General features: G+C 39.0%; 56 protein-coding genes, 1 tRNA gene and 1 riboswitch (1 of these 58 cut by a window edge). Of the genes, 26 read left to right on the top strand and 31 right to left on the bottom strand.

Annotated elements, in window-relative coordinates:
* Together trxC and AWW73_RS15875 are read left to right on the top strand one after the other, a co-directional pair.
* Positions 1 to 184: the 3' portion of a thioredoxin TrxC gene (trxC, locus tag AWW73_RS15880; protein ID WP_057105029.1), read on the top strand. It extends 254 nt beyond the left edge of the window; 184 of the gene's 438 nt are visible here — the last part of the coding sequence; its start codon lies beyond the left edge, outside the window; it ends in the stop codon at positions 182 to 184.
* A gap of 1 nt (position 185) precedes the next feature.
* Complete coding sequence (locus AWW73_RS15875) at positions 186 to 602, top strand: acyl-CoA thioesterase (protein WP_057105030.1); 417 nt, start codon at positions 186 to 188, stop codon at positions 600 to 602.
* 70 nt (positions 603 to 672) lie between these two features.
* Here the strand turns inward: AWW73_RS15875 and AWW73_RS15870 are convergent, their stop codons facing one another.
* From AWW73_RS15870 to AWW73_RS15860, 3 genes are all read right to left on the bottom strand, one after another.
* Positions 673 to 1,179 carry a nuclear transport factor 2 family protein gene (locus tag AWW73_RS15870; RefSeq protein WP_062850133.1) on the bottom strand — a complete coding sequence of 169 codons (507 nt, stop codon included), beginning with the start codon at positions 1,177 to 1,179 and terminating at the stop codon, positions 673 to 675.
* 77 nt (positions 1,180 to 1,256) lie between these two features.
* Positions 1,257 to 1,751: a DUF4442 domain-containing protein gene (locus AWW73_RS15865; protein WP_016143039.1), complete on the bottom strand. Its 495-nt coding sequence runs from the start codon at positions 1,749 to 1,751 to the stop codon at positions 1,257 to 1,259.
* 34 nt (positions 1,752 to 1,785) lie between these two features.
* The gene (locus AWW73_RS15860) at positions 1,786 to 2,274 is read right to left on the bottom strand and encodes a YajQ family cyclic di-GMP-binding protein (RefSeq protein WP_016143499.1); all 489 of its coding nucleotides are present in this window, start codon (positions 2,272 to 2,274) and stop codon (positions 1,786 to 1,788) included.
* Positions 2,275 to 2,365: 91 nt separating this feature from the next.
* Here AWW73_RS15860 and AWW73_RS15855 point away from each other — a divergent pair, with 91 nt between their 5' ends.
* Complete coding sequence (locus AWW73_RS15855; protein WP_002116171.1) at positions 2,366 to 2,680, top strand: rhodanese-like domain-containing protein; 315 nt, start codon at positions 2,366 to 2,368, stop codon at positions 2,678 to 2,680.
* 40 nt (positions 2,681 to 2,720) lie between these two features.
* Here AWW73_RS15855 and mnmC read toward each other — a convergent pair whose 3' ends face one another.
* The 4 genes from mnmC to AWW73_RS15835 are packed head-to-tail and all read right to left on the bottom strand — an operon-like array spanning position 2,721 to position 6,060.
* The gene (gene mnmC / locus AWW73_RS15850) at positions 2,721 to 4,598 is read right to left on the bottom strand and encodes a bifunctional tRNA (5-methylaminomethyl-2-thiouridine)(34)-methyltransferase MnmC2/FAD-dependent 5-carboxymethylaminomethyl-2-thiouridine(34) oxidoreductase MnmC1 (protein ID WP_062850132.1); all 1,878 of its coding nucleotides are present in this window, start codon (positions 4,596 to 4,598) and stop codon (positions 2,721 to 2,723) included.
* A 23-nt stretch (positions 4,599 to 4,621) separates the two neighbouring features.
* Positions 4,622 to 5,104, bottom strand: a complete 483-nt coding sequence (locus tag AWW73_RS15845; protein WP_016143497.1) for an SH3 domain-containing protein — start codon at positions 5,102 to 5,104, stop codon at positions 4,622 to 4,624.
* A 4-nt stretch (positions 5,105 to 5,108) separates the two neighbouring features.
* Positions 5,109 to 5,411: a YciI family protein gene (locus tag AWW73_RS15840; protein WP_005804733.1), complete on the bottom strand. Its 303-nt coding sequence runs from the start codon at positions 5,409 to 5,411 to the stop codon at positions 5,109 to 5,111.
* Between the two features lie 34 nt (positions 5,412 to 5,445).
* Positions 5,446 to 6,060: a septation protein IspZ gene (locus tag AWW73_RS15835; protein WP_031949320.1), complete on the bottom strand. Its 615-nt coding sequence runs from the start codon at positions 6,058 to 6,060 to the stop codon at positions 5,446 to 5,448.
* Between the two features lie 44 nt (positions 6,061 to 6,104).
* On the opposite strand from AWW73_RS15835, the gene AWW73_RS15830 reads away from it, so the two are divergent.
* Positions 6,105 to 6,956, top strand: a complete 852-nt coding sequence (locus tag AWW73_RS15830; RefSeq protein ID WP_062850131.1) for a PHP domain-containing protein — start codon at positions 6,105 to 6,107, stop codon at positions 6,954 to 6,956.
* A gap of 5 nt (positions 6,957 to 6,961) precedes the next feature.
* On the opposite strand, the gene AWW73_RS15825 is transcribed toward AWW73_RS15830, so the two are convergent.
* Entirely contained in the window at positions 6,962 to 7,873 is a 912-nt protein-coding gene (locus AWW73_RS15825; protein WP_005064169.1) for a bestrophin family protein, read from the bottom strand.
* Positions 7,874 to 7,934: 61 nt separating this feature from the next.
* Positions 7,935 to 8,654 (bottom strand): RadC family protein, encoded by a 720-nt coding sequence (gene radC / locus AWW73_RS15820; protein WP_080648585.1) that lies wholly within the window; start codon positions 8,652 to 8,654, stop codon positions 7,935 to 7,937.
* 99 nt (positions 8,655 to 8,753) lie between these two features.
* Here radC and coaBC point away from each other — a divergent pair, with 99 nt between their 5' ends.
* Positions 8,754 to 10,007: a bifunctional phosphopantothenoylcysteine decarboxylase/phosphopantothenate--cysteine ligase CoaBC gene (gene coaBC / locus AWW73_RS15815; RefSeq protein ID WP_057105036.1), complete on the top strand. Its 1,254-nt coding sequence runs from the start codon at positions 8,754 to 8,756 to the stop codon at positions 10,005 to 10,007.
* Positions 10,008 to 10,066: 59 nt separating this feature from the next.
* Here coaBC and secF read toward each other — a convergent pair whose 3' ends face one another.
* From secF to queA, 5 genes are all read right to left on the bottom strand, one after another.
* Positions 10,067 to 11,032, bottom strand: coding sequence for a protein translocase subunit SecF (gene secF / locus AWW73_RS15810; RefSeq protein WP_081409658.1), 966 nt, complete (start codon positions 11,030 to 11,032; stop codon positions 10,067 to 10,069).
* 8 nt (positions 11,033 to 11,040) lie between these two features.
* Positions 11,041 to 12,942: a protein translocase subunit SecD gene (gene secD, locus AWW73_RS15805; RefSeq protein WP_016143491.1), complete on the bottom strand. Its 1,902-nt coding sequence runs from the start codon at positions 12,940 to 12,942 to the stop codon at positions 11,041 to 11,043.
* Positions 12,943 to 12,993: 51 nt separating this feature from the next.
* The gene (gene yajC, locus AWW73_RS15800) at positions 12,994 to 13,323 is read right to left on the bottom strand and encodes a preprotein translocase subunit YajC (protein WP_016143490.1); all 330 of its coding nucleotides are present in this window, start codon (positions 13,321 to 13,323) and stop codon (positions 12,994 to 12,996) included.
* Positions 13,324 to 13,420: 97 nt separating this feature from the next.
* Positions 13,421 to 14,554 (bottom strand): tRNA guanosine(34) transglycosylase Tgt, encoded by a 1,134-nt coding sequence (tgt, locus tag AWW73_RS15795; RefSeq protein WP_002116306.1) that lies wholly within the window; start codon positions 14,552 to 14,554, stop codon positions 13,421 to 13,423.
* 294 nt (positions 14,555 to 14,848) lie between these two features.
* A complete protein-coding gene (gene queA, locus AWW73_RS15790) occupies positions 14,849 to 15,886 on the bottom strand; it encodes a tRNA preQ1(34) S-adenosylmethionine ribosyltransferase-isomerase QueA (RefSeq protein ID WP_062850129.1) in 1,038 nt (345 codons plus the stop codon).
* Between the two features lie 182 nt (positions 15,887 to 16,068).
* Here queA and AWW73_RS15785 point away from each other — a divergent pair.
* The 9 genes from AWW73_RS15785 (at position 16,069) to AWW73_RS15745 (ending at position 26,295) form a co-directional block, all read left to right on the top strand.
* Positions 16,069 to 16,155, top strand: a tRNA-Leu gene (locus AWW73_RS15785).
* 530 nt (positions 16,156 to 16,685) lie between these two features.
* Complete coding sequence (locus AWW73_RS15780; protein WP_016143488.1) at positions 16,686 to 17,957, top strand: sensor histidine kinase; 1,272 nt, start codon at positions 16,686 to 16,688, stop codon at positions 17,955 to 17,957.
* A 67-nt stretch (positions 17,958 to 18,024) separates the two neighbouring features.
* Positions 18,025 to 20,775: a bifunctional [glutamate--ammonia ligase]-adenylyl-L-tyrosine phosphorylase/[glutamate--ammonia-ligase] adenylyltransferase gene (gene glnE, locus AWW73_RS15775; protein WP_062850128.1), complete on the top strand. Its 2,751-nt coding sequence runs from the start codon at positions 18,025 to 18,027 to the stop codon at positions 20,773 to 20,775.
* 24 nt (positions 20,776 to 20,799) lie between these two features.
* Positions 20,800 to 21,726, top strand: coding sequence for a branched-chain amino acid transaminase (locus AWW73_RS15770; RefSeq protein WP_031949314.1), 927 nt, complete (start codon positions 20,800 to 20,802; stop codon positions 21,724 to 21,726).
* Positions 21,727 to 21,794: 68 nt separating this feature from the next.
* Positions 21,795 to 22,685, top strand: coding sequence for a mitochondrial fission ELM1 family protein (locus AWW73_RS15765; protein ID WP_062850127.1), 891 nt, complete (start codon positions 21,795 to 21,797; stop codon positions 22,683 to 22,685).
* A 22-nt stretch (positions 22,686 to 22,707) separates the two neighbouring features.
* Positions 22,708 to 23,736: a glycosyltransferase family protein gene (locus tag AWW73_RS15760; RefSeq protein ID WP_016143484.1), complete on the top strand. Its 1,029-nt coding sequence runs from the start codon at positions 22,708 to 22,710 to the stop codon at positions 23,734 to 23,736.
* Positions 23,733 to 24,488: a polysaccharide deacetylase family protein gene (locus AWW73_RS15755; protein WP_062850126.1), complete on the top strand. Its 756-nt coding sequence runs from the start codon at positions 23,733 to 23,735 to the stop codon at positions 24,486 to 24,488. Before AWW73_RS15760 ends, AWW73_RS15755 begins: the two co-directional genes overlap by 4 nt.
* The gene (locus tag AWW73_RS15750) at positions 24,485 to 25,249 is read left to right on the top strand and encodes a glycosyltransferase family 2 protein (protein ID WP_062850125.1); all 765 of its coding nucleotides are present in this window, start codon (positions 24,485 to 24,487) and stop codon (positions 25,247 to 25,249) included. Before AWW73_RS15755 ends, AWW73_RS15750 begins: the two co-directional genes overlap by 4 nt.
* A gap of 11 nt (positions 25,250 to 25,260) precedes the next feature.
* The gene (locus tag AWW73_RS15745) at positions 25,261 to 26,295 is read left to right on the top strand and encodes a glycosyltransferase (RefSeq protein ID WP_062850124.1); all 1,035 of its coding nucleotides are present in this window, start codon (positions 25,261 to 25,263) and stop codon (positions 26,293 to 26,295) included.
* On the opposite strand, the gene ghy is transcribed toward AWW73_RS15745, so the two are convergent.
* Positions 26,292 to 27,179, bottom strand: coding sequence for a glycosyl hydrolase Ghy (ghy, locus tag AWW73_RS15740; protein WP_062850123.1), 888 nt, complete (start codon positions 27,177 to 27,179; stop codon positions 26,292 to 26,294). The two genes, AWW73_RS15745 and ghy, sit on opposite strands and share 4 nt — an antisense overlap.
* An 83-nt stretch (positions 27,180 to 27,262) precedes the next feature.
* Here ghy and AWW73_RS15735 point away from each other — a divergent pair, with 83 nt between their 5' ends.
* Positions 27,263 to 28,021 carry a glycosyltransferase family 25 protein gene (locus AWW73_RS15735; RefSeq protein ID WP_062850122.1) on the top strand — a complete coding sequence of 253 codons (759 nt, stop codon included), beginning with the start codon at positions 27,263 to 27,265 and terminating at the stop codon, positions 28,019 to 28,021.
* Between the two features lie 38 nt (positions 28,022 to 28,059).
* Positions 28,060 to 29,004, top strand: a complete 945-nt coding sequence (locus AWW73_RS15730) for a glycosyltransferase family 2 protein (RefSeq protein WP_062850121.1) — start codon at positions 28,060 to 28,062, stop codon at positions 29,002 to 29,004.
* 6 nt (positions 29,005 to 29,010) lie between these two features.
* On the opposite strand, the gene AWW73_RS15725 is transcribed toward AWW73_RS15730, so the two are convergent.
* The 4 genes from AWW73_RS15725 to AWW73_RS15710 all read right to left on the bottom strand — a co-directional run bounded on the left by AWW73_RS15725 (position 29,011) and on the right by AWW73_RS15710 (position 33,051).
* Positions 29,011 to 29,934: a glycosyltransferase family 32 protein gene (locus AWW73_RS15725; protein ID WP_062850120.1), complete on the bottom strand. Its 924-nt coding sequence runs from the start codon at positions 29,932 to 29,934 to the stop codon at positions 29,011 to 29,013.
* Positions 29,935 to 29,966: 32 nt separating this feature from the next.
* Entirely contained in the window at positions 29,967 to 30,182 is a 216-nt protein-coding gene (locus AWW73_RS15720; RefSeq protein ID WP_016143476.1) for a hypothetical protein, read from the bottom strand.
* Positions 30,183 to 30,331: 149 nt separating this feature from the next.
* Complete coding sequence (gene aspS / locus AWW73_RS15715; protein ID WP_005064200.1) at positions 30,332 to 32,116, bottom strand: aspartate--tRNA ligase; 1,785 nt, start codon at positions 32,114 to 32,116, stop codon at positions 30,332 to 30,334.
* Between the two features lie 170 nt (positions 32,117 to 32,286).
* Positions 32,287 to 33,051 (bottom strand): DUF4184 family protein, encoded by a 765-nt coding sequence (locus tag AWW73_RS15710; protein ID WP_062850119.1) that lies wholly within the window; start codon positions 33,049 to 33,051, stop codon positions 32,287 to 32,289.
* A 135-nt stretch (positions 33,052 to 33,186) separates the two neighbouring features.
* Here AWW73_RS15710 and znuD point away from each other — a divergent pair, with 135 nt between their 5' ends.
* Together znuD and AWW73_RS15700 are read left to right on the top strand one after the other, a co-directional pair.
* A complete protein-coding gene (gene znuD, locus AWW73_RS15705; protein WP_062850118.1) occupies positions 33,187 to 35,262 on the top strand; it encodes a zinc piracy TonB-dependent receptor ZnuD in 2,076 nt (691 codons plus the stop codon).
* 75 nt (positions 35,263 to 35,337) lie between these two features.
* Positions 35,338 to 36,801, top strand: coding sequence for a phospholipase D family protein (locus tag AWW73_RS15700; protein WP_062850117.1), 1,464 nt, complete (start codon positions 35,338 to 35,340; stop codon positions 36,799 to 36,801).
* Positions 36,802 to 37,015: 214 nt separating this feature from the next.
* On the opposite strand, the gene AWW73_RS15695 is transcribed toward AWW73_RS15700, so the two are convergent.
* Positions 37,016 to 37,462: a hypothetical protein gene (locus AWW73_RS15695; RefSeq protein WP_002116392.1), complete on the bottom strand. Its 447-nt coding sequence runs from the start codon at positions 37,460 to 37,462 to the stop codon at positions 37,016 to 37,018.
* Positions 37,463 to 37,627: 165 nt separating this feature from the next.
* Here AWW73_RS15695 and AWW73_RS15690 point away from each other — a divergent pair, with 165 nt between their 5' ends.
* Positions 37,628 to 38,011: an RcnB family protein gene (locus AWW73_RS15690; protein WP_057106964.1), complete on the top strand. Its 384-nt coding sequence runs from the start codon at positions 37,628 to 37,630 to the stop codon at positions 38,009 to 38,011.
* Between the two features lie 37 nt (positions 38,012 to 38,048).
* Here AWW73_RS15690 and AWW73_RS15685 read toward each other — a convergent pair whose 3' ends face one another.
* Together AWW73_RS15685 and AWW73_RS15680 are read right to left on the bottom strand one after the other, a co-directional pair.
* Positions 38,049 to 38,531, bottom strand: coding sequence for a phosphate-starvation-inducible protein PsiE (locus AWW73_RS15685; RefSeq protein ID WP_016143470.1), 483 nt, complete (start codon positions 38,529 to 38,531; stop codon positions 38,049 to 38,051).
* 164 nt (positions 38,532 to 38,695) lie between these two features.
* On the bottom strand, positions 38,696 to 39,406 hold the full coding sequence (locus AWW73_RS15680) for a glutathione S-transferase family protein (RefSeq protein ID WP_062850116.1): 711 nt from the start codon (positions 39,404 to 39,406) through the stop codon (positions 38,696 to 38,698).
* A 123-nt stretch (positions 39,407 to 39,529) separates the two neighbouring features.
* On the opposite strand from AWW73_RS15680, the gene AWW73_RS15675 reads away from it, so the two are divergent.
* Entirely contained in the window at positions 39,530 to 40,408 is an 879-nt protein-coding gene (locus AWW73_RS15675; protein WP_081409667.1) for a LysR substrate-binding domain-containing protein, read from the top strand.
* A 72-nt stretch (positions 40,409 to 40,480) separates the two neighbouring features.
* Here the strand turns inward: AWW73_RS15675 and AWW73_RS15670 are convergent, their stop codons facing one another.
* From AWW73_RS15670 to AWW73_RS15660, 3 genes are all read right to left on the bottom strand, one after another.
* Positions 40,481 to 42,262, bottom strand: a complete 1,782-nt coding sequence (locus AWW73_RS15670; RefSeq protein ID WP_016143467.1) for an acyl-CoA dehydrogenase C-terminal domain-containing protein — start codon at positions 42,260 to 42,262, stop codon at positions 40,481 to 40,483.
* A gap of 167 nt (positions 42,263 to 42,429) precedes the next feature.
* Positions 42,430 to 44,232 (bottom strand): acyl-CoA dehydrogenase C-terminal domain-containing protein, encoded by a 1,803-nt coding sequence (locus AWW73_RS15665; protein ID WP_016143466.1) that lies wholly within the window; start codon positions 44,230 to 44,232, stop codon positions 42,430 to 42,432.
* A gap of 290 nt (positions 44,233 to 44,522) precedes the next feature.
* Positions 44,523 to 44,900: a hypothetical protein gene (locus AWW73_RS15660; RefSeq protein WP_062850114.1), complete on the bottom strand. Its 378-nt coding sequence runs from the start codon at positions 44,898 to 44,900 to the stop codon at positions 44,523 to 44,525.
* 133 nt (positions 44,901 to 45,033) lie between these two features.
* Between AWW73_RS15660 and baeS the strand changes: the two genes are divergently transcribed.
* Both baeS and AWW73_RS15650 read left to right on the top strand, forming a co-directional pair.
* Positions 45,034 to 46,692, top strand: a complete 1,659-nt coding sequence (gene baeS / locus AWW73_RS15655; RefSeq protein WP_062850142.1) for a sensor histidine kinase efflux regulator BaeS — start codon at positions 45,034 to 45,036, stop codon at positions 46,690 to 46,692.
* Between the two features lie 21 nt (positions 46,693 to 46,713).
* Positions 46,714 to 47,400 (top strand): response regulator, encoded by a 687-nt coding sequence (locus AWW73_RS15650; protein WP_031949287.1) that lies wholly within the window; start codon positions 46,714 to 46,716, stop codon positions 47,398 to 47,400.
* Between the two features lie 69 nt (positions 47,401 to 47,469).
* Here the strand turns inward: AWW73_RS15650 and AWW73_RS15645 are convergent, their stop codons facing one another.
* From AWW73_RS15645 to AWW73_RS15635, 3 genes are all read right to left on the bottom strand, one after another.
* Positions 47,470 to 48,051 carry a L,D-transpeptidase family protein gene (locus AWW73_RS15645; protein ID WP_062850113.1) on the bottom strand — a complete coding sequence of 194 codons (582 nt, stop codon included), beginning with the start codon at positions 48,049 to 48,051 and terminating at the stop codon, positions 47,470 to 47,472.
* Positions 48,052 to 48,116: 65 nt separating this feature from the next.
* On the bottom strand, positions 48,117 to 49,559 hold the full coding sequence (locus AWW73_RS15640) for a protein adenylyltransferase SelO (RefSeq protein ID WP_062850112.1): 1,443 nt from the start codon (positions 49,557 to 49,559) through the stop codon (positions 48,117 to 48,119).
* A 99-nt stretch (positions 49,560 to 49,658) separates the two neighbouring features.
* Positions 49,659 to 50,831, bottom strand: coding sequence for an acyl-CoA desaturase (locus AWW73_RS15635; RefSeq protein WP_057106957.1), 1,173 nt, complete (start codon positions 50,829 to 50,831; stop codon positions 49,659 to 49,661).
* Between the two features lie 208 nt (positions 50,832 to 51,039).
* On the opposite strand from AWW73_RS15635, the gene AWW73_RS15630 reads away from it, so the two are divergent.
* On the top strand, positions 51,040 to 51,573 hold the full coding sequence (locus tag AWW73_RS15630; RefSeq protein ID WP_062850111.1) for an META domain-containing protein: 534 nt from the start codon (positions 51,040 to 51,042) through the stop codon (positions 51,571 to 51,573).
* Positions 51,574 to 51,600: 27 nt separating this feature from the next.
* Here AWW73_RS15630 and AWW73_RS15625 read toward each other — a convergent pair whose 3' ends face one another.
* The 3 genes from AWW73_RS15625 to AWW73_RS15615 form a co-directional block, all read right to left on the bottom strand.
* Complete coding sequence (locus AWW73_RS15625; protein ID WP_062850110.1) at positions 51,601 to 52,314, bottom strand: glycerophosphodiester phosphodiesterase; 714 nt, start codon at positions 52,312 to 52,314, stop codon at positions 51,601 to 51,603.
* A gap of 74 nt (positions 52,315 to 52,388) precedes the next feature.
* Positions 52,389 to 52,967, bottom strand: a complete 579-nt coding sequence (locus AWW73_RS15620) for a cob(I)yrinic acid a,c-diamide adenosyltransferase (RefSeq protein ID WP_062850109.1) — start codon at positions 52,965 to 52,967, stop codon at positions 52,389 to 52,391.
* Positions 52,968 to 53,060: 93 nt separating this feature from the next.
* On the bottom strand, positions 53,061 to 54,911 hold the full coding sequence (locus AWW73_RS15615) for a TonB-dependent receptor plug domain-containing protein (RefSeq protein WP_062850108.1): 1,851 nt from the start codon (positions 54,909 to 54,911) through the stop codon (positions 53,061 to 53,063).
* Positions 54,912 to 54,935: 24 nt separating this feature from the next.
* A riboswitch (cobalamin riboswitch) is annotated at positions 54,936 to 55,142 on the bottom strand.
* Positions 55,143 to 55,268: 126 nt separating this feature from the next.
* Here AWW73_RS15615 and AWW73_RS15610 point away from each other — a divergent pair.
* Genes AWW73_RS15610 through AWW73_RS15600 form a run of 3 tightly spaced genes read left to right on the top strand, consistent with a single transcriptional unit; the run spans position 55,269 to position 57,666 of the window.
* A complete protein-coding gene (locus AWW73_RS15610) occupies positions 55,269 to 55,937 on the top strand; it encodes a phosphoribosylanthranilate isomerase (RefSeq protein ID WP_062850107.1) in 669 nt (222 codons plus the stop codon).
* Positions 55,912 to 57,141 carry a tryptophan synthase subunit beta gene (trpB, locus tag AWW73_RS15605; RefSeq protein ID WP_002116129.1) on the top strand — a complete coding sequence of 410 codons (1,230 nt, stop codon included), beginning with the start codon at positions 55,912 to 55,914 and terminating at the stop codon, positions 57,139 to 57,141. Before AWW73_RS15610 ends, trpB begins: the two co-directional genes overlap by 26 nt.
* 12 nt (positions 57,142 to 57,153) lie before the next feature.
* Positions 57,154 to 57,666, top strand: coding sequence for a DUF1543 domain-containing protein (locus AWW73_RS15600; protein WP_062850106.1), 513 nt, complete (start codon positions 57,154 to 57,156; stop codon positions 57,664 to 57,666).
* Positions 57,667 to 57,671: the final 5 nt, after the last annotated feature.

The following is a 57,671-nucleotide window of genomic DNA, read 5'->3' as shown; positions in this document are numbered from 1 at the left end:
TATCTTTGCCAAGATTGATACCGAAGAATCTCCTCGCTTGAGCCAAGCTTTTCATGTGAGAAGTATTCCGACACTTGTCTTAATGAATAAAACGACAGAGGTCGCGCGTATTAGCGGTGCATTACGTGCGCCTGAATTGCAACAGTGGCTCGATCAACAACTTCAAACGAATTTCGGGAGCTAAGGTGTCAGAAGCTTATACCAAACCAGAAGGAATTTTATCCTTACAAACGATTGCCATGCCAGCAGATACAAACTGGAGTGGTGATGTATTTGGTGGATGGATTGTGTCACAAATGGACTTGGCTGGAGCAATTCACGCAGAACGTTTCAGTCGTGGCCGTTGTGCTACGATTTCTATTAATCAAATGACCTTTTTGGTTCCGGTAAAAGTTGGCTTTGTCATTAGCTGCTATACCAAAATTTTAAAAGTTGGAAATACTTCTATTCAGATGCAAATTGAAGTTTGGGATAGTCATGATGACTCTCGTGAACCAATACGCATTACTGAAGGAGTCTTTACATTTGTAGCAGTAGATGTAAAAGGTAATAAGCGTCAAATACCCGAAGAAGCGAGACAAAAGTTCTTAGATATTCAATAAAACGTATAAAGCCTGAATATCAGTATTCAGGCTTTAATTTTTAATTTCGACAAAGAACTCATTTTTAGGATTAAAACATCGTATTTGTATTTTTGCTTTGCTCAGGAATATTTTGTATTACATCCCAATGCTCTACGATTTTTCCATTTTCTACACGAAATATATCAACAATCGCTCTTCCTCGATCTTTTTCATTTTCAGTCGAATGGACATGTAAAACGACAAGATTACCTTCAGCAATTGCACGTTTAATCTCATTTTTAGCTTGCGGATTCTTCTGGAATTTTTCAGTGAAGAAATTAACAAAAGGTGCTTTGCCATCTGGAACATTAGGATTGTGCTGAATGTATTGTTGACCAATATAGCGGTCTGCATATTCTTTGACTTTATGTTTTAAAAAGACACCTTCATAAAAGTCGGTCACTATTCTTTTGTTTTGAGCGCTTACTTTATCAATTGTTTCTGATTTAGCCGAAGTTACTTTACTGATTTTAATGTGGGGTTCGGTGGCGTGAGAACTTATTGTTGTAAATATTAAACTGGTAAATAAAGAGGAAAGGATTAGTATTTTTTTCATTTTTAACCTCAAGATACAAAATATTAGTTTTTATATCTTGAGGTAAATAACCATCTAAAAATACTTTAGATTAGTTATTATTTCTTACGTTTAGGTAACCATGCCCACAGCATTTGGCATTGAATTGGTTCATTGCCTGCGTCATCAATCACAGTAACAGGAATCACAAGTTCACCCTTCTCATTATCTGCAATAAACTTTTGTTGTTCAGCAGACAATGTCGCTGTAGCAGTCAAACCGCCTTCAACCACTTTTAAATAATCTACATGTAACGATTTGATTAATAAAATGCGATTATCAGGAATATGTAAACCGGTTAGAAAGCCTGTTGCAGTTTCTGCTAAAAGAGCCATAGCCGCAGCATGCACTCCCTTAATATGATTCTGCATATTTTTTTGGTTATCTAAACGGACAATAACGTGGTTTGAGTCTACTTCCAGATAGCGAATATTTGCTGTACCCACCATTGGCACGATACGACCAAACGCCTTGCTCCAAAGCGTGCTCCGAATACCTTTAGGGAATTTTGAAGTTGCTTTTACTAGTTTTGATAGACGGTTGGATTGAGACATGGGATTACCTTAGCTTTAAATGGCCGACAAGATATTAATCTTTAAAGTTATTAAACTGTAATGGCACACCGAATTGTTGTTCACGTAAAAAAGTCATGACTTGTTGTAAGGTGTCACGCTTTTTATCAGTCACACGAATTTTGTCGCCTTGAATAGAAGATTGCACTTTAACGCCACTTTCTTTAATGGCTTTATTAATTTTTTTTGCAGTATCAGAGTCAAGACCGTCTTTAAGTTTAATAACTTGTACAAAATTTTTGCCTGAAGCAGCGGCTTTTTGTGGATCAAGTGCTTGAACATCAATTTTACGTTTATAAAAATGATTTTCTAACATGTTATAAACTTGTTCACACTGGAAATCACTTTCGGTACTGATTTTGATTTCTTTATTTTTTTCGTTTATTTCAACTGAAACATCATGACCACGGAAGTCAAAGCGTGTTGCAATCTCTTTTTGTGTGTTTTGTACAGCATGATTAACTTCAAATAACTCTAATTCAGAGACAATATCGAAAGAAGGCATAGTTTAGACCTTTACAAAGTGAAAGAATATTTGAGATGCTAAGAGGGTTTTCTTCATTTGCCAAGTGTTGTTTACATCAAAGGAGTGCACAATGATCCGTAAACAAGAAATTACAACATTTGAATTCCCAGAAAATGCTGTTATCTGGGATGTCCGTGATACTAATGCTTATGCAGAAGGGCATGTTAAAGGTGCGGTGAATCGCCCAATTAATGATTTGAATGCTGATATTTTGAACCAGGTCTCTGCGGGTCAGCCGATTTATATTTTATGTGGTGGTGGTAGCAAAGCTCCTCGTGCAGCTGAGAAACTAGAAGGATTGGATGCCTCGCGTGAATATGTCGTGCTGATGGGCGGGACACGTGCAGCTCGTGATGCTGGCTTGCCCTTAGAGCAGGGCGCATAAAAAAAAGCACCTTCGGGTGCTTTTTTATTGAAGTAAATTATTACGGCTTAAAATAAGGCTTTTTAGGTTTCACTTTCTTTTGGAACCGTTGAGGATTCAATTTTTGTAATAGGCGGTCCGGCACTGGACAAGCTTCTCCTAACATCAGGGCAACTAAGATTTCACTGCACAGCGGGGCAAATAAGAAGCCTTTAGAGCCAAGACCTGCAAAAGTAGAAATTCGACTATTCTCAAGCATTTTTCCAACCAGAGGAAAATAATCCAAGCTTTGTGCCCGTATAGATGCACGCCCTTGCCATGTCGAAGGTGACGGTAATTTTTCAGCATATTTAGGGAATACACTGTGGATTAATTCAAAGTTATGCACATGGTCTTCGATAAGTACATCTTGATCTTCACGATTTGGGTAGAAAGACGCGCCTAAAATCATCTGTGAGGCATCAAGTTGCATGCAATAGCCACCATAGCTATAAGCTTCATTTAAACGCAGGGGAGCAATCGTATTATTAACCCAGCTCACTTGTCCACGTATTGGTTTTAACTGCGGATAGCTTTCAAATAAAGCAGCACTTTCTCGAGCACAGCACACAACAACATGGTCTGCCTCAGCAATAACCTCATTATCAGCATGCAATTGAACTTTATTTTCAAAAGGAACCAGTGCTTTGACATGGGCAATTTTTAGAGCAATTAAAGGGTGTTGTAAAATTTCATCACGTAGTTGATGTGGTGAAACGGAACCAGCCTCAGTTAGTAATATGCTTGAATAATTAGTATCAAGTAAGTTCGTTGAGTTGGTAACAACTTGAGCTGGATACTGATTTACCAAATCGAGAAGTTCATCTGCATTTTTCAATGCAATTTGCTGTATTTGTAGTGGGCGGAATGCTTTGAAATTTTTATAAAAATTTAAAGCATGTTGCCAACTTAAGGTCATGAGATGTTCATGACTTTGTTCAATTGGACATAGTTTTGGATTAAGTAAGGCTAAAGGATTTCCAGAGGCACCCGATAATGCTTCTGTTTGCTCATATAAGGTGACTTGATGTCCACGTGCTGCAAATGCCCACGCCGCGGTTAAACCTGCTATACCAGCCCCTACAATCGCAATATGCTGTTGTTCTGTACCGAGACCGAGTGAGTCTATTTGCTTTAATTGTGACTGCTCTTCATTAGTTTCAGACAGTTTCCAGACCGCTTTAAGCATTTCTCGTTTATGTCCAAAACCACGCGGACGAGAGATATCGATACCATGTGCTTTTAGCCCACGTTTTAAAATGCCAGCGACACTAAAAGATGCAAATGTAGTGCCATAATCCGAGAGACGGACAATATTGTTTAAAACATTTTGTTCCCACATGTCAGGGTTGCAAGATGGGGCAAAGCCATCTAAAAACCAAGCATTCACAGCTTTAGTTTTAGCCATGCTTGGGAAAATTTCTTGCGCATCTCCAAGCCATAGATCAATACTAAAACGTTCTTTAGGGAAGGTTAAGCGATGACATCCGGCAATAGGCAGGGGGTATTGTTCAATTAACTGATCCGCAAGCGGTTTAAGCTCATCCCAGACATTTAAAGCGCGAATAAGATCAGCTTTACTTAACGGAAATTTTTCTACGCTAATTGCATGTAAATGGCTTTGATTATTAGGACGGACTTGTTGCCAAAGTTGCCATAGTGCAAGAATATTTAAACCCGTACCAAACCCGGTTTCTCCTACACTGAAATATTCAAATTCTTTTAAATTGGCTAATCGTTCTGATAAGTCATTACCATTTAGAAAAACATGTCGTGTTTCAAGTAGGCCATTATCTTTAGAGAAGTAGACATCACCAAATTGTTTGGAAATGGGAATCTCGATACCATCGACAAATTCCCAGTCCAGCTCTGCTGTTTGGATACGGTTTGATACGTTCATTGAGTTTAATAGATCGCTTGGTATTACCACTGGCGTCGACGTTTTGTATGAATATAACTAGCAATAAAGAAACCTAGCAATACGCCACCCGCTAAGGTAACAGCGCCATATAAAAACATTTGAGCACTTCGTTCGCTTTGTAAGACTTGAACCTGAACAGAGAGGTTATCATTTTTTAGCTGTAACTCTTGGTTCTGGGCGAGCGCTTCAAGGTTGGCATGTTCTAGCTGTTTTAAGCGAGATGCCTGATCTTGAACTAAGGCTTTGATTTTTGCATCTTGCTGTTGCTTGTTCTTTGCGAGCTGTTCTGCTGTAAGCGGTTTTGTTGCAGTTGGTGCTGTCGTCGCTGCTGTTTTAACTCCAGTTGCAGGTGTTGGAGTTGGTTTAGCTGCTTGAGTTGAAGGCGCACTTGGAGAAGGCGTTGCTGGTGTCGCAGCAGGTTCAACTGCCCCAGCAGTTGAACATATCAAACACAAGCCAAGAAAGCTTTTGGTTGCAAGCTGCATGCGATTACCCTTTTGGAAATGCTTTATTAAACGGTTTTACATCAACGTGTGCATAAATGCCTTCTTTAACAAATGGCTCTTCTTTTAACCATTCATCTAATGCTTCGCGACTGTCGAACTCAACAATCATGGTGCTGCCATAGAAGCCTGCTTGCGGATCATTAGGATCTTTTGGCATAGCACCCGCTGTAACTAGGCGGCCTTCATCATCGAGTTTTTGTAAACGTTCGATATGCTGAGGGCGTACTGCCAAGCGTTTTTCTAAAGTTCCTTCGTTATCGGTACAGCTTAGAACAAAAAAAGGCATGTAATCGTATCTCTATAATCAATCTGGAAGCATTTTAAGCGTCTGGTGACTTAAAATGTTTACGTAAAATAATGAACTGAATAATGATAAATGAAAACATCACAATCATGTCACCAAATGCAGTAAATTCGCCCCAATATTTTCCGCCTTGAAATAAAAATGCGAAGAATACATGCAGACAAGACATCACGACAAACATTGCTGCCCAAGCGAAGTTAAGATTTTTCCAACCTTTTTCACTCAAATCTAAAATAGGGTCAAATAAGCGTTGAATGAGTGGCTTACGGTCTTTACCAAACCAAGGAGATACCAGGAATGCGCCAGCGAAAACTAAATTTAAAATCGCAGCCTTGAGACGAATATAGAAATCGTCACTTAACATGAGGGTAATGCCACCAAAAATGATAGTCATAAACAATACAAACCACTGTTGTTTATCTAGACGAAATTTTTGGAAAACAAATAGGGCACCATATACCACAAGCATTGAAATAATTAAGCCAGTCGTCGCTACAAGAATATTATTATTATCGACACCACCAGCAGACCCGATCAGTTTCAGTAAAGGATGCTGGGTGTTAGTTGGATCAACTGTTTTATATAAATAGAAGAAAATAATTAATGGAACAAAGTCCAGAAGTGCTTTCATGTTAGAGTATCTGATCAGGTTTGGCGAATGGCATAGTATAAAAGATGCAAGGCATAGATTTACATACACATAGCAATATTTCTGATGGAACTTTGTCTCCAGAATTACTGGTGCAAGCTGCTATTGATGTGAACCTACATACATTGGCTTTAACTGATCATGATACAATGGATGGGTTGCAGCGTGCAAAAATCGCTGCACAAGGTCATGATTTAAATATTATTTCTGGTACAGAGATTTCTAGCCAGTGGTCGCGTCCAAGCACTAAGAAGAGTTATGGTGTACATATTGTTGCTTTAAATATGCAAGATGAAGCACCAATTTTAGAAGCATTAGAACAACAAAAAAGAGTTAGGGCGCAAAGAGCTAAAGTGATTTGTGAACTGCTGGAAAAATGTATTGGTTTTCAGATTTATGATGATGTTCTTGCAAAAGTAGAACATCAAGCTGACAGAGTAACAAGAACACACATTGCTAAAACATTGGTCGAGAAAAATGTCGTGGCTCGACCTCAACAAGCTTTTGACCGTTTCTTAAAGGAAGGAAAGCGTGCCTTTGTAAAGTTCGAAGGCTTAGGATTAAAAGAAACCATTGATGTGATTCATCAAAGTAAAGGGTTTGCCGTATTAGCTCACCCAACGCGTTATGATTTATCTGCAACCAACGTTCGCTATTTAATTGAATTGTTCGCAACATCCGGTGGAGATGCAATTGAATTACCTCCACCTATTGAACCTCTATCCACACGCCAGATGATTGATCGAATGATTGAACAATATCAGTTGGCGGTTTCAATTGGCAGTGATTTTCATGGTGAAAATATGCCATGGATTAAACTCGGAAATACGCCCAAACCCACTGATAAGCAGCATGGGATTTGGGAACGTTTTCTTTAAACTTTTTACAATAAGTTGTTGTCTTGAGCCTGAATAGGCGGTGGAGTAGGTTTACCGAGTGTCCCTAACAGTTCAATCTCGATACTACGTACCATAGCATCTAGCGGCAAATCATTACTTTGAGTACCGAATGGTTCTTCAATTTCAGAACTTAGTGCATCCAGACCTAAGAATGTGTATGCCAAAATCCCCACCAATAAAGGCGTTGCTAATCCAAGCAATGAGCCCAGACTAAACGGCAACATAAAACAGAAAAAATAGACTGTGCGGTTGAGTAAAACTGAATAAGCAAATGGAATTGGCGTATTAGCAATTCGGTCACAGCCAGTCTGGACGACGCTTAAGTCAGCAACATTTTTATTCATTTGTGCATAAATAATGTCAGAGATTTCACCTTCTTTAAGCGCTTGCAACAATTCCCAGTGAATGAGGCTAAGTGTGTACTGAGGGGCGTTATTTTGTTGGTAGAGTTGAGTGAGTGCTTGCTGACTCATACCACTGGTTTGTATTAACTCAGTTGGATTCGCCGTTTGGCGACGTAAACGGTCACGTAATACATTTGCGAAAACAATCACGTGTTGAATCACACGCTCACGGCGAGCTTGGGTTAAAATACGACAGTCTCGGTCAAAATGACGCGAAGTTGCAATCAAAACGCCCCATAATTTTCGGGCTTCCCACCAGCGGTCATAACACGCAGTATTTTTAAATCCTAGGAAAATAGAAAGTACGACACCAATGAGTGTAAAGCCAACCAAAGGAATCTCTGGAAAGCGATAAAGATTGATGTATTCCACTCCACCAATGATTGCCGAGATCAGCATTACAACGCCTAGGGAGGGTAAAATTTTGGGTAAAATTGTGCCTCGCCAAGAGAATAATACTTTGAAAATACTAGGCTGTTCCCGAACAATCATTTTATTTTAAACGTCGCTATTTTTGTTTTGATCTTCTAGGCTTAGTCGTACTTTGTCAATATCATTGAACTGATATTGTTGGTGGGTTGAGCAGTTGTTGTTCAGCAAAGGAAAAGCTTCCTTCTGGTGAGATAATAAAATGGTCGAGCAGACGAATTTCGACAAGTTGACAAGCCTGTTCAAGCTGTTGAGTTAAGGCTATATCTTCGGAAGATGGTTGTGGTGAGCCAAAGGGATGATTGTGAGCAATAACGAGCTGACAAGCATGTTGTTGTAATGCGTATCTTAACGTTTGATTGACCGAAACCGCACAATGCTGAACTGAACCAAAGAATAGCTTTTTAAAATGGAGTTTTCTGAGTTCAGGGTCTAGACACAAGACCGCAAAAACTTCTTGTTTCTCGCCCTTTAATTCGTAGCGCAGATAATCCAAAACTAAGTCAGATGAATGAAGGCTGAGATTATTTTTTTGAAAATGATGATCGAGATAACGCCGTCCTAGTTCTTTGACTGCCAGTAATTGTGAATATTTCGTTGCTCCAATCCCATTAAATTGAGTTAACTCACTTAATGGCGCATCAAACACTGCATTAAGGCTACCAAAATGTTGAATGAGTAAACGTGACAATTCGACTGCTGAATGTTGCCTTGAACCTGAGCGAAGAAAAATCGCCAGCAGTTCTGCATCTGATAGACTTTGTGGACCTTGTTGTAATAACCGTTCTCTTGGCCGTTCTTGTTCAGGCCAATTTTTAATAGAAGTATTCATATTCCCCAGCATAATTCGCTTAAAATTTTATTTTGTTTGCCCAATCAATCTTGGGTCTGCGCGTATTTAATGCTATTGTGAGCGCCACTGCAACAGAAAGGTATCCTGTTCGTGAGCTTTGATCTAAGCGTTATTCCTCATAAAAACATTGTTTTAGCTGTTACTGGCGGAATTGCTGCCTATAAAAGTGCCATTTTAGTCCGCCGCCTCAAAGATTATGGCTTTGACGTGCGAGTGGTGATGACACATGGTGCTCAGGCATTTATTACCCCACTAACTTTTCAGGCTCTTTCTGGTAATCCTGTTCATACTGAACTTCTAGACCCGGCGGCTGAGGCGGGTATGGGACATATTGAATTAGCGCGTTGGGCTGATTTATTACTAGTCGCACCTGCAAGCTGTGACACATTGGCTAAATTTGCAAATGGTTTGGCCGATGATTTACTCAGCACAGTATTTTTAGCAACTAAATCTCCTGTCTGGGTAGCTCCGGCGATGAACCAGCAAATGTGGGCGGCTAAAGCAACTCAGCGAAATTTACAAACCTTAGTCGAAGATGGCGTACATGTGATCATGCCGGATGCGGGTGAACAGGCTTGTGGTGATGTCGGCCTGGGCCGTATGCCTGAGCCAGAAGAAATTGCTCGCCAAGTCGCTGGTTATTTCCATCAAGCTCAACGTGCCATCGCTGAGAAATTTGGACTGTTGGCAGGTAAGCGAGTAGTTATTACTGCTGGGCCAACACGTGAAGCGATTGACCCTGTCCGTTATATCTCAAACCATAGTACTGGAAAAATGGGCTTCGCTTTAGCTGCTGCCTGTTACGCTGCTGGCGCGCAAGTGACTCTAATTGCTGGACCTGTAAGTTTAGATACGCCGAATGGTGTTCAACGTGTAAATGTTGCCTCAGCACGACAAATGCTTGACGTCAGTATGGACTCGTTAGAAACAGGCTGCGATATTTTTATTGCAACTGCTGCAGTCGCCGACTATCGCGTAGCAGAAGTTGCTGAGCATAAGATTAAGAAAGCAGGGGATGAGCTGAATGTTTCCCTTGTAAAAAACCCGGATATTGTGGCAACAATTGCAGGTCAGGAAAAACGTCCATTTATGGTGGGCTTTGCAGCCGAAACACAAAATGTTGAAGAATATGCGGCAGGGAAACTGGTTGCTAAAAAACTAGACATGATTGCCTGCAACGATGTATCACGTGCTGATATTGGATTTGCTTCTGATGAAAATGCGATGACAGTTTTCTTTGCTGAAAGCTATCACATGAAAAAGCGTGAGTTAGAGAAAGCATCTAAACAAGAAATTTCTCAACAGTTGGTTGAAGCTATTTCGGATGCTCTGCGCCGTAAATAATATGTTTTAAATAAAAAACCGCGAATAAATCGCGGTTTTTTATACTCTTATTTAGACAATCAAGGAATTTCATCTTCAAATTCAGGTTTAACCTGAACAATGAAATCTTGACGGTTAAGACCACGCCACAATGCAAATGCAGTACCGATATAAATCGAAGAATAAGTACCAACAAATACACCAACAAACATTGCAACAGAGAACCAGTGTAGGCCATCACCACCTAAGAACATCATCGCTAGAACAACTAGCAATAGCGTCATTGATGTATGAATGGTACGACGTAAAGTTTCAGTTAAAGCAATATCGACGATTTCACGAGGAGTCGCACCGCGAATTTTACGGAAATTTTCACGGATACGGTCTGACACTACAATGTTATCGTTAAGCGAGAAACCAATAACAGCAAGTACCGCAGCTAACACTGTAAGGTCAAATGGCCATTGGAATAATGCAAAAGCACCAATGATAATGATGATGTCGTGGAATAAAGACATTACGGCACCCATCGCGAGTTTAAACTCAAAGCGAATGGTCACGTAGATCAACATTAAGATAAGTGCAAGTGCAACGGCACCAGCAGAACGAACATAGAGTTCATTACCAACTTGACCACCTACAGAGTCCACTTTATGAACTTGGGCAGGATTATTTGGTAATTGTACAGCCTTAGTGATCGCGTTATTAAGATCTTCAACCTTAACTTCTTGTACTGGCATACGCACAAGTAAGTCTTTATTACTACCTAAGGTTTGTACTACAGCATCTTTAAAACCAGCTTTATCGAGCGCCTGAATAACTTCAGACTGATTGGCTGGTTGAGCATAGTTAAGCTCAGCTGAAACACCACCCGTAAAGTCTAAACCTAAGTTAAGACCTTTAGTCGCAATAAAGAAAATACTTGCCAAAGTAATAAGGATCGAGAAGATTGCCGCAGGTTTGGCAATCTTCATGAACGGGATGATTTTTGCATCATCCGGACGACCATATTGTTTTGAATCTTGTTGAGTCACTTTAGTCATCATCGATCTCCTTAAATGCTCAACTTTTTCAAATTACGGCGTTTACCATAAATGATTTGTACGATTGCACGAGTTACTGTAATTGCAGTAAACATCGAACAAATAATACCGATCATTAATGTTACGGCGAAACCTTTGATTGGGCCTGTACCAATTGCAAACAGAATGAATGCAACGAGGAACGTGGTTAAGTTCGAGTCAAAAATGGTGTTATAGGCTCGATCGTAACCGGCCACAATGGCCTGTTTGGGTGAGGCCCCCCAGAGTATTTCTTCTCGGATACGCTCGCATATTAATACGTTCGCATCGACCGCCATACCAATGGTAATAACGATACCGGCAATACCCGGTAAGGTGAGGGAAGCTCCAATCCATGACATCACGGTTAAAATCATTGCCAAGTTAAACACAAGCGCAAAGTTTGCGATTAAACCGAATAGACGGAAGAAGACTACCATCCAGATTGCAACGAGCAAGAAGCCGATTTGAGTAGACAATACACCTTTATCAATGTTTTCTTGACCAAGGCTTGGACCCACTACACGCTCTTCAACAAAGTACATTGGTGCAGCTAAAGCACCAGCACGAAGCATTAATGCAAGTTCAGATGCTTCTTGAGGAGAACTTAAACCGGTAATACGGAAAGTTGAACCTAAAACAGCTTGAACTGTTGCTGCATTAATGACTACAGACTCAGTGTATGGCGTACGAACTTCTGTTTGTGCACCAGTTTTTGGATCTGTGACATAGTTAATTTTTTGCTTGTTCTCGATGAACAATACCGCCATGCGTTTACCAACAGCATTACGGGTTGCATCAGACATTAGCTTACCGCCAGCACTGTCGAGCGTAATATTTACCTCGGCACCGCCAGAGTCCTGACTAAAGCCAGAGCTCGCATTTTGAACACGCTCACCAGTCAAGATTCGGTTACGTTGCAACAAGAGTTGACGGCCGCTATCTAAAGACTCATAAGCAAAAACTTCTGTGCCCGGAGGTAAAGGTTGGCCATTATATTTACCCGTATATGGATCAATATATTGATCATTTAAGTCAGAAACTAAACGGAATTCGAGGTTCGCTGTACGTCCTAAAACACGCTTAGCTTCAGCAGTATCTTGTACACCCGGTAATTCAACAACAATACGGTTGCTACCCTGACTTTGTACCAATGCTTCTGCAACACCAAGTTCGTTAATACGATTACGTAATGTTGTTAAGTTCTGATTTACAGCATATGACTGAATTTCTTGGCGACGTACATCAGTATAAGTAAGCTTTAAAGTAGAACCTGTAGAGCTTGCTAATGCCTGTTGGGTATATTCATTCCCATTACGACGTAAAAAATCCATTGCTGCATCACGGTCAGCATTGTCAGCAAATTGAACAGTGATCACATTATTCGTTAATGCAAGACTGTTAAATTTGATCTTGTTTTCACGGAACTGACGACGCAAATCGGTGGCAGAGGTTTCCATACGTTGGGCAACGGCTTTGTCCATATCTACTTCAAGCAAGAAGTGGACACCACCACGTAAGTCCAAACCAAGTTTCATTGGTTTTGCCCCAATCTTTTGCAGCCATTCTGGTGTGGTTGGTGCAAGATTTAGGGCGACAACATATTCATCACCTAAGTCACGACGTAATACTTCTTTTGCCTTTAACTGCGCTTCAGATGAACTGACACGCAATAGGGCAGCATTATTTGTAAAAGTATTGTCATGGCTCGCAATATTTGCTGTTTTTAAAATTTGCTCTGCTTTTTTCACCACACTTTGATCAATTTGGGTGCCAGCTTTGGCACCGGAAATTTGAACAGCGGGCTCATCCGGATATAGACTAGGCAGTGCGTATAATGTACTGATTACCAGAACAACCAGAATCAGTAAATATTTCCATGCAGGGTAACGCATTCGCTTTCTTCTTAAATGAAAAAGCCGTGCTAAAGCACGACTGTTTTATGATTAAAGGTTATTTAGAGTGCCTTCAGGTAATACTGAAATTACGCTGGCACGCTGAATTTTTACTTCTACACCACGGCTAAGTTCAACAACTGCATAGTCACCCTCAATTTTGGTCACTTTGCCCATTAAACCACCAGCAAAAACAACTTCACTACCTACACCTAAGCTTTCGATTAAGGTGCGGTGTTCTTTAGCACGTTTTGCTTGAGGACGCCAAATTAAGAAATAAAAGATTGCAACGAATACGACAATCATCAAGATGTTCGGCAAAATACCAGTAGTTGGGCCAGCTGCCGGTGCTGCATGAGCAGCAGAAATTAAAAAGCTCATTTTGATTTCCTAAAGTTAAAAATATGAGTCAGATAACTGACATAATCCTAATTCGTTTTGCAATTTACCTTGTCTTGAGGTTGAGCGCAAATCTGGCTTATTCATCAACAGGACATGGCGGAACTTCTAAACCACGACGGGCATAAAAGTCCTGAACAAATTCATCAAATGTGCCATTGTCTAATGCATCACGCATACCTTCAGTCAAACGTTGGTAATAACGTAAGTTGTGAATAGTACCGAGCATAGACGCTAACATTTCTCCACATTTTTCAAGGTGGAATAGATAAGCACGGGTAAAGTTCTTACAAGTGTAGCAATCGCAATGTGGATCGAGCGGACTCTGGTCATGGCGATATTTACTATTACGAATACGTACCAGACCATCCGTGACAAAATAATGACCGTTTCGAGCATTACGAGTTGGCATTACACAGTCAAACATATCGACACCACGGCGCACCGCTTCAACGATATCTTCTGGTTTACCAACGCCCATCAAATAACGCGGTTTATCATGTGGCATTTTATTCGGTAGATAATCTAAAACTTTGATCATCTCTTCTTTAGGTTCACCTACAGATAAACCGCCAATTGCGTAACCGTCAAAGCCGATTTCTAAAAGGCCATTTAAAGACTCATCGCGTAAGTCTTCATACATGCCACCTTGAATAATGCCAAATAACGCATTGTGATTTTTGAGCTCATCATGATGATGGGTTTTACAACGTTTTGCCCAGCGTAAAGAAAGCTGCAATGATTTTTGAGCTTCTTCATGTGTTGCAGGGTAAGGTGTACATTCATCAAAAATCATCACGATGTCAGAGTTCAAGACCTGCTGAATTTCCATAGAAATTTCAGGTGATAAAAATACTTTTGAACCATCAATCGGTGAGCGGAAAGTAACACCTTCCTCTTTGATTTTGCGCATTGCGCCAAGACTAAAAACCTGGAAACCACCAGAGTCAGTCAAAATTGGCTTATTCCATTTAATAAAGTCATGTAAACCACCGTGTTCTTTAATCACTTCAAGACCCGGGCGCAAATATAGATGGAACGTATTTCCTAAAATAATTTGTGCCTGAATGTCTTCGATGTCACGAGGTAACATGCCTTTGACTGTGCCGTAAGTCCCCACTGGCATAAAAACAGGTGTTTCAACAACACCATGTTCTAAAGTTAAACGACCACGACGGGCGCGCCCCGACTGACCTAATTTTTCAAACTTCATCTAAAAATCCTGAACACGAGCAGAGGCGAAGGAACAGTTCGCTGCTAAAAAGAGGGCTATTTTCCTTGATTCTGCGACGTAGTTCTACTACTAAATGTAGCCGTTATATAAAAAGATGGGAGAAACTAAGAATAGGTTTTATGGCATAGATATTTTAATGAAGGGAATATCTAAAATTCAGGCTTATAAAAATTATAATCGACTTGGCAAAGCTAATCGATATTGCTAAATATTTGCATCCTTATGATAGAAGATGTGTATAGATAATTAACAATATCGATCAGAATTTAATTTTTAAACTTCTAACTTATCAATCAGCATTGCATCGCCATAGCTAAAGAAACGATAGCGGCTTTTAACTGCATGTTCATAGGCAGCCAAAATGTTGTCTCGATTTGATAGCGCTGATACCAACATGAGCAGGGTGGACTCTGGTAAATGGAAGTTAGTAATTAAACGGTCCACGATGCAGAACTCATAACCTGGATAGATAAAAATTTGCGTGTCGCCAGTCCAAGCTGCAATTTTACCGCCATGAGCTTGAGCTGCACTTTCTAAAGCACGTGTCGCGGTTGTACCAATGGCAATCACTTTATTGCCGCGTGCTTTAGTCGCCAAAATTAAATCAATGGTTTCTTGAGGAACATCACACCATTCACTGTGCATGACATGATTGGTAATGTCATCAGTACGAACAGGCATAAAGGTGCCAGCACCGACATGTAAAGTCACAAAAGATTTTTGAACATTTTTTTGCTCTAACTTTGCTAGTAACTCTTCGTCAAAGTGCAAGCTAGCAGTAGGAGCGGCAACACTGGCAATTTTTTCAGGATTATGGAAAACCGTTTGATAGCGTTCTGTATCAATTTCCTCTGCTTCACGGTTAAAGTAAGGCGGAATAGGTAACTGACCATATTGCTCAAGTACAGGCAAGATCGGCTGTGAAAACTCAACCACAAATAAGTTTTCGTGACGGCCACGTACAATCACTGGAATATTGTCGGCACCGATAAAAAGCTCCGCACCTGCTTTAGGTGAGTTGCTTGATTTAATATGACAATACGCTGTGGTGTGGTTCAGCATACGCTCAACCAGAATCTCAATCGCACCACCTGTAGAGCGTTTTCCTTTAAGTCGAGCTTTCATGACCTTAGTGTCATTAAGCACTAATAGATCACCTTCTTCGAACAGATCGATAATGTCTGTGAACATGTGATCGTGATATTGACCTTTCGAGTCTAAGTGCAACAACCGTGAAGCACTACGTGATTCAAGAGGGTAACGGGCAATAAGTTCATCAGGTAATTCAAAGGAAAAGTCAGACAGTTGCATATTTGAGAAAAAACACCGCAAAAATTGGGCCTAGTATAAACTTTTTCACTTTTGTATGGCTGTGCTTCTAGCCGAAATCATGAAAAATGTTTAAATGGTCTAAAAGTGAACGATAATATTCACTTAGGGTTTGACAAGTTTTACAAACGCGCTAATATACGCAACACAAACATACTTCCTCTCCCGAGGTGGTGAAATTGGTAGACGCGGCGGACTCAAAATCCGCTGTCAGAGATGACGTGTCGGTTCGAGTCCGACCCTCGGGACCAAGATTCAGAATCTTATGATTCTACGAAAACCCCTAAACTAACGGTTTAGGGGTTTTTTGTTGGATATAAAAAAGTGGATAGAGCTTAAGAAATTATGAAATGATTATTTAATCCCGAGGGTCGGGCTCGAATTTCTAGCCATAAATTTAGAGTTTATAAAAATCTTTCAATTTTTAAGCTCAAGAAGTTTTTCTTTAAATACAAAATGAGCTTGATAAAAGTGAAACTGATCAAAAATCTAAGCTCTTATTCAAATATTATTTTTTTACACTATGTTTTACTAATATTCTGAACTCGCATTTCTAACATCTTACAATTCTCTACCTTCAAACATTTGTTGTATTTTTCTAAAGCATACCCACTTTATGTATCTGAAAACCTTTAATTGAAACTTCACATTTCTATTTCGAAAAGAACGTTGCTCTTTTTATGTACTGTGTTAAAGTTTGTAGTAGATCATAATGATTATAAGTACATTTCTTGATTGAGAGCGGTTCCGACCAAAAACGACAAAATCTGTGAGGCGGGCAATGACATTCCAACGTTTAGAACTAAATCAGGTTGAGCAGTTAAGTGCTTGTAGGATATCTCTGTTGCTTGGATTAAATGCCGAGCAGAACTATATCGAGCAATTTTTCCGATTTAGTCTTCGTCTTTTAAATTGTAAAAAAGCCTTGTTAACTTTTAATCAGGAACCTTACTTTTGGCACCGTTGTCCTGAAGGTATGACGGCAATCTCGTTTAAGCCATCAAAGCATTTAAAACAGTGTTTCGCCAAACAACAGATCATTAATCACTTACATCCTTCTTATCAAAATTTAATCAATTATTTAAAAGAATTAAATATTGAGTGCAGCAGGGCATTGGCCGTGCATCTTTTACACCCTGATAAAACCTCGATGGGTTTTGCTGTCTTTTTTGATGACGATGCGGCAACATTTGAAGATGACGATATTCAACTACTGCTCGATTATTGTTCTACTTTTATGCAGCAAGTCGAGTTGAAGTTTAACTATGAAGAGTTAAACGAACTCTATGAACAACAGGTAGCGATTAATTCGAGTAAAACAAAGTTTTTCTCAATTATTTCGCATGACTTACGTGCGCCGTTTCATGGACTGCTCGGATTTTCAGAGGTACTCGCTAAAGAGCGTGAAACCTTAGATGAATCTAGTATTCAAAATATTGCAGATTATTTATACGACACCTCGCAATCAACCTATAACTTACTTGAAAGTTTACTAACATGGGCGATGGCAGAAGGAGGGCGTTTTGTTTATCACCCGATTAACTTTAAGCTTAGACAAGTCAGCAATATCGTTTGCGATGTACTGCGCACATTAGCTTTAAAGAAAAATATTGAACTAGTCAATGATGTTCCAGATGATTTAAATATCTATGCCGATATCAATATGATGACCTCTGTAATCCAAAATTTGGTGTCAAACGCGCTGAAATTTACCGACATTGATGGATCGGGTAAAGTTTTTATTGAAGCTCGGCAAGCTGATAAAAATATAGAAATAATAGTTCGAGACACTGGTTTAGGCATGACCGAAAAACAAATGACAAATTTGTTCCATCCACGTATTACAGCCAGTTTTAAAGGAACCGCAGGTGAAAAAGGCGCAGGCTTAGGTTTGAGTCTTTGTAAGCGTTTTGTCGAGATTAATCAGGGACAAATTGACGTTAGTTCTAAAGAAGGTGTTGGAACAACATTTAAAGTTTTACTGCCTTCAGCTCAAGAAAGTCACGAGACGCTTACCGAACATCATTCTACATCGGAAGCAAAATTAGTCTAATCCCTTTTCCTAGCACTACTCGAACTGTTATAACTAAAAAGAGAGTACGAGGAAAAGAGCTTTTTATATGAATGCGGAGCAGTTACAAAAAACATTGCGTGCGAGTCAGTACGCAGAACAAGTTTTAGCCTTGCATCAAGCTGTTTTAGAAAAAGATTATCAAATAGATCAATTTACTGCGCCGCTCTCGACCGAACAGATTTACCAGTTCGTACAAACCACATTAGATGGAATTAATGATGAAACGCTTTGGATGCGTGGTCTGCGCATTTTACGTTGTCGTTTAATGTTCCGTTGGATCTGGCAGGATGCCAATCAGCTTACCGATGTTGTCACACTCACTCGTGAACTTTCTGATTTTGCCGATGCCAGTATCTGTGCAGCAAAGGATTTTGCGCGTGTAGCACTTGTGGCGAAACATGGGGAACCGTTAAGTTATTCTGGCAAAGTCCAAGACTTGATTGTGGTTGCCATGGGTAAACTTGGTGCTCAAGAGCTTAACTTATCGAGTGATATCGATTTGATTTTTGCCTTTGATGAGCAAGGCGAAACCAATGGCCGCAAATGTATTGATGTACAGCAGTTCTGTATTTTATGGGGACAAAAACTCATTTATTTACTTGAGCACATTACCGCAGATGGTTTTGTATTTCGAGTTGATATGCGCTTACGCCCTTGGGGCGATGGTTCGGCACTAGCGATTAGTCATGCAGCTTTAGAAAAATATTTAAGTCAGCATGGCCGTGAGTGGGAACGTTATGCATGGATTAAAGCGCGTGTTGTAACGGGTGGTAAAGAAGGACAGGACTTGTTAGAGATGACGCGTCCTTTTGTATTCCGTCGTTATGTCGATTACACCGCCTTTGCTGCCATGCGTGATATGAAAGCGATGATTGAACGCGAAGTGTTACGCCGTCATATTGAGGATGATATTAAACTCGGCGCAGGTGGTATTCGCGAAATTGAGTTCATTGTTCAGGTCTTTCAGCTTATTTACGGTGGGTCTAAACGTGAGTTACAAGACCGTCAATGTTTAGTCAGCTTAGAACATATTGGCGAAGCAGGTTTATTAGAAAAACAAGCTGTATTAGAACTTGAAGATGCATACTTGTTTTTACGCCGTGTTGAACATGCAATTCAAGCTCTTAATGATCAGCAAACCCAGTTATTACCAGAAGAATTAGACCTAAGACAACGCATTATAGATACTTTGGGTTTCGCAAGCTGGAATGAATTTATTGATGTTCTTAATGAGAAACGTCAAAAAGTCAAAGTTCAATTTAAGCAACTCATTGAAGATACCAGCTCTAATGCAGCAACAGAGAATTATGGGCAGTTAGAGCAGCAGCTAGATGAAGTACTAGATGAGAATGCGAAAAATCTGATTCATGAGTTTTGGCATGGGCACGCACTCAAAAAACTTCCTTCAAATGCTGTGCAGCGTTTAAAAACGTTTTGGCCTCATTTAATTGAAGCGATCTTACAGTCAGAACAACCACAAACTGCATTATTACGTTTAATGCCGCTTATTGAATCTGTTATGCGTCGAACCGTGTATTTGGTGATGCTGATTGAAAGTAAGGGGGCACTGCAACGCTTAGTAAAAATGGCGACTGTAAGCCCGTGGATTTGTGAAGAGTTAACTCAATATCCGGTACTGCTGGATGAGTTTTTGTCGATGGACTTTGAGCTACCAAAACGTAAGGACTTAGAAGACTCATTACGTCAGCAGTTACTTCGTATTGAGATTGATCAAGTCGAAGATCAAATGCGAGCGCTTCGCTTATTTAAAAAGAGTAATGTACTCACGGTCGCTGCAAGTGATGTACTAGCTGAAAGTCCTCTCATGAAGGTATCTGATGCATTAACTGATATTGCTGAAGTGAGTGTGAATGCAACACTTAATTTGGCTTATCAAACAGTAGCAAAACGTCATGGTTACCCGTGCGATGTTGATGGAAAGCGCTGCTCACTCGACTACAAAGCTTTTGCTGTCATTGGTTATGGCAAAGTGGGCGGTATTGAGCTGGGCTATGGTTCTGACTTAGACCTTGTCTTTATTCACTATCTAGATGAACAAGCTGATACGGATGGAACGAAGTCCATTAGTGGCTTTGAGTTTGCTATGCGTGTTGCTCAAAAGTTTATGTCACTCATGACGACACAAACACTAGATGGTCGTGTCTATGAAATTGATACACGGTTAAGACCTTCAGGTGAAGCTGGTTTATTGGTGACGAGTCTGAAAGCTTATGAACACTATCAGTTGAAAAGTGCATGGCTTTGGGAGCATCAGGCATTAGTTCGAGCGCGTTCTATTGCTGGTGATGAGGCGCTTTGCCAGAAATTTGAAATATTTCGCCGCGAGATATTGACTCAGTCTAGAGATGAGGCTTATGTTCGTGAGGAAGTGCTGAAAATGCGTCAGAAAATGAAAGACCACCTAGGTTCGTCTTCTGAACAAAAAAAACATGGTATTTTTCATTTAAAACAGGACGCAGGTGGTATCGTAGATATCGAATTTATGGCACAGTATGCTGTACTTGCATGGAGCGGGACGAAACCCGATCTCGCCCATTATTCTGATAATGTAAGAATATTAGAAGATGCTGCTAAAGCAGACTGCTTATCCAGTGAAGATGCCACAGCATTAATTCGAGCCTATCTTAGTGAACGTGCCGAAAGCCACCGTTTAGCCCTTGCAAATCAATCCATGCAAGTAAGCGCAGCGGACTGGCGTAGTACCCGTGCGGTCGTTTGCAATTTATGGCAAAGATTAATAGACCCAACCGCCTCGGTTGAGTTGGATAGTGAATGATTTTATAACAATTTGGAGTGTTCCATGAATTTGGCTGATCGTGATGGTTTTATTTGGCAAGATGGACAATTAATTGATTGGCGTGATGCAAAGATTCACGTTTTAACCCATACTTTACACTACAGTATGGGCGTATTTGAGGGTGTTCGTGCTTATGAAACTCCTAAAGGTACTGCCATTTTCCGTCTTCAAGACCACACAAAACGTTTGTTAAATTCAGCAAAAATTTATCAAATGAAAGTGCCGTATGATCAAGCAGCGCTTGAACAAGCACAAATCGATGTTGTTCGTGAAAATAAATTAGCTTCTTGCTATTTACGCCCACTCATCTGGATCGGTTCAGAGAAACTTGGTATTGCAGCAACAAATAACACAATTCATGCCGCTGTTGCAGCATGGGCGTGGGGTGCTTACCTTGGTGATGAAGCGATGGCGAAAGGTATTCGCGTTAAAACTTCATCGTTTACTCACCATCATCCAAACGTGACCATGTGTAAAGCAAAAGCATCTGGTAACTACACATTGTCAATTCTTGCTCATCAAGAAGTTGCACACTCAGGTTACGATGAAGCAATGCTCATGGACCCACAAGGTTATGTGTGCCAAGGTTCAGGTGAAAACGTATTCTTGATTAAAGATGGTGTTTTACATACTCCAGATATCGCTGGTGGTGCACTTGATGGTATTACACGTCAAACAGTAATGACGATTGCTAAAGATCTTGGTTATCAAGTAGTTGAGCGTCGTATTACACGTGACGAATTTTATATTGCAGACGAAGCATTCTTCACAGGTACTGCTGCTGAAGTAACACCAATTCGTGAATACGATGACCGTCCAATTGGTTCGGGTACCCGTGGTCCAATTACGACTGAAATCCAAAAAACTTACTTTGATGCGGTTCAAGGTAGAAATCCGAAATATGAACACTGGTTAACTTACGTAAAATAAGTTAATCCGTTAACATAAAAAGGCGAACATAAGTTTCGCCTTTTTATTTTTTTGCTTAGGGAGTTTCTATGCATATTGTCTATGTGTCTGATGGTAAGGCAGGACACCGCTCACAAGCATTAGGCTTGTTTCAGGCAATGCAAAGACAACAGCCAGAAACAACTTTTGAAGAAGTCCTAATTACTGATTTGCCCATTATTTCTTTAATTCTGGCACTTTTCTCTTCAAAAAACTCCTTATTTAAACAAGCGCCTGATTTTATATTTGGCGTAGGAAGCCACACACATTTTCGTGTTTGGTTACTCGGTAAAATTTTTAAAAAGGCTAAAACGATTATTCTAATGAAGCCGAGTTTACCGATTGGTTGCTTTGACTATGCGGTTATTCCAGAGCATGACGGCATTCACGCCGACAGCCATGTGATTGTCACACGTGGTGCACTCAATCCAATTCGTAATGAAAATCGACATCAAACAGCTAGGGTTTTAATTGCATTAGGTGGTTCATCTAAACGACATCAATGGAACCAAGATAAAGTATTAAGTAGTGTTAAAAAAATTGTTGAGAATAATCCAAACGCTGAAATTATTCTGACGACTTCACGTCGAACTCCAGCAGAGTTTGTCGATATTTTAAGGCAACAAAACTTTGCCCAGCATTTACATATATTTCCGGTTGAGCAAACACCTCAAGGCTGGATTTTTGAGGAAATGCAAAAAGCAGAAGCTGTATGGGTAACAGAAGATAGCGTGTCTATGATTTTTGAGGCACTTACTGCAGGCTGTCGAGTCGGGGTGATGGCAATGGACCGTTTGAAAGACGACCGGATTACGCACTCAGTTGATCAAATGTTAGAATCACAATTAATTTCACAGCAGACTTGTGTTGTACAGTTACCACAACCTTATGCTTTTAAAGAAGCGGACCGTGTGGCAACATATCTTTTAGCAAAAAATTAAATTTTTTATTTTGAGTAAATAAATGAAAATATTGCATATTGCAAATTTTGGCTTTAATAAACAAGGCGCCCATTTTTACTGCACAGACCGTAAAATTTCTGCCGGATTAATTGAAAATGGCCATTTCGTTTATGATTTTAGTTTTCGTGACATGGCTCGTATGGGAACCATTTTTAAAACAAAAAAACTGGGTGCCAATTGGGCTAATAAAGAAGTTCTAAAGGTCGTTAATAATATTGAACCTGATCTGGTGCTCATTGGGCATAGTGACTTAATGAGTCCAGATGTTCTAAGACAAATTAAAGAATCTTATCCAAATACTAAAATTGCATTTTGGTATGTTGATCCGCTTTATCTTGAAAACAAACTCGGCTTTGTCAAAGCATTCTCGCCATATTTAGATGCTATTTTCTGTACAACAGGCGGAGAATATCTACAAAAGTTAAAGCAACCTCATTTAAGCGTGGCCTATTTGCCAAATGTCGGTCACCGTAATGTAGAAACACTACAGCAATTTTCAAACTCTAAGACTGACAAGACTTTTATTTTCTGCGGTGTGGTCTATAAAGAACCTGAGCGTGAAAAGTTCTTAAAGGACTTGGCAGATGCATTGCAACAAGGTCATGTGAACTATCAATATTATGGTTGTTTTGAACAACCTGGTGTTTATGGTAAAGCGTATTATAAAGTTCTCTCTGAAACAAAAATGGGACTTAATTACTCACGTCGTAATGATGTAACCTTGTATAGTTCTGACCGTATTGTACAACTGACTGGTAATGGTTTATTGACTTTTAGCCCAAGAATTCCGGGCTTTGAGAAGCTCTACACCGAGCAGGAAGTGGTTTACTTTGATGACCAGTTTGATTTGGCCAAGAAGATCCAATTCTTTGATCAAAACCCAGATCAGGCTGAAAAAATAGCGAAAGAAGGCTGGGAAAAAACACGCAAATCTTTCAATGCTAAGCGCATCACCCAGTTTATGGTTGAGGTGACATTTAAGCAGCCCCTTTCAGAAGATTATGAATGGTCACATGAGGTTTATGCATGATGTGGTTTTTGTACGTTGCGGTAGGCCTACTAGCACTTGCTGCACTGTTATATGTGCTGGGTAATTATACATTCTGGCTCCCGTTTCGTTCGAGTAAACTACCACGCATTGTGATGTTGCATCAGGTTACCCCTAAAGATGCAGCCTCTGGTATGAACATGCCTCCTGAAAAATTTGAGCAACTTTTACAGTTGTTGACGCGTAAAAAGGTTACTTTTTGCTTTGTTTCCGAGCTTGAACAATACCGTAATCAAAAGAATGTGGTTGCTTTAAGTTTTGATGATGGCTTTATGGATAATTATCTTTATGCCTATCCATTACTTAAAAAATACAATGCAAAAGCAACCATTTATTTGGCAACGCAAATTGAAGGAATTGAAAAGCTAACTCATGAGCAAATTCATGAAATGGCAAATTCAGGTTTCATTGAGTTTGGTGCACACACACAACATCATGTGAACTTACTTAAGCTTGATGATCAAACTGCTTACGATGAAATGGTTCAGTCTAAACGTGACGTTGAAGCGTTAGTTGGAAAATGTCCGAGCTTTGCTTATCCATTTGGTCGATTTAATGAAAAGCACCAGAAAATGGCTCAAGAGATTGGCTTTAAAAATGCCGTATCGACTCGTAAAAAAATCGAAGCGTATGAAGTAAGTAATCAATTTAATATTCCACGTGTCAGCACGCATGGTGCCATGAATGCTTTACAGATGCGTATCGCCCTTGCTAAAGGACGTTATAAGTTATGAATAAAATTCCATGTAGTGTCTATATTGTCACCTTAAATTGTGGTGCTTGGTTAGAACGAACTTTACAAAGTGTCAGTGAGTTTGATGAAGTTATTATTTTAGATTCGGGCAGTACTGATAATACTTATGAAATTGCACAGCACTTTGAAAATACGAAAATTTCTCATCAAGACTGGCAAGGTTATGCTGGGCAAAAAAGTTTAGCTTTAGCAAAGTGTCGTAATGATTGGGTACTCAATCTAGATGGCGATGAAGTTTTATCTAACGAGTTAAAACAAGAAATTATTGAGACCATTCAGCAAAACAAACTTGATGCATTAATCACACCAATTAATGATGTGTTCTTAGGTGTTCCAAACAGCAAGCATACTAAAAAACATGCAAAGGTGCGTTTTTTCCGCAAGTCTAAAGGGCATTATGACCTTGCTAATAAAGTTCATGAAAATGTGGTTGTAGATGGTGAATCTCAGCGTGCCCAACACGACATTTATCATTATGGTGAGTCGAGCATTTTCGTTAAAGTCGAAAAAAATAACCAATATTCCAACTTAAAAGCATTAGAGAAATACCAAAAAGGAAAGTCTCCAAGTGTTGCAAAATTGATTTTGGTCATGCCTGTGACTTTTATGAAGTCTTATTTTATTCGCCGTAGTTTCTTAAATGGTTGGCGTGGTTTCGTAAATAGTATGATTAACGCGTTTTATGCTTTTCTAAAAGAAGCCAAGCTTTTTGAACAGGCCATGAATAAAGATAAGAAATAAGCAGGTAAGCTATGAAAATTGTTCAGGTATTGGCAACCAGCGGTGGAGTTGGTGGTTTAGAGCAGCACACTTTTAACCTTGTTAATGAGCTCTCTTTAAATCATGAAGTACATGTGATTGCACATCCTTGCTATGTAGAAAAGTTTAGCCAACAAGTACATTTTCATGCCGTCGATTTTGCACGTAGCCGTTGGAATATTCTTTTACTCTGGCAACTTAAAAATTTTATACAGCAAATTCAACCTGCTATTGTTCATGCACAAGCAGGAAAGGCGGCTGAGCTGATTGCCCGCATTAAGCCATTTTTATCTGGCCCGAAATTTGTAACGACGGTACACGGTACTAAAAAGAATAAATCCGCTTATTTAGCTGGTGATGCAGTTATTGCAGTGAGCCAAGCGCTCACGCAAAGTATTCCTGAGTCTAAAGCACACGTGGTTTATAACGGTGTATATCCTCAACCTGCTCTTACAGCTGAAAATAAAGAAAAGTTGCTTCAATCGATTCAAAAAGATTTTGCTGAGCTAGACCCTAAGAAAAAAGTTGTTATGTGTATTGGCCGTCTAGAACCAGTAAAAAATATCAGTTTATTGATTGAGTCGATGCAACAGATTGATGCCAATTTATGGATTGTAGGCGATGGTTCACTTCGAACAAGTTTAGAGAAACAAGTCAGTGAATTAAAGATACAAAATCGGGTCGCTTTTCTTGGGTTTAGAACTGATGCACGTGATCTGGTGCAGTTGGCTGATATTGTGGTTTTATCGTCAGACCGTGAAGGTTTTCCACTCGTTATGGTCGAAGCATTGCAGGCAGATAAAGCAATGGCTTCAACTAAAGTGAACGGTGTGATCGAGTGGTTGCCAGCGCCATATCTAGCAGAAATTGGAGATGCTCAAGGTTTAGCAAAAGCGATTAAATGTGCGCTTCAACCTGAGGCTCAAAATGATTTTAGCCCTTTATATGCAAAAGCCAAAGCTGAACTGACTGTACCAGCCATGGCTGAGCAGACGCTTAATATTTATAAAGGCCTGCTGAAAACTTAATTATTTTTTGGCGTAAGGCGGATGGCATCAAGTACCACAAAGTTATCTTCGACATTAATGGTATGGCAACCGTCATCTGCCTGATTCCAGTCTGGTAAAACCACTTCTAGTAATTTTTCTTCATAGGTTGTTGGACTAAGCTGAGTAATCGCTTTTAATTCGATATTGCCGCCATAACGTTTTAAAGAATCTTGGCTTGGTCGAACCAGCTGGCCTTTATAAATAAAAGGTTTGCCTGCCATACGAAACTGCTGACTGCCTCGGCATACTGGATTCATTGGGTGCTCTTGCCATTCAGGATTCAAAATATCTTTGGTAAAGAATAGATCTAAACGGTCACCAAACTTCTTACAATCACGACGCGTTGAAGTAAACAGATACCATAATCCCTCATTGTAAAAAGGGGTGCTATCGACTGCTTCAATATTTTCCATTAGGTTAGAATGCTTCTCCCATTTCATTGGGAAATCAGTACATTTCCAGAGTTCGATGGTTTTGTTGGCAGAAGTTTCTGGGACCATATACCAAGTGTTATCTATTTTAAATACGCAAGGATAGGAGAGATGATAGTCGAGTTTTAAAATAGTTTCAGGCGGTGTGTAGGTGCCATCCTTAAAGACTTCTAAAACTGAAAGAAAGCCTACCGGATGTTGATCATCGACTTCTTCAAAAAAAATAAAATGGCGGCCATTTTCATAAGCATAAAAGCTATCTGCAAATGTGAACTTTCTAGGGGAATGGATCTCAAAGAGTGAATCTAATTGCTCAAGTGTTGTAAAAGGGTGCTCTAACCAGCCGAAACGCATATACCAATGAGAGTCAAAAGATTTTGCTTTTTTTGCTTGTTGGTACTTGTACCATTTTTTTTGAATTAAACGAATCATGACAATACAAGAAAATAAAAAAGATATATTAACTCTATTTTACATTAGATATGATACTCGCTGTTTAAAAGGGGAATAGCTTAATGAAGATTTATGTTGTAACTATCGAAGATGAAAAATCACCTCGTTTAAGTAAATTCCTCAATCAAAACTTTTTTGAACAAGGAAATTTACCTATAACGAAAGTAGGAATTAAAGGGGTAGATTTACCTGTAAAGCAATACTTTGAAATGGCTGTAAAAGGCCGTTCCCAGCCTTTAACACCGAGTGAGCTGGGATGTACCTTATCTCATTTGAAGGCTTTAGAGCTTTTCCTTGAATCGGAAGATAAATATGCATTGATTTTTGAAGATGATGCGATATTGCCTGATGATTTAACAATTAATAAATTAAAACAAGAATTAGAAAAAGTATCCTTACCATCGAATTTGCTATTTAGTTTAGGTGGCATTCAAATGAAGGAGTGCCTAAAAACAAGAGGTGAATTTAAAGACTATAATTTTTTGAATAAAAAAGTATTAGAAGTGGTCCCAGATTTTTTTCATCGTGCTTGTTATGCGTTTGCTTACATTGTTGATAGAAAAATGGCAGAAACATTACTTAAATATCATCATAGAATAAGAAAAGCAGATGATTGGAGCTATCTGTTTGATTTCGACTCAACCGTTCATATTTTAATGTCATTTATTATTGATCATCCAGTAATTGAAATTGGTGAAAAAGATCCAATATTAAGCCGATTAGAAAATGAGAGGGCTAGAACTGAAGATTTAGAAAAAAGTAAATATGGTCATGGTTTAAGAAAAAATTTAGCGAAATTATATTATAATCGCTATTTTTAATTTTTATTGATTGTATTTTGGGGAATCGAGAATTTTATATGAAAGCTTTAGTTAGTATTATTGTGCCAGCCTATAATGCCTCCAATACTATTCTTGATACTATTAAGTCAATAGATGAACAAACCCATATAAATTTTGAGTGTATAATTGTAGATGACGGATCAAACGATAGTGATAAGCTATGTGAAAATATAGCTGATTATTTAAATAAAGATAAATATAAATATTTAAAAAAAGAAAATGGAGGAGTATCTAGTGCTAGAAACTTCGGAGCAAATATTGCCTGTGGTGATTATTTGATGTTTATTGACTCTGATGACAAGATTGCACCGAGTTATATCGAAAAATGCTTAAATATATTACTAACCCACCCTGATTTAGCATTTGTATGTACAAATGTTCAAGAGTTTGAGCGCTCAAGTAATAAGATTAGTCATAAGATAATGAGTTTGAAAGATTTCATTTTTCATAATGCTATTTTTCCATGTATTGCTTTAATGCGGACTGCTGATTTTAAAAGAATAGGAGGTTACGATGAAAAACTTAAAGTATGTGAAGATTGGAACTTATATATATCTTTATTGAAGCAGAACGAAAAATATTTTGTTATTCCTGAATATTTATATTTTTATAGAAAAAGATTCGATCAGTCTAGTTTAACTGATCAAATTGATTGTCAAAAAATTTCAAAAGAAATAGCTTTAAATCGAATATTCGATAATCATAAAGACTTATATAGTAATCGATTAGGTTCAATCTGGAATGTGATTGAAAAGAATAATGAAGTCATCAAGATTTCTAAACAGTACACTAGAAGAGTTAGTCTTATTTTTATCCTATCATTAATAAGCTTATTTATTGCATTTTTTGTTGAGTTCTCTCAATATATTAAAATGACTTTAATTTTTAATATATTTCTTTTTGTACTATTTCTTTTTTTTAATAACAAATTTAAAAAAGAAATAGGTACGTATAGATATTAATACTCTTTAGAAATCAAGAAGTGAATCTTTCTTAACTTTGTTTGATTTAATATATGGCTCTAATAAATTTCTATCTGAACCAATTAGTTTTATAAGATATGGCATATTTACTGGTCTATAGTTTAATACTAATGACTCAATAAAGTGGATGTGAGATTTATTGTTAAACCTATGATAAATAAAAGCGTTCTCATCACAGTTAATTAATGTGATACTCATCTCTGTTTTTCTAAGAACTTTTTGACAAGCTACATAAATAACAAGATATTCAAGTCGGCCAATATTTTGAAAATATTCATCATAGTTTGGACAAGATTTTTTTATCTCGAGGATGTAGTTTTTAACTCCTGATCTAACTGCATAAATTAGCTCATCTAACCATTCTTTAAAGAAAATATTATTTCTTTCTGAGGCTAAAAGCCAACTTTCAATGACTGGGTACTGTCTTACAGTTGTATTAGAGTCTCTATAATATCCAAATGCTTTGGTTTTATTGTTATTACATAGATCAATAATCCAGTCCAAACTACTATAAAGAATTACACTTGCATCCACCCATATACCTCCATATTTATATAATAGAGATAAGCGTAGTAGATCAGATTTTAATTGAGGAGTGAGGCCATCAAATTGCGAAAAGTCAATTTCACAGAAATCATTTATATTGTTGTTATCTAAAATATGAATCGTATATTCTTGATTCAAAATTTTAATACATTCTAGACAGCGCTCTACGAGTTCAGGTTTTTTAGAATCCCAATATATCCATATAATTTTTGGAATATTAATTTCATCTTCAGATTTAGGATGAAGGATAATTTGATTTGCTAGGTTGTTAGGTTCAATATTTTTAATACGCTTATCAGTATAAAATCTAAGATGAAATCTTAAAAGGAAAAACATTTTTCTTGTAGATTTTCGTAAACCCATAACAACCTCAAATGATAAACAAAAATTTCTTTTTATTTATCCGCATTTCCTTTTAAAACCATGTAAATCAATGAAACAAAAATGAGTAATGCACCAACTAAGCTACTTACACAGAAAAATAAAATTCGTTGATTTGTAGTCATGTTAAATAATTCATTTGCAAGAATATAGCGCATGAAAAACCATTGTGCGAGGGAGAATACAATCACCACTAGAGCATGTCGACGTACATCAGGGCGCATAGCCATAAAGCTGACCTCTTAATTAAAAGCAGCCTATTATGCCACTGACGTGCTTTTTCGCAAAGCATAGCTTATGAAAATTGAATGTTTGTTTAATACTGTCTAATAAAAAACCCTGCATAAGCAGGGTTTTTTAATTTGAAAATCTAAAAAAATTATTTAGATTCTTCAGCTTTTGGCTTTTCACGTAAGCGGATGCCCAAGTCACGAAGCTGATTTGCTTCAACAGGAGCAGGTGCTTGAGTAAGTGGACATTCAGCAGTCTTAGTTTTCGGGAATGCAATAACGTCACGAATTGAAGTCGCGCCAGTCATAAGCATAACTAAACGGTCAAGACCGAATGCCAAACCACCGTGAGGAGGAGCGCCATAACGAAGTGCATTAAGTAAGAAGCTGAATTTCTCTTCTGCTTCTTCATCAGAAATACCAAGCGCTTCAAAAATCGCTTTTTGCATTTCTAATGTGTAAATACGAAGTGAACCACCACCAACTTCAGTACCGTTCAATACCATGTCGTAAGCAACAGAAAGTGCTTCACCTGGATTGCTCTTCACATCTTCTACGCTAGATTTAGGCAGCGTGAATGGATGATGAACAGAAGTCCATTTACCATCGTCAGTTTCTTCAAACATTGGGAAATCAACAACCCAAAGTGGAGCCCACTCACAAGTTGAAAGATTCAAGTCGTGACCAATCTTGACACGAAGCGCGCCCATTGCATCATTTACGACTTTAGCTTTATCCGCACCGAAGAATACGATATCGCCATCTTGTGCGCCAACACGTTCCAACAGTTCAAGTACAATCGGTTCAATGAATTTAACGATTGGAGATTGAAGACCTTCAATTCCTTTAGCAAGTTCATTAACTTTAATGTAAGCCAAACCTTTTGCACCATAGATGCCAACGAATTTGGTGTATTCATCGATTGCACTACGTGGCAATGATGCTGCACCTGGAACACGTAAGGCAACAATACGACCTTTAGGATCTTTTGCAGGACCAGCGAATACTTTGAACTCTACTTCTTGCATTAAGTCTGCAACGTCAACGAGTTTCAACGGAATACGCAAATCTGGTTTGTCAGATGCATAGTCACGCATTGCTTCGCTATATGGCATACGGCGGAATTTTTCAAATTTTACGCCAAGCAAGTCGTTAAATAATTTAACAGTCATGCCTTCCATCAAATCCATAATTTCATCGTCATTTAAGAACGATGTTTCAATGTCGATTTGAGTAAATTCTGGCTGACGGTCAGCACGCAAGTCTTCATCACGGAAACATTTCGCGATTTGGTAGTAACGATCAATACCACCCACCATCAACAATTGTTTAAACAATTGTGGTGATTGTGGAAGTGCGTAGAAGCTACCATTTTGTACACGACTTGGTACTAAATAGTCACGTGCGCCTTCAGGAGTTGCACGAGTTAAAATCGGAGTTTCAACGTCTAAGAAACCGTGATCGTCTAAATAATTACGGATCAAGTTAGTTACTTTAGAACGGAAACGTAAGCGATCTAACATTTCTGGACGACGGATGTCCAAGAAACGATATTTTAAACGGTGTTCTTCTGACACGTTAATCGTGTCATCATTTAACGGGAATGGCGGAGTTTCAGAAGCAGCAAGAACTTCGATTTCTTTGCCTAAAACTTCGATTTGACCACTCACCATATTTTGGTTTTCAGTACCTTCATAACGGCGACGAACACGACCTGTAATTTTTAATACATATTCAGAACGTGCTTTATCTGCTGTTGCAAATGCTTCTGGAGTATCTGGGTCAATAACCACTTGAACGAGACCATCACGGTCACGCATATCAAGGAAAATAACACCGCCATGGTCACGGCGACGATGTACCCAACCGCATAGTGTAACGGTCTGGTCGATTTGGGCTTCAGTTAAAGAGCCACAGTAATGAGTTCGCATCATGATGAAGATTATCCAAACTATATTGGCTGAAAGGACGGATGCGTAAACCGCGCACCGTCAAAAAAGTAAGTTTTCGATTATGCCTTGTTGGATGGTTTGTCACAAGAACTAGATCAAAAAACCGCAGAAATTAACCCGAAAATGAGCAATTTGGCAGCACTTTTAGTTATTCATCCCATTCTTTTTTGCCGATCTAAAACCAAGAATAGTAAGCATCCTAAGCTAAAGCTACTTAGCCAGCCTTGTATAAATTCATTAATAGAGCGGCCCGTGAAATAATAGGTATTGGCATGCCAAACTTCATGAGGAATATAGCGGGCATAATCCCAAAAAGAAAATAGGCCTAGCATTGTAGATAGAATTAACAGACACCATGCAAAAATTTTAATTTTATAGTTTACTTTCCAGTGTTGTTTATAGCGCTGATAATAGTGAATACACATCCAAGCAATAAAAGGTAAAGCAAGAGCAGAGGAGCCTAACTGTAAAAGACGATGTAAGGGATAAGGGTGGCCAAAAATATGAACTGTGGTTGCTAATACATCTTTAAATATAAAAGTCCGAAAGTCCGAGTGTGTTAGACCATCCCAGATTAAATGTGTCGCAATTCCTAAAATAAGTGCGAGTAATGTTCCAATAAAAAATAAAAAAATACCTTTTAAAGAGTTGAGGCCAAGATCATGTTGAATGCCGAAAAAACGATAAATTACAGGCCGGTAAAGTAAATACCAAATTGCACAGAATAATAACCCTAATGCAAGGTTTGGGTAGAAAAGTCCCTTCCATTGATGAGTCAACATACCTGATTGCATCGTAAATAAGCGGTAAAGATCGGGTGTCATACTGCCAATTGCTAAAGCTGCAACTGGTAAAGTGTTTTGGCTAAGCTTGGAAAGAGGTGGTGCTATAACGGCATGAGAGATGGTAAAAGGCATTAGAAATCAGAAATTACTCACATCATTTAAGTGGCAGTCTAACGAATCATCTGATTAGAAATGTTTTTTATTGCAAAACAACTGAAATGTTATAATATAACAAAACAAAAGGCGTAGCGATCAGAGAATCACCTCATGTTGTTCTATAAAAATATTTTGACCCTATCCATTTTAGCTGCAATATCGGTACCTGTATTTGCAGCAGAAAGTGAAAATGTTGAAAAGTTAGAAACTATTCGAATTAAGGCTCATCCACTTGAGCAAACTTCACAAGATTTTGCTGTGGCAGATACTGTGGTTGATCAAAAGCATTTGACGCAAGGCGCTGCTACCATTGGGGATGCACTGAGTAGTGAAGTCGGAATTTACGCCAATCAGTTTGGGGCTGGTTCGAGTCGTCCAGTCATCCGTGGACAAGATGGACCACGCGTTAAAGTACTCCAAAATTCATCAGAAAATATTGATGTCTCGACGTTGTCTCCTGACCATGCCGTAACAGTAGATCCTGTGCTTGCAAAACAAGTCGAAGTAATTCGGGGGCCTTCAACTTTACTGTTTGGTGCGGGGACTGTCGGTGGTTTAGTTAACGTCATTGATAACAAGATCCCTACGCAAATGCCTGAAAACGGTTATGAAGGACAAATTGGCTTACGTTACAACACTGGAAGTGATGAAAAACTAGCGAGTGCTGGCGTAACTGTTGGCTTGGGCAGCCAAGTTGCTTTACGTGTTGAGGGGTTAACTCGTGATGCGAATAATTATATTGCACCAAATTATATTCATGAAGGTGAAAAAGAGCGCCGTGTAGACAATACTTTTGCTAAGGGTGATTCAGTTAACGTTGGTTTGTCTTGGATTTATGACCGTGGTTATACGGGTATTTCTTATAGCAATCGCAGAGACCAATATGGCTTACCAGGGCATAGCCATGAATACGAAAGTTGTAGTGCTCATCTAGGTGGAAGACCGCATTTGCATTGTGGAGACCATGAACATGAAGAGGGTGAAGAAGGTCACGATCATGAGCATGAAGAACATGAGCACGAACATGGCGGCCCATGGATTGATTTAAAATCTGAGCGTTATGATTTTAAAACCGAGTTAAATGATCCATTCGCCGGCTTCCAAAAGTTACGTGCACAAGCGAGCTATACTGACTATCAGCACGACGAAATTGAAGAAGGAATAATTGCGACCCGATTCCAAAACAAAGGCTATGATGGTCGTATTGAGTTAGTACATAACCCGATTGCAAGTTGGGAAGGGGTGATCGGAGCACAGCTAGGCCAACAAAAATTAGATTTAACTGGTGAAGAAGCTTTTATGGCTCCGACCACTACCAAAAAGTGGAGCATATTTGCTTTAGAACATAAACAATGGAAAGACGTACATTTTGAGCTTTCTGCACGTGCAGATCAGCAAGAGATTGATGTAGACGATAACTCTAAACAAGATTTTGATGGTTCGGCATTTTCTTACGCAGGTGCTGCGAATTGGGAGTTTGCACCAAACTATAAACTTTCTTTTGTGGCATCACATCAAGAGCGTTTACCTTTAGCTCAAGAGTTATATGCAAATGGTGGACATTTTGCGACGAATACTTATGAGTTGGGGAATGATCAACTCAGTAAGGAAAAATCGAATAATGTTGAATTAGGTTTACATTTTGATAATGACAAACTTGATTATCATCTGCATGTTTACCATAACTGGTTTGATGACTACATCTATGCACAAACCCTTGACCGTTATAAAGACTTCCGTTTAGTTCAATATACTCAAGATAAAGCACGTTTCTATGGTGCTGAGGGTGAAATTGGCTATCAAATTACTCCAATGTACAAGATCAGTGCTTTTGGTGACTATGTACGCGGCAAAATTGATGCAGAAGGGAACGCTCCACGTATTCCAGCGGGACGTTTAGGTACTAAAGTTGATGCAGATTTTGGCGATGGATTTAGTGGTTCTGCCGAGTATTACCATGTCTTTAATCAAGATAAGATCGCAGCTTACGAGACCGAAACTGATGGCTATAACATGCTTAATCTAGGTGTGGCATATTCTGGACAATATGGTGCAAAAACAGATTACCGTGTTTATATGAAAGCGAATAACCTGTTAGATGACACGGTTTATCAACATGCATCGTTCTTATCAAATATTCCACAAGTTGGACGCAATTTTACAGTAGGTGTTGATTTTAGTTTTTAAGGCTTTAACACGAAACTAAACTTGAAAAATCAATCCAAAAGACCTAATTTGAAACCATCAAGTTAGGTCTTTTTTATGCGTATTTTTCAACGAATTCATCAAAAAATAAATTGGTCAGGGCGTCGTTATATGGCGGTATTACTTTGCGTTGTTGCTATTGCATATCTTGCATCGGCGATTTACCACACAGTAAAACCATTACCACAAGGGATTAACTTTAGTGGCAAGCTTAGACATGCCGATGTCAAATTTTTAGCTGACAAAACCTACCTGGATGCTAAAGGACAGCAACAGGTTGATCAGCACATCTTTGATGAAATCTTGAAAATGATTGATGAGGCGAAAACCACGATTGTGGTGGATATGTTCTTGTTTAATTCTGAAGTGGGTGACTCAAAACTCAAGCAAAGACCGTTAATGCAAGAGTTAACCGATGCATTAGTGAGTAAGAAAAGACAGAACCGCCAAATTCAGATCGTTATGATTACCGACCCGATTAACTCGGTATACGGTGGTATCAGCCCTGAACACTACCGTCAGTTACGTCAGGCAGGTGTCGATGTGATTGAAACCAATTTAACCCCTTTGCGTGCTTCTAACCCGTTTTGGTCTGGCTTCTGGTACATCTGCTGTCAAAATATTGGCAATAATCCTGAAAAGGGCTGGTTACCAAATCCCTTCGGTGATGAAAAAATTACACTGCGCAGCTATCTAAACTTATTTAATTTTAAGGCCAATCACCGTAAGACTGTTGTGGTCGATACCGATGCTGGTTGGAAGTCATTGGTAACCTCAGCAAATCCACACGATGGCAGTTCTAGACATTCTAATGTCGCGTTGGTTGTAACAGGGGCAACAGCTGCTGATGTTCTCCAAACTGAAGCTGCTGTTGCGCAAATGTCAGGCAGTAGCTCTCCATCACTCATTTTAGGTGACTTTGAAAAAGATGTAACCAAACCTCAAGTTCAGGTGTTAACTGAAGGGGCGATTTATCAATCTGTATTGAAATTGATTAATTCAGCGAAGCCGAAAGAGCACCTTGATTTAAGTATGTTCTATTTGTCTGAACGTAAAATTATTCAAGCACTAAAAAATGCTCAAGAGAGAGGGGTTATTGTCCGAGTTTTGCTTGACCCAAATAAAGATGCGTTTGGTCGACAAAAGAATGGTATTCCTAACCGTCAGGTAGCTTCAGAGTTACATGCTGCCGGCATTCCAATCCGTTGGTGTGATACCCATGGTGAGCAAAACCATAGCAAAATGATTTTGAAATATAATGGCCAACAAGCAGAGTTGATTGTAGGATCGGCCAATTTTACGGCCCGTAATTTAAAAAATTATAACCTTGAAACGGATATGTTGGTCATTGGCAAAGTTCAAGATCAAGTTTTTAAAGATGCGCAAGATTACTTCAATACCTCGTGGTCAAACCTAAAAGATAGACAGATGAGCGTAGATTATGCGAAGTATGCAGATGAGTCTAAAGTGAAGTATTGGATTTATCGTTTTATGGAATGGTCAGGGTTGTCGACTTTCTAATGACCATCTTTGGAGTTTTCCAAAAACTGGCAAGGTGATTGGCGACAAGGATGTCGCCGTTTCACTGTGTTGCAGGGAAGCAACATCAGTGAAACAAAGGTTTTTGTCACTTTTGACCTTTCAAAAGTGAGACACTAGCTTATACAAAAGAAATTAGAACATCACTGTAAGTAACGACTGTGCAATAAGAAGAATAAAAGTAAATAATATGATTTTAAGGCGCTGGCGGAATCAATTGATCCAACGCTTTATCATCAAGTTTTTCGATTTCACTCAAATCAGTCTTAATTTTCCACTGTGATTCATCATCTACAGGATTTGGCAAACGAGCTTCAAGCCAATCACAGACCACATCAGGAGAAAATTCAGGATGATTACATTGAATAATCCATGATAAAAAATCTTTGGCTTCACCGTTCATGTAAGGTGGTGGTGAAACAGGGAAGAATAATGTGGGTAGGCGTTCATTCGTCGATAAATAATTTAAAACATGACCAAGCTCTTGTACTGTTTGCCATGCAAGGGCATGCTCTACGTCAATACTGAACTTAAACCACCAAGCATGTTCGCCATCTGCTCCATGAGCCATAATTCGGGCTTCTTGTACACTTGGAACTTTACAAAAAAATTGATGAAGACGCTCAAAACTGATTTCAGACACAGCAATTGACCTAGTTTGAAAAATGCTAATGGTAGCACAGATACAGATTCTTCATATTTTCTTTATAGTCATTACAAAGTTTAGCAATCAAAGCTGTTTTATTCATGGTTTCTCCTTGAGTCTCTTCTAATCTAGCTTCATATCAAGATTAAAAGGAAATAGGCCATGAAAAAGCCAATCGTTCTTGTACTTTCGACATTAATGTTAGGTATATCAGCTACCGCGATGGCCGATTCAGGTCATCGTTGGGATAATAAACATGGTAAAAACCATGATCGATATGAGCATCGTGATGATCGCCGTCATGATTATCGTAATGATCATCGAGCACCAGCTTGGTCGAATTCTGATCGTGGCAAGCATTATGGTAACTATGTTGCTTTTAAACGTGGTGAACGTATTCCTACTCAGTATCGCCATAGCCGCTATTATGTTTCGGACTGGCGAGCACACCGTTTATATGCGCCACCACGTGGATACCACTGGGTTAAAACCCCTAACCAATACTTATTAGTAGACTCGAGACACAATATTTACCGAGTTCGTTAAATGTAAAATAAAAAAGGCCTCAATATTGAGGCCTTTTTTATGCTAACTCGTCATCTTGTGGTTGAGGAGTTTTCAAATTGTTTGAGGCTTTTGCATGTTTCTCTTTCATCACTGAAGGATAATTCCAAGATGCAAAACGAACGACTAGAATAGATAAGGCTAAAATCAAAATTGAGCCAGTAATAATGACTTGATCGATATCTGCTTTGTGGTCATGTTGAATATCTGAAATGAGTAGACGGGTTAAGGCCGTAATTGCGACATAAATCAGAAATCGCACAGGCATATGATTGGTTTTAAAGTAAATTCCAACCATTGCTCCAAGTTCTAAGTAGATAAATAATAATAAAATATCATCAATTGAAGCATACTTCTTGACGGTCAGAATTTCAAAAACTGTATTGGCTGCGGACCATGCCACCATACACCCGATAATAAACAAGGCTGAATAATGAAAAGCTTCAACGGCATAATGACCAAATCGGTCCAGAATGCGCTCATATTTTTTGGGATCAGGCATAGTAAAGTCTTTTATTTACTTAGGAATGTTTAGAAATTAAACAAATTTTATGCCAATTGAAATAGTAAAAACAAAATAAAAAAAACGCCTGATTTTTCAGGCGTCTTTACTAAGTTTTAATTCAACTCGGGTGTTAAGGTTATTTTCACTATAAAACGGAAAGCCTATTTCAAATTTGTATATTGTTGAATCACTTCATTAAGTGAAACATGACCTAAAAAATGACCGATACTCTCAGGAGGCTGTTCTTGCTCAATTGCATGTGCGAATTTTACGGCTGGTTCATTTTGTAATTGTTCATAAAGACGTTTACAGTTTGGAAATTGATCAATATCAATAACATCATGATATTTTAACCAGCGTGCGATACCAGCGTAGTAGCCATCCACAAAAGATAATTGATCGCCCATTAGCCAAGTTTGATTTATCAGGCTATTTTCTAAAGCTGTAAATGCTTTTTTAACTTGGGCTGCTCCATATTCACGCAATACTTGTTTACTACCTTCTGATGAAGAATGTTCAAGGCTATACCAGAGTGGGCTAAATGCATTGAATAAAGTCGTATTCAAAAAAGCTAGTTTCTGATTAAACATATTAAATTGTTCTGTTCCTTGTTCATAGTGAAAAGCCGCATTCAAGCTTTTTGCCATGATATGGTTCAAGATCGCCATGCTTTCCGTTAAAACTTTGCTATTGTCGTAGAGCAGAGCAGGCGTTTCACCCATTGGATTAATTCGGCGGTATTCCTCGGTGTTGCATTGAGCTGGCATCTCGATTCTACAAAGTTGATAGGGCAAACCTGACCATTCCAACGCAACAATAGAGCCAAATGAACAACCAGAAGGGACGCCATAAAATAAAGTGAAAGTTGACATGATGATTACTCTTTTGTGATGTGTAAAATCATCTTAAGTCGGCAGAAAAGTTTCTAGTAGTCAGGTATTATGAAACTTATTGTCTACATATATGGACATTGAAAAATGCGACTTAGACAAAACTTGAATGATGTTTATCTTTTTGTCGTTGCTGTAGAGCATCAAGGATTTTCTGCCGCAGCTAAACAGCTTAATTTACCTAAATCAACGATTAGTAAGCGTGTTGCAATATTAGAAAATAAGCTAGGCTTAACCTTAATTCATCGTAGTTCACGTAGTTTTGTCTTAAGTGAAGCAGGAAAACTGTTTTATCAACATGCCAAAAATGCGGTCGATGAATTTCGTTACGCAGAAGAAAATTTATTAATACAACAACAAGAGCCAAGTGGTGTAGTCAGGTTGAGTGCTTCTGTACCGATTGCACAATATCTTTTATCTGAGTGTTTGCCTGAACTTGCAGAACGTTATCCTAAGTTATTATTACAAATAGAAGTAACGGATCGTTATGTTGATGTCATGAGTGAAAACTTTGATATCGTGATCCGTAGCCATTTTCAACCATTGCCGGATTCTGGATTAATTCAACGTGTACTTAAACACGATAAAATTATTGCTGTTGCAGCGCCTACATACTTAATGAATGCCGCTCCTATTCATACCCCAATAGATTTGCTCAAACATGAAGGTTTATGGCCTGACTTACAAATGAATCCATGGCATTTTCAAAATATACATGGTCAGAAAGAAGTCGTAAGGCCAAATGTTCGCTTTGTGGCGAATGAGTCGGAAATCTTGAAGGGAGCTGCAAAAAGAGGAATCGGTATTACGCTTTTACCTGAAACTTTTTGTATTAATGAATTAGCAAATGGGAGCTTAATGAATATTCTGCCAGATTGGTCTGCTGGTAATGTAACGACCAGTTTGCTTATGTTAACAAGGCGAGGGTTATTGCCTAGTGTAAATATTACTGCCGATTTCTTGGTCGAGAAATTAAAAACTTAAAAGGTATTCTACTTTTTATTGTTGGAAACAAAAAACGCCTGATTATTCAGACGTTTTTTATGAAAAGATTAATTAAGCTTGATTGGTAAAGTAATCTTCACTAAAGCCCATAATTAAGTTAGAACCTGCTTTAATTTTTGCAATACGCGCATCAATATCAGGCAAGATACGTTCAACAAAGTATTGAGCTAAAGCAAGTTTGTTTTGGTAGAAATCACCAGACTTATCTTTTGCTGCTGCTGAAATTTTTGCAAACATATACGCGAAGCTGAGTAGACCCACTGCATGTAAATAATCAACCGCAGCCGAGTTCGGGAACTCTACATTTTCAGCAGCTTGCTCAATAATAAACTGAGTGATTGCTTCGATTTCAGTTGCAGCATCTAAAGTTGCATCTTTAATGAAGTTCAAATCGGTATCTAAGTCATTTGCAAAGTCACGAATTTCAGTGATGTATTCAGCAATGAACGCACCGCCACATTTAATGGTTTTACGACCAATTAAATCTTGAGATTGAACGCCGTTAGTTCCTTCGTAGATTTGAGCGATACGAAGATCACGAATACATTGCTCCATGCCCCATTCACGAATATAACCGTGACCACCGAACACCATCTGAGCATCTAAAGTTGCTTGGAATGCTGTATCTGTGAGGTAAGCTTTTGCAATTGGAGTTAAAAGCGCAACGCGGTCATTGGCTTTTTTCACTGCTGCTGCATCAGTCGAGAATTTAGTGATATCGAGTTGTTGGCCTACATAGACTGCAAAAGCACGAGATGCTTCATTGTTTGCACGTACGTTTAACAACATACGACGTACATCACCATGGACTAAAATGCTGTCAGCAGGCTTGTTTGGTGATTGAACACCAGCTGCACTACGACCTTGTAAACGGTCAGTCGCGTATTGAGCAGCATTTTGATAAGCAAATTCAGAAGCACCTAAACCTTGAATACCCATTGATAAACGTTCGTAGTTCATCATGACAAACATGGCAGCAAGACCTTCGTTCTCTTTACCAACGAGGTAACCTTTTGCTCCATCAAAGTTCATTACACAAGTTGCAGATGCTTTAATACCCATTTTATGTTCAATAGAACCTGGGCCAACATGGTTACGGTCACCTAAAGAACCATCTTCATTTACAAGGTATTTCGGTACGATAAATAGCGAGATACCACGTGAACCCGCAGGGGCATCTGGAGTTTTAGCAAGTACCAAGTGAATAATGTTTTCTGCTAAATCATGGTCACCGCCGGTGATAAAGATTTTAGTACCTGTGATGTTGTAAGTACCGTCTTCATTACGTTCTGCTTTAGTTTTGATAATACCTAAATCAGTACCGGCATGTGGCTCGGTTAAGCACATGGTGCCTGACCATTCACCTGAATAAATCTTAGGTAAATAAGTTTCTTTTTGCTCTTGAGATGCGTAGCTGCTTAAAGCCATACCTGCACCCACTGAAAGAAGCGGGTAGAGCATAAATGATGGGTTAGTCGCGAATAACATTTCATCAGAAAGAACGGTGAGCATTTTTGGCATGCCTTGACCGCCCCATTCTTCATCGGCACCTAAGCCAATCCAACCACCTTCTGCATATTGACGAAATGCATCTTTAAAACCAGTTGGTGTGAATACTTCGCCGTTTTCATAGCGAGCACCTTCTTCGTCACCGGTACGGTTTAATGGATGAGTCACGTTCTGAGCAAATTTAGCCATTTCTTCTAAAATTGCTTCAGCTGTTGCAGCATCTACATGAGCAAGTTTCTCATTAGACTGCCAAAATTGTTCTGCTTTGAATACATCATTTAAGATGAATTTCATATCAGCTAAAGGAGCATTGTAAATTGGCATAATCGTTCACCTTTTTTGTGCACATTGGCCTGTGCTAGATATCCTGTAAAACGAAATGGATATGGAATTTAAAGTGTAAATTTATCATTGATTTTATAAAAAAAGGACCGTCAAAACTGAGCAGTCCTTTTTTGTTTTTTAACATTGCATATCGCAACTAACTATGGTTAGAAAGCGAAATGTTCAGCATCTAATGACATTAATGGATCTAGACCACCAGCAATAACATCTACATGTGAGCGAACACGTGGCAAGATTTTTTTGAAGTAGAAGCGAGCAGTAGTTACTTTCGCATTGTAGAAGTCAACATCGGTAGTACCGGCTGCTAATTTCTCTTGTGCTACAAGCGCCATACGAGCCCATAGGTAAGCTAAAGTGATATAACCTGAGAAGTAGAGGTAATCTACAGCAGCAGCACCGACTTCATCTGGATTTTGCATCGCACGCATACCGATTTGCATAGTCAGATCGCCCCATTCTTTGTTAAGAGCTGCAAGCGGCTCAACAAATTCTTTCATAGCAGCGTTGTCTTTGTTTGCTTCTACGAATTTATGGATGATCTTAGTGAAGTCACGTAGCATTGCACCTTGAGTTTGCAATACTTTACGACCTAACAAATCAAGTGCTTGAATTTCAGTTGTACCTTCATACAAGCAAGCAATACGTGTATCACGTACGATTTGTTCCATGCCATGCTCAGAAATAAAGCCATGACCACCGAAGACTTGTACACCGTGCTTAGCAGATTCAGAACCTGTTTCAGTTAAGAATGCTTTTGCAATTGGAGTCAATAAAGACAAGATGTTGTCAGCAAACTTACGCTCTTCTTCAGTTTCGCCTTTTTCAACGACGTCAGCATATTGAGCAAGTAAGTAAACAAGAGCACGACCGCCTTCAGCAAACGCTTTTTGAGTTAAAAGCATGTTACGAACAGCAGGGTGAACGATAATAGGATCTGCTTCTTTTTCTGGAGCTTTAGGACCAGAAAGTGAACGCATTGCTAAACGTTCTTTCGCGTAAGTCAACGCACCTTGGAAAGATGATTCAGACGCTGCTAAACCTTGAACAGCAGTACCAATACGTGCTGTGTTCATGAAGGTGAACATACAGTTCAGACCACGGTTTTCAGGTCCGATCAAGTAACCTTTCGCTTGGTCAAAGTTAATGACACAAGTTGCGTTACCATGAATACCCATTTTGTGTTCGATAGAACCACAACGTACCGCATTACGTTCGCCAATAGATCCATCTGCATTTACATTGAATTTAGGAACGATGAATAATGAGATACCTTTAGTACCTTTTGGTGCACCAGGTAGGCGAGCAAGAACGATATGGATGATGTTCTCAGCCATGTCATGTTCACCAGCAGAGATAAAGATTTTCTCGCCAGAGATTGCATAGCTACCATCAGCATTTGGTTCTGCTTTAGTACGGATAATACCTAAATCTGAACCTGCATGAGACTCAGTTAAGCACATCGTACCTGTCCAAACACCTGAAACAAGGTTTGGTAAATAAGTATTTTTTTGTTCATCAGAACCGTGATGTTCTAATGTACGCACAGCTCCGTGAGACAAGCCTGGGTACATACCCCAAGACCAGTTTGCTGTACCAACCATTTCAGAAATTGCAATACCTAAAGAGTTAGGTAAAGCCTGACCACCGTATTGTTCTTCTGCTGATAAAGACGGAAAGCCAAGTTCAATATATTTTTGATAAGCTTCTTTAAAACCTGTTGGAGTAGTGACTACACCATCATTCCAAGTACAACCTTCGCGGTCGCCAACTTGGTTTAAAGGAGAAAGTTCATTTTCACAGAAGTCCGCCGCAGCTTCTAAATATTGATCAACCAATTCACGGCTTACGTTACCTTGGAAATCAGGTAATTTTGCATAGTGTTCTTCAGCATTTAATAATTCATGCAAAACGAATTGCATATCACGTAAGGGCGCTTTGTATTGTGGCATATCGGGTTCCTCAATACTGGTGAAACCAGAGTTATAATCTTAATCTATGATAATGTGCCATGAGGCACCTTGGACTACTACATCGTGCAACAACTTGCATAACTGTACAAGCACCTCAGGACCTTTACTTTGTGACTGCAAAGTCAAGAAAAAAATACTTAAATGATGTAAGTGCTTTGAGTGTAAATACTTTTGGTTATGTTTATATGATACAAATAGTCAAAATCGTAAATAGTTATGTATAAATAAAAGGCGCCTATAAGCGCCTTTTATTTCATGATTTTTTAAAATTATTTTGCTTGAGCTGATGCAGGAGCAGGGGCGTTAACTGGTGGTTGAGGGCGTTTTGGTTCAAAACGAAGATTACAAGTGCCTTCAAGTGTTTTATCGCCAACTTGAACATTTACTGTTTGTCCATTGGCCTTGCCATCACAAGCTTTTTGGATTTGTTCAAAACGCGCTTTGCGTTCTGCACGATGTTGTTCCCATGCTGCTTTTTGCTCTGGTGTGAATTCACGATGCTTCATACGGTGGTGACCCTCACGTGGGCCATCATGCATCATTCCACGCTCTGGCTTTGGTGGCTGAGTTGTCGATTGACACGCCGCCAAACTTCCCATTGTTACAATTGCCGCACTGAATAATGCAATTTTTGCCGTCATTTTCATGTTTAAAAGCCTTTTAATGTTGTGTTTTAAGATGGCTTAAAGATTAGATAATAAAGATGTAGAAACAATGGAGAGTTTTTCTTTTCGTTGTTGGTTACAATGCAAAATATAGCGTAAAAATGAGAGAGTGCTTTTGAACGTTCTACGTGTTCCCATTGCATTACGGTTATTTTTGACAGTCTTGCTCACCACATTGCTTATTGCGACTGCAAGCTTGAGCGTTTTGCACTGGACAATGCAAAAGAACTTTGCCAAATACGTGGCTGACGTTGAAATGCAGAAACTCGACCGTCTCATTACCAATTTGGGTGATGTCTATACGGTCTACCATGATTGGGGGAATGCGATTCAGGCACAGATTTTACAAATCGAAGGAACTGCGGCTCCCGATGACTACGATCGTCTCTCACAGTGGTGGCTTCGTCGCCAATATGACATTGCCATACAGCAGCATTCTTTTGATGAACATACGCTTATCAATATTTCACCTCAAGTTGCACCAACAAATAAAAATACTATTTTTAGTGATGAAGAGTTAAGAACACTTGAGCAAAATTTACCTTCACAATATCAACCTTTTGAAGGATTACGTTTCCCTTTAAGTGCAAACCAATTTCGTCCAAGTGATGATAAAAATAAATCAAAGAAAGGAAGCTTAAAAGATATTGAAACCCAAAATGGTAAGAAGCGTTTTATCGCTTTGCCAGACCGCTTAGGGTTGAGTTCGCGTTTATCTCTATATGACGCTCAGCACCAGTTTGTCGTAGGTGAACCACCTTCTTCAGATCAGATGTCATTTCGGCCGATCATCTTAAATAATCAAGTGGTGGGATATTTAGGTTTAAAACCCGTTTTGGATAAAGAAGATGCTCTGAGTATTAATTTCTTTAGTAATCAAAAGCGCTATTTACTCTTAATCTATGCTTTGACTTTACTTTCAAGTTTAGTTGCAGCGCTATTAATGGCGACTTATTTTAAAAAACCGATTCAGCGTTTATTAAATGCAACCAATGAATTAACTAAAGGAAATTATCAGCATCAAGTTGTGATTAAGCGAAATGATGAGTTGGGTGATTTATCAACCCAATTGAACCATTTGGCGGAGATTTTACATCAGCATGAAGAGTCGCGACGTCAATGGGTGGCAGATACTTCCCATGAATTAAAAACGCCTTTGGCTGTATTACAAGCACAAATTGAAGCAATGCAAGATGGGATTCGAAAAGCAACGCCTGAACATCTAGAGGCGATGATGCGTCAGGTTTCAAGCCTGAAAAAATTGACTCAAGATCTTGCAGACTTGGCGCAGGCAGATGCTCAGCAGCTTAAGTGTTATTTGAGTTCTGTAAATCCATGGGAAGTGGTGTTACAAGAAGTTGAAAACTTTAAACCAAAACTTGAGCAGGCTGGTCTTGAAATTCAGGTTGAAGGGACAAGTTCTCCGCTATTATTAGACCGTGATCGATTTAAACAGATTGTTGTTAATTTAATTAGTAATAGTATTCGTTATACAGAAACAGGTGGCAAAATTCATATTCATACGAGCCAGACTCCTCAAGAGTGGACTTTGTATGTCGATGACAGCCCTTATGGTTTAAGTGATGAGCAGTTATCCCGTTTAGGTGAACGTTTCTATCGCGTAGATGATTCGCGTACGCGTAGTACAGGTGGAACAGGGCTTGGCTTGGCTTTGTCTTGTAAAATTGCGCAAGCGCTTGATGGTACACTCAGTTTTGAACATTCACCATTAGGTGGTTTACGTTGTGTACTTACTTTTAAAAAGCAGAGTTAAATATAAAAGGAAAAATATCTCATGAAACATGTGATGTTGGTTGAAGATGAAGTGGAATTAGCACATTTGGTGCGTGATTATCTTGAAGCTGCCGGTTTTGAAGTAAGTATGTTTCATGATGGTCAAGATGCCTTTGCGAGTTTCCAACAACGTAAACCGAATTTGATGATTTTGGACTTAATGGTTCCTCGAATGGATGGCTTAACGATTTGCCGTAAAGTTCGTGAACAATCAGATTTACCGATTATTATGGTCACTGCCCGTACCGAAGAAATTGACCGTGTATTAGGTCTCAACATGGGTGCTGATGATTATGTATGTAAACCATTTAGTCCAAAAGAGTTGGTGGCTCGCGTACAAGCTGTTTTACGCCGTTTAGAGCGTAAGGCAGAGCCTGAACAAAATGATTCTTTCCGAATTGATAAAGCTCAGCAAAGAATTTGGTATCAACAAAAATCATTGAGCTTAACGCCAACCGAATTTCGCTTACTTGAGCTATTTTTAGAGCATGTGGGGCAAGTTTATTCACGTGCACAATTATTGGATCACATTAATCCAGATAGCTTTGATGTTGCCGATCGCGTAATTGACAGTCATATCAAAAACTTGCGCCGAAAAATTAGTGAAGCGGCTGAAACTGGTAACCGCCATGAGTGGATTCAAGCAGTTTATGGTGTAGGTTACCGCTTCGAATACCCTGAAGAATAAGCCTTCATAAAAGTTATTCTGTGGATAACCACAATGTTATCCACAGAAAATGTGGATAGTTTTAAAGAGTTATGGATAAATTATAATCTTGGTGTGATTGGGTACTAATTGCCAAATTTCATCTATATCTATATTTCTAACCGCGATACATCCTAACGTCCAATCCTTATGGGGCATATAAGTCGAGCTAAAAGGCATCGAGAGTAAAGATTTTGGAACAGATCCATGAATCATGATATCTCCACCTGTTGGTTGATTATGTTGCTTGGCATAAGCAATATCTTTCGCATCGGGATAGGAAATATGCAAAGATTTATAGTACGCACTTTGTGAGTTACGCCAATCTATAGAATAAACTCCCTCAGGTGTTTTTCCGTCATTTTCAAAATGTTTATGTCCTTTGGGATTAAAGCCAAGACGAATAGGATATTGCCGAATTACCTCTTCATTATTTTTAAGTAGAAGTACGCGTTGGTTTTTAAATACTTCAATTGAGGTGATGGGCTTTGTCTTGATGAGTTCTAATATCTCTTTATTTGAAAGCGCTTGATGACTTGGCGTAAAAGTTGGTAAATATTTTTCATATTTATAAAAAGCGATTCCGAGTGGAACTATAAGAAATGTACAAATAATGATAGGTATAATTTTCATATATTATTCTTTGATGTTTAAGAAACTCTCCTAAGCGATTTAAGAGAGTTTTAGTCTTTAAAGTATTAAGAAGAACAGCTCACTGCTACATCTGGAACGTCACTTGGTAATGGCCCCAAATCTTGTGGTTGCTCAAGCTCTAGTTGTCTTGTGTAAGGGTGATTAAGTAGCTTAAATAAGCGGTCAACTTCACTAAAGTCATCTCGTTCAGCGGCTTCAATAGCACGCTGTGCCATGTGATTACGTAAAATATAAACTGGATTTGCTTTTTGCATATTCGCATCCAGCTCATCAGTATCTTGATGCTCACGAATGCTTTCATATTGGCTAAGAAACGCATCAAACTGTCGAGTATCAAGACAATCATCTCGTAAAGCTTTGTATTCTTTATTTTGAAGACGAATAAAACTTTGCGTGTAATCAAGTTGTTCAGTTTGTAAGATTCTTAAAAAAGCAAAACTACAATCCAGACTGTCTTTATGGAAATGGGGAAGTCCCATTTTTTGACATAAACCTTGCCCATAGTGCTCTAAAAAGATCGGTTCAAATTGTTCTAAGCAACGTGCTAACTCTTCTTTGAAATGATCTTTTTGTTCGGATTCAGCGAGAGGAATTAAGTTGTTTAACCACGTCCATAAGTTCCAATGGCCTATACTCGGTTGATTTTGGTAAGTATAGCGACCTTGATAATCAGAATGGTTATTGATCCAGTTCGGACGGAAACGCTCCATAAAGCCATAGGGACCAAAATCGAGTGTTGAACCTGTAATATTTAAGTTATCGGTATTCATGACGCCGTGAGCAAACCCAACCAATTGCCATTTCGCAATCATGATTGCAGTACGCTCAACTACCTTTTGGGCAAAGGATAAAATTGGATTTTCGGATTCTAGGCATTCTGGATAATGCCATTCAATACATTTTTGAGTGAATTCTGACAGCAACCCAGGCGCGTACTGATTAATCCATTCAAAGTGTCCTAAACGAATATGACATTCAGATGTTCTGAGTAGCATTGCGCCAAGCTCTAGTTTTTCACGCTGTACGCCTTGAGTCGAGGTTGTAAAACCGACTGCATGACTAGAAGCGACGCCTAAAGCATTTAGAGCATGTCCTGCTAAATATTCACGGACCACAGAACGTAATACTGCTCGCCCATCTCCCATTCTTGAATAAGGGGTAGGGCCTGCACCTTTTAGATGAAGGTCGATGGTTTGACCCTTTGTATTTATTATTTGCGCAATTAGTAAGCCACGGCCATCGCCGAGTTGGCCAGCCCATTGTCCGAACTGATGACCAGCATAAACCATAGCCAGAGGAGGAAATTCAGTGAATGTAAGCTGTCCGCTACAGATCTCAACCCATGCATTTTTATCATCTTCTGACCATTGCAGTTCATCAGCCAAGGCACTGTTAAAATGTCCTGCTTTTGCACCACGCAAAGGTGATGGTTGCTGAACATGAAATAATTTAGACGGAAGCAAAGGATAGAGTGGATTAAACTGCATAGGTTTAGCAAAATAGAGAGAGCGGATTTCACTATACCATAGTTAAAAAGCGAGCATAAAAATAGCTCCCGAAAGAGCTATTTTAGATCAGAATTTATTTTAGTCTGATACTACATTGGTGTTCTTTTTAATGTTGCGCATTAAAGTTTCTAAACACTCACGATGATGACTTAGACGATGCTCAAGTAATTGGAAATCAACTTTAAGCTTATGATCCATTTTATGGATTTTTTCAGCCATCGCTGCTTTTTTCGCTTGTAGCTCTTGCTCTTTAAGCTTTGCCCAGTCATTTAATGTATGGGTAAAAGCTTCGTATTCCTGAGCAATACGTTGTTTCATCTGAGTCATATCAGCATTTACATCGTGACCATAAATAGCAAGGTCTTGTTCAGCATATTTAAATTTCATCGCTAATTCAGCTTTCTTAATATTAAAGCTTGGAATACGACGTAAATTTTTAGCTAGACCGAGTTTAGAACATGACCAAATTAACCATTTTGTTGGATCATATTGCCACCATTTCACACCATTACGATAGTCGTATTGGAAGATGTGGTGATAGTTATGGTAACCCTCACCCCAAGTAGCAATAGCCAACCAGAAATTATCACGTGCAGTGTTTTCGTCTGTATACGGACGTTTACCCCACATGTGACAAAGTGAGTTGATAAAGAATGTAACTTGATGGCTAATGATTAAACGCAATAGACCACCTAAAAGGACTACGCCCCATAAGTCGCCAGTTGCCCAACCAATTAAACCTAAAATACCAACATGAACTGCAACTACAAGTAGCGCATAATATTTATGCTGGAACATGACCAATTTATCATTGAGAAGGTCTGGTGCATTTTTAAAGTCAGGCTCAGATGGAGAATGATCGCGGATCATCCAACCCATATGGGCATACCAAAAACCACGTTCAATTGAATATGGATCTTCATCAACATCATCAACATGTCGATGGTGAGTACGGTGACCAGATGCCCAGAACAAAATACTATTTTGTACGGCAAATGTTCCACCGATCATTAAAAGAATTTTAAGTGGTAACGACGCTTCATAAGCTCGATGAGCCCAAAGGCGATGGTAACCAGCAGTAATCCCCATACTACTTAGAGCTAAAAGAAAAAATAAGCTTACCCATGCGCTTACACTAAAATCATAATAATACGCATAAATCGGGATTATGATTGCGGCAAGAATTGGTAAACCAATTAAGGTAATGCTAGCGGTCCAGTTAATTGGGGCTTTGAGTGGGGCGGAAGTCATATCCGGCAGCGCTCCTAGAATCCTTGTGAAACAAGGTACAAAGACAAAACGACATAGCAAAACCAATCATCAAGATATATTGCTATTCTATCCTTCATATTAGCACGTGCTTAGTGAGAATCACTAGCATTATTGTACAGATGTATTGAAAGAACCGTAACAGAATTAAACTATGTCAAAAAGTTTTTCAAGCAGGAGAAGTTGTTTAATGAACGTACAACGATTGAAAAAAAAGAACAGCATTGATATTTCTAGAAAATTATCTTTGAAGTGCGTCTTGGTCACAATCAGTCTTGTATTAGCCGCATGTCAAAGTGCACCTGAACAAAATACAAAAAAAGTTCAAACAAAAAGAACAGTTCATCAGACTCAAGCCCCTATTGTAAAAAAGAGAGTGAGTCCGGATGGCGTTCAAGATATTGATTGGCAGATCACCCAGATCAGTGGCCATAAGGCAAAATTCTTTACACAGTGGCCGACGCTCTCTTTAAATTCTGCTATCAAAACGGTATCAGGCCATACTGGATGTAACGCAGTTTTTGGTCGTTATACATTTGATTTTAGCCAACAAAAACTTGACATGCAGGTAAATGCAGGACATTTAAGCTGTGATGGTGCTTTGGCCCAAGAGGCAGAGCTGGTGGATGCTTTGCAACGTATTCAACGCTTCCAACTCGTAGGTAATACGCTATATCTACTTGATCAGAGTGGGCAACGCCTTATTCAGGCACAAAAGAAATAAAAGGTGGTTTTACCACCTTTTTTATATTTATAGAGCTTGTAACATCGTGGTTGGAATATCTGTAATTAACCCTTGTACATCTAAATCCTTAAGTCTTTTTGCTCTTTCTACATCATTTACTGTCCAGACACTAATATTTAAGTCGGCCTGCTGTGAAAGCTGAATCATTTCATCTGTTGCTAGTTGATCGTGCCAGCCAATATGACAGCAACCATATTGATGAGCGAGTTCAATTGCTGTTGCTCCAACTGGAAGCTCCACTAATAATCCACGTTTGAATTGAGAGTTTATGTCGCGTAAGGCAGTTAAAATTTGAAGATCAAAGCTTGTGATGGTGACGACTTTCTCAAAACCTTGTAATTCGGCCTCAAGCTTTTGAACAATTTTTTCTGCTAAAACCATGTCTCTTACAGCTTTCACTTCGACTTCAATATGATCGAAGTTATCAAGTAAATTTAAAACGCCTGTGAGAGTTGGTGTTGGCTCTGAACTTGGCCAGTCAGGCCAGTTTTGACGATGATCAAATGAGAGTGCTTGAGCCAAAGTAGATTGCTCAACAATTTGATCTACTCCAGCTGTACGTAAAAAATTATCATCATGGATTACGACCAACTCTTCGTCTTGAAGCTGACGAATATCAAATTCGACACCACGAATACCTAAATTTTTTATGTGCTGAAAACCGCCTAGTGTATTTTCAGGAGCTTCTTTGCGTGCACCACGATGACCAATAATGCGCATAATTTTCTTCTATGAAATATTTTGACTATGGTCTCTTTGAAAAGAGCAGAGACCATGTTTAATCTAATCTATTTTTAAATAATCTCATTAATATTTTTTTGCCAAAGCACTTCTTGACCACCTTCGGCACGCTGTAAAGCTCGTGATGCAACAAATAACCAGTCAGATAGGCGATTTAAAAGTTGAAGGGCAGTGGCTTGAATATTTTGATCACGAGTTTGTACTGACATCAGAGATCGTTCTGCACGTCGACAAACAGCACGTGCTTGATGAGCGTAACTGCACGATAAAGTGCCAGACGGCAGAATAAACTCTTTAAGCATAGGCAAATCTTCATTCATACGGTCAATTTCTTTTTCAAGAAACTCAATACAAACGGGCTGGAGTAAATTGTAATTTGGAATACAAACCTCTCCACCTAAATCAAAAAGCCAATGTTGAATAAGACTCAGGCTTTTATCCCAATTGGCCTTGTCAGTTACTTGGCTATTGGTGATTTGAGCACGAAGTACCCCAATTATGGCGTTAAGTTCATCGACATCACCAAGTGCTGCAATTCGTAAATCGTCCTTGGCAACACGAGAACCATCGCCTAAACCTGTGGTACCTGAGTCGCCTGTGCGTGTATAGATTTTGCTTAAACGGTGTCCCATGATGTATATCCTGAACATAAAAAAGGGATAATGTCGGTCAGAACATTACCCCGAAACTGGAGTTAAGAAAATATTTTTATAATAAAGTTTTGCTTAGTAGCTCAAGGTCACACCAGCAGATGCAAGACGGCCACTGGCAATATAGTATGAACCGACTTCTTTATTCCATGCAGTCTTATAGTCTGTATCATATAAATTTTGGATATTAGTAAAGATTTTGACATTTGGGTTCATTTGCCAATAAGCGTTAAAATCAATAGTAGTATAGCCTGGAACATCTTGTATATCTTTTGCTTTGCCTTTTGCAACAAAAGCTGTGTTGAAGCCATATACACCATTATCCCAACCAATATTCATATTAAAGTTTTGACGTGGGCGATTTGGCGCATCTTGATCAGTTTCATCATTCTTAGGTTGAATGTAAGCATATTCAGCATTGATAAACCAATTATCTAGTGACCATTTTAAACCTAACTCAGCCCCAGTTAAGGTTGCTTTATCAATATTATAAAATACGAAATTTGTTGCAGCAGAAGATACCATCAAGTTATCAACCTTAGTTTGATAAACCGAACCATATACATTTAAGCCGTGATTTAGTTTTTGATCAAATCCAAGTTCATATGACACACTTTCTTCTGGTTTTAAATCTGGATTTCCTCCCCACCAAGCTGGTTCCGTAATAATTTGTCCTACAACTGGTGCACGGAAAGCTGTACCAATATTTGCATATACACTTGTGGTTGGTGTTACAAGAAGGCGCCCCGCAAGTTGTCCAACTGTATGTGTACCAAATTGGTCATTATCTTCTACACGAATACCTGCTTGGGTATTAATGCCATCATGTTGATATTGATGTTGTAAATAATAGCCAGTCGTCTTATTAGAATTATCGAATCCTGTATCGCCACTATAAGCAACTACTTTCTCTGCAGTTGTTTTATTATGTTCTACCCCAAATAAAATATTTTGGCTTGGTGTAAATTGCCATTTAATATTTGAATCTACCTCTTGTTGCTTTGTATTTACAATTGACGGATACGCTGCTTTTATTAAATTATATTGGTCTTCAAATTGAGAAAGACGAGTATTCCAAATAATATTGTTAGTCAAATTAAGGCGGGCGTTAACATTATATAAGCGGTTAGTAAAATCATACGCTTGCGCTGCGCCATAAGAAAAAAAGTCTCCAGTACCTTTATTTTCTTTGATTTCAGCTGATAAAGCATATTGCTCTTTTTCAACGCCAACTTTAGCTGAATATCCTTTTTGATCAAAACCAGCTTTGCGATTGTCATTGCTAATGATTTGATCACCATCTGTTTCAAAACGTTGACCACGAATTTGAGCATAATAACCATCTTGGGCTAAATCTAAACCTAAAATAGATTTATAAGTATTCTTCTCACCAGCTTCGATTGTCGTAAAGATTTTATTTTGTGTAGGAGTTTTTGAAATTAATTGAATTACACCGCCAATAGCATCAGTACCATATTGAACTGATGCAGGACCTCGTAATATTTCAATTTGTTTAATATCGGTTGTATCAAATAAGTGAATATTTTGACCAGCTACAGTCGCAGTATTTGAACGCATACCGTCTTGTAAAAATAGAGTGTGTCCAGCACTAGCTCCTCGGATAAATACAGAAGCTGTTTGGCCATAACCACCTGTTTGATGGATAGTTAAGCCAGCTTCTTTTCTTAATAGCGAGGGTAAATCTGCAATTGGATTTTGTTCTATTGTTTTTTCATCAATAACTGAAATACGCGCCGGAACTTCACTCGCTTTTTCAGCACTTTTTGAAGCAGTGACTACAATTGGATCAAGTTGAGTTGCGTTGGTGGTATCTTCAGCAAAAGTAACAGGTGAAAACCCCATCGCAATAGCGATAGCCCCTACCAGACGAGTAGGTTGAAAAGAATTAGACATAACATGCTCCATACATTCACCCCACGTGAATGATCGGGTAGATAGATGAAACAAGTAGGTCTCCGGACTTCAGCGCCATATTTATGTTATGGACATATTCACCTTCCCACATGATTGCAGTGGTGTAAGTCGCTCTCGACTTAAAAAATATGCTTTACATTGTTACCGTTGCGGGGGCAGTGCCGGACTTTCACCAGCTTCCCTAAAGCATTAATTGCTTACACTTGCTTCCAATTTTACGCAGTATAAAGTGACGATTTATTTCATACAATGTCATTTAGCCCAATTCCCAGAGAACTTTTACGCAAGGGGCAAAAATTGCATTACAATGGCGCTTATTTTAAGAAATGGTTGTAGTTTAAACAGCTCATGAGCCAATCAAACCAAAAACGTACACGAGCAAAAATCTGTGGAATTACTCGCATTGAAGATGTTCAGGCAGTTATTACTGCTGGAGCAGATGCGATAGGTTTTGTTTTTTTCCCGCCGAGTCCAAGAAACGTGACAATTGAACAGGCAGAAGAATTAGCAAAAGTAATTCCACCTTATGTACAAATGGTTGGTTTGTTTGTTAATGCAAGTGCTACTGAAATTCAGGATGTACTTGATTGTGTTCCCCTAGATGTATTACAACTACATGGCGATGAAACTCCTGAACAATGTCAGGAAATAGCTCGCCATTGTAAACGTCGCTGGTATAAAGCGATTCAGGTTAAACCTGATCTGGATGTAGTTGCTGAAATTCAAAAATATCAGATGGTTGGTGCCAGTGCTGTATTGCTCGATGCGTGGCATCCTGAGCTTAAAGGGGGCACAGGACATCAGTTTGACTGGTCTAAATTTCCAAAACTTGATATTCCTTTAATCTTGGCAGGTGGTTTAACCCCTGACAATGTCATTGACGCTATTCATACTACCGGTGCTTTTGCAGTAGATGTGAGCGGAGGCGTAGAGTCCGCAAAAGGTATAAAAGACCAACAACTCATTGAACGATTTATGCAAGGAGTCCAACGTGGATCAGCAAAACAATGTGATTGACTATACACAGTACCCAGATGCTGCAGGGCATTTCGGTATCCATGGCGGACGTTTTGTGTCAGAAACACTCATGGCGGCATTAGAAGATTTAGAAAATCTCTATTCTCGCATGAAAAATGATGAACAGTTTCTGGCAGAATTCGACCGCGATCTAGCCTACTATGTAGGTCGTCCTAGTCCACTTTATTATGCTGAGCGATGGTCAAAAGAGTTAGGTGGTGCGCAAATTTATCTTAAACGTGAAGACTTAAACCATACAGGCTCACACAAGGTAAATAACACGATTGGTCAGGCGTTATTGGCAAAGCTTTCGGGTAAAAAACGTATTATTGCTGAGACTGGTGCAGGGCAGCATGGTGTAGCAACTGCAACAATTGCAGCACGTTTGGGTCTTGAATGTGTTGTTTATATGGGTGCCGAAGACGTTAAGCGCCAAGCCATGAACGTTTATCGTATGCGTTTATTGGGAGCAACAGTTGTACCTGTACAAAGTGGTTCTAAAACGCTGAAAGATGCCATGAACGAAGCGATGCGTGACTGGGTAACCAACGTTGATACGACGTACTATGTGATTGGTACAGTTGCAGGCCCACATCCATATCCTCAACTCGTTCGTGACTTCCAGTCGATTATTGGCCGTGAAGCACGTAAACAGATTTTGGAACAAGCAGGTCGCTTACCAGATGCATTAGTTGCTTGTGTCGGCGGCGGTTCAAATGCAATGGGCTTGTTCTATCCGTTTTTAAACGATGCCAACGTGAAAATGTATGGCGTTGAAGCAGCTGGTTTTGGTATTGAAACTGGTAAACACTCTGCACCGTTAAATGCGGGTCATGTTGGTGTATTACATGGTAACCGTACTTACTTGATGAGTGATGAACAGGGCCAGATTATTGAGACACACAGTATCTCGGCAGGCCTTGATTATCCAGGTGTTGGTCCTGAACATAGCTTCTTGAAAGATATGAAGCGCGTAGAATACGTGCCGATTAATGATACAGAAGCTCTGCAAGGTTTCCGTGATTTAACCAAAATCGAAGGGATTATTCCTGCACTAGAAAGCTCGCACGCGATGGCATACGTCTCTAAGCTTGCACCAACCATGTCTAAAGATCAGATTATTATTGCAACTGTTTCAGGTCGTGGCGATAAAGATTTAATGACAGTTGCACGTATTGATGGCGTAGAAATGGTCGAGATGTAAGAGGATACAACAATGCCAAGTTTGTTTATGGTGATGTTGGGCGGGCGTCATGCCCGTGCTAATACAGAAGTTCATGATGTAGTCATGGCGGTAGGGGATACTTTGGAAGAAGTTTATCCTCAACTTAAACAGGCTTGGTTTGGTGAGGCTCAAGGATTACATATTGATGCTTGGGCCAAGCTCTCAGGAGTTAGCTCTCAAGAGCAAAATTATCAAATTCACTTTACAGATGCTGCTCCACAACCAGATGACTTAAAGTTATATTTAATTAATCTGGGCGGATATAATGCAAATGAATTCGGTGAACTTCACCGTTATGAGTTTGTGGTTGCACCAAATGCGGTAGCTGCCAAACAATTAGGTAAACAGTTTATAGATCAACAGTGGCAAAAAGCACATACAGATCGAGTCATTGATATTGATGACTGCTTAGCAATAGATTGTGTAGCAGGGCGCTATATTCATTTAATAAAAGGCGATTTTGCTGCAACAATTTGGGAAAATACGTATTTGACCGTGGAATAGGTCAT

Origin of the sequence: Acinetobacter lactucae, from assembly GCF_001605885.1 — a bacterium.
Classification (GTDB): domain Bacteria; phylum Pseudomonadota; class Gammaproteobacteria; order Pseudomonadales; family Moraxellaceae; genus Acinetobacter; species Acinetobacter lactucae.
The sequence above is the reverse complement of the archived record's forward strand: the minus strand, read 5'-3'. Positions and strand labels throughout refer to the sequence as shown.

Bases quoted from the DNA above. Each gene is read 5' to 3' on its own strand.
- AWW73_RS15620 (WP_062850109.1), bottom strand. From the start codon at position 52,967: ATGGGACACCGTTTAAGCAAAATCTATACACGCACAGGCGACTCAGGT.
- mnmC (WP_062850132.1), bottom strand. From the start codon at position 4,598: ATGAACGTATCAAACCGTATCCAAACAGCAGAGCTGGACTGGGAATTT.
- AWW73_RS15635 (WP_057106957.1), bottom strand. From the start codon at position 50,831: ATGACTTCCGCCCCACTCAAAGCCCCAATTAACTGGACCGCTAGCATT.
- AWW73_RS15660 (WP_062850114.1), bottom strand. From the start codon at position 44,900: ATGAAAATGACGGCAAAAATTGCATTATTCAGTGCGGCAATTGTAACA.
- AWW73_RS15645 (WP_062850113.1), bottom strand. From the start codon at position 48,051: ATGAAAATTATACCTATCATTATTTGTACATTTCTTATAGTTCCACTC.
- AWW73_RS15685 (WP_016143470.1), bottom strand. From the start codon at position 38,531: ATGCCTGATCCCAAAAAATATGAGCGCATTCTGGACCGATTTGGTCAT.
- AWW73_RS15765 (WP_062850127.1), top strand. From the start codon at position 21,795: ATGCATATTGTCTATGTGTCTGATGGTAAGGCAGGACACCGCTCACAA.
- AWW73_RS15730 (WP_062850121.1), top strand. From the start codon at position 28,060: ATGAAAGCTTTAGTTAGTATTATTGTGCCAGCCTATAATGCCTCCAAT.
- AWW73_RS15825 (WP_005064169.1), bottom strand. From the start codon at position 7,873: ATGATTGTTCGGGAACAGCCTAGTATTTTCAAAGTATTATTCTCTTGG.
- AWW73_RS15855 (WP_002116171.1), top strand. From the start codon at position 2,366: ATGATCCGTAAACAAGAAATTACAACATTTGAATTCCCAGAAAATGCT.
- AWW73_RS15755 (WP_062850126.1), top strand. From the start codon at position 23,733: ATGATGTGGTTTTTGTACGTTGCGGTAGGCCTACTAGCACTTGCTGCA.
- radC (WP_080648585.1), bottom strand. From the start codon at position 8,654: ATGCTGGGGAATATGAATACTTCTATTAAAAATTGGCCTGAACAAGAA.
- AWW73_RS15700 (WP_062850117.1), top strand. From the start codon at position 35,338: ATGCGTATTTTTCAACGAATTCATCAAAAAATAAATTGGTCAGGGCGT.
- AWW73_RS15610 (WP_062850107.1), top strand. From the start codon at position 55,269: ATGAGCCAATCAAACCAAAAACGTACACGAGCAAAAATCTGTGGAATT.
- AWW73_RS15670 (WP_016143467.1), bottom strand. From the start codon at position 42,262: ATGCCAATTTACAATGCTCCTTTAGCTGATATGAAATTCATCTTAAAT.
- queA (WP_062850129.1), bottom strand. From the start codon at position 15,886: ATGCAACTGTCTGACTTTTCCTTTGAATTACCTGATGAACTTATTGCC.
- znuD (WP_062850118.1), top strand. From the start codon at position 33,187: ATGTTGTTCTATAAAAATATTTTGACCCTATCCATTTTAGCTGCAATA.
- AWW73_RS15640 (WP_062850112.1), bottom strand. From the start codon at position 49,559: ATGCAGTTTAATCCACTCTATCCTTTGCTTCCGTCTAAATTATTTCAT.
- AWW73_RS15725 (WP_062850120.1), bottom strand. From the start codon at position 29,934: ATGGGTTTACGAAAATCTACAAGAAAAATGTTTTTCCTTTTAAGATTT.
- secD (WP_016143491.1), bottom strand. From the start codon at position 12,942: ATGCGTTACCCTGCATGGAAATATTTACTGATTCTGGTTGTTCTGGTA.
- AWW73_RS15745 (WP_062850124.1), top strand. From the start codon at position 25,261: ATGAAAATTGTTCAGGTATTGGCAACCAGCGGTGGAGTTGGTGGTTTA.
- AWW73_RS15780 (WP_016143488.1), top strand. From the start codon at position 16,686: ATGACATTCCAACGTTTAGAACTAAATCAGGTTGAGCAGTTAAGTGCT.
- AWW73_RS15830 (WP_062850131.1), top strand. From the start codon at position 6,105: ATGCAAGGCATAGATTTACATACACATAGCAATATTTCTGATGGAACT.
- AWW73_RS15600 (WP_062850106.1), top strand. From the start codon at position 57,154: ATGCCAAGTTTGTTTATGGTGATGTTGGGCGGGCGTCATGCCCGTGCT.
- AWW73_RS15625 (WP_062850110.1), bottom strand. From the start codon at position 52,314: ATGCGCATTATTGGTCATCGTGGTGCACGCAAAGAAGCTCCTGAAAAT.
- secF (WP_081409658.1), bottom strand. From the start codon at position 11,032: ATGATGACTAAAGTGACTCAACAAGATTCAAAACAATATGGTCGTCCG.
- AWW73_RS15870 (WP_062850133.1), bottom strand. From the start codon at position 1,179: ATGAAAAAAATACTAATCCTTTCCTCTTTATTTACCAGTTTAATATTT.
- AWW73_RS15845 (WP_016143497.1), bottom strand. From the start codon at position 5,104: ATGCAGCTTGCAACCAAAAGCTTTCTTGGCTTGTGTTTGATATGTTCA.
- AWW73_RS15735 (WP_062850122.1), top strand. From the start codon at position 27,263: ATGAAGATTTATGTTGTAACTATCGAAGATGAAAAATCACCTCGTTTA.
- AWW73_RS15650 (WP_031949287.1), top strand. From the start codon at position 46,714: ATGAAACATGTGATGTTGGTTGAAGATGAAGTGGAATTAGCACATTTG.
- ghy (WP_062850123.1), bottom strand. From the start codon at position 27,179: ATGATTCGTTTAATTCAAAAAAAATGGTACAAGTACCAACAAGCAAAA.
- AWW73_RS15760 (WP_016143484.1), top strand. From the start codon at position 22,708: ATGAAAATATTGCATATTGCAAATTTTGGCTTTAATAAACAAGGCGCC.
- AWW73_RS15710 (WP_062850119.1), bottom strand. From the start codon at position 33,051: ATGCCTTTTACCATCTCTCATGCCGTTATAGCACCACCTCTTTCCAAG.
- glnE (WP_062850128.1), top strand. From the start codon at position 18,025: ATGAATGCGGAGCAGTTACAAAAAACATTGCGTGCGAGTCAGTACGCA.
- yajC (WP_016143490.1), bottom strand. From the start codon at position 13,323: ATGAGCTTTTTAATTTCTGCTGCTCATGCAGCACCGGCAGCTGGCCCA.
- AWW73_RS15835 (WP_031949320.1), bottom strand. From the start codon at position 6,060: ATGAAAGCACTTCTGGACTTTGTTCCATTAATTATTTTCTTCTATTTA.
- AWW73_RS15720 (WP_016143476.1), bottom strand. From the start codon at position 30,182: ATGGCTATGCGCCCTGATGTACGTCGACATGCTCTAGTGGTGATTGTA.
- tgt (WP_002116306.1), bottom strand. From the start codon at position 14,554: ATGAAGTTTGAAAAATTAGGTCAGTCGGGGCGCGCCCGTCGTGGTCGT.
- AWW73_RS15690 (WP_057106964.1), top strand. From the start codon at position 37,628: ATGAAAAAGCCAATCGTTCTTGTACTTTCGACATTAATGTTAGGTATA.
- AWW73_RS15680 (WP_062850116.1), bottom strand. From the start codon at position 39,406: ATGTCAACTTTCACTTTATTTTATGGCGTCCCTTCTGGTTGTTCATTT.
- AWW73_RS15615 (WP_062850108.1), bottom strand. From the start codon at position 54,911: ATGGAGCATGTTATGTCTAATTCTTTTCAACCTACTCGTCTGGTAGGG.
- AWW73_RS15860 (WP_016143499.1), bottom strand. From the start codon at position 2,274: ATGCCTTCTTTCGATATTGTCTCTGAATTAGAGTTATTTGAAGTTAAT.
- AWW73_RS15865 (WP_016143039.1), bottom strand. From the start codon at position 1,751: ATGTCTCAATCCAACCGTCTATCAAAACTAGTAAAAGCAACTTCAAAA.
- AWW73_RS15750 (WP_062850125.1), top strand. From the start codon at position 24,485: ATGAATAAAATTCCATGTAGTGTCTATATTGTCACCTTAAATTGTGGT.
- AWW73_RS15630 (WP_062850111.1), top strand. From the start codon at position 51,040: ATGAACGTACAACGATTGAAAAAAAAGAACAGCATTGATATTTCTAGA.
- AWW73_RS15665 (WP_016143466.1), bottom strand. From the start codon at position 44,232: ATGCCACAATACAAAGCGCCCTTACGTGATATGCAATTCGTTTTGCAT.
- AWW73_RS15770 (WP_031949314.1), top strand. From the start codon at position 20,800: ATGAATTTGGCTGATCGTGATGGTTTTATTTGGCAAGATGGACAATTA.
- AWW73_RS15840 (WP_005804733.1), bottom strand. From the start codon at position 5,411: ATGCCTTTTTTTGTTCTAAGCTGTACCGATAACGAAGGAACTTTAGAA.
- aspS (WP_005064200.1), bottom strand. From the start codon at position 32,116: ATGATGCGAACTCATTACTGTGGCTCTTTAACTGAAGCCCAAATCGAC.